This window comes from Lichenihabitans psoromatis, assembly GCF_004323635.1.
Lineage (GTDB): Bacteria > Pseudomonadota > Alphaproteobacteria > Rhizobiales > Beijerinckiaceae > Lichenihabitans > Lichenihabitans psoromatis.
The window spans coordinates 1,652,338-1,710,008 of record NZ_CP036515.1; the positions used below are offsets into that span (position 1 = coordinate 1,652,338).

Annotated in this window: 51 protein-coding genes and 1 pseudogene (2 of these 52 only partly in view); 40 read left to right on the forward strand and 12 right to left on the reverse strand. The window is 62.1% G+C overall.

The window, feature by feature from the left end; genetic code table 11:
* From EY713_RS07670 to EY713_RS07705, 8 genes are all read left to right on the forward strand, one after another.
* Window positions 1–75, forward strand: partial view of a LysR family transcriptional regulator gene (locus EY713_RS07670; RefSeq protein WP_131114275.1) — the 3' portion only. Its footprint begins 867 nt before the window's first position; 75 of the gene's 942 nt are visible here — the last part of the coding sequence; its start codon lies beyond the left edge, outside the window; it ends in the stop codon at window positions 73–75.
* A gap of 226 nt (window positions 76–301) precedes the next feature.
* Complete coding sequence (locus EY713_RS07675) at window positions 302–1,441, forward strand: ABC transporter ATP-binding protein (RefSeq protein WP_245572884.1); 1,140 nt, start codon at window positions 302–304, stop codon at window positions 1,439–1,441.
* 45 nt (window positions 1,442–1,486) lie between these two features.
* On the forward strand, window positions 1,487–2,212 hold the full coding sequence (locus EY713_RS07680; protein ID WP_131113704.1) for an HAD-IA family hydrolase: 726 nt from the start codon (window positions 1,487–1,489) through the stop codon (window positions 2,210–2,212).
* Window positions 2,212–3,507: an NAD(P)/FAD-dependent oxidoreductase gene (locus EY713_RS07685; protein ID WP_131113703.1), complete on the forward strand. Its 1,296-nt coding sequence runs from the start codon at window positions 2,212–2,214 to the stop codon at window positions 3,505–3,507. The genes EY713_RS07680 and EY713_RS07685 overlap by 1 nt, the downstream gene beginning before the upstream one ends.
* 31 nt (window positions 3,508–3,538) lie before the next feature.
* The gene (locus EY713_RS07690; RefSeq protein WP_131113702.1) at window positions 3,539–4,594 is read left to right on the forward strand and encodes an ABC transporter substrate-binding protein; all 1,056 of its coding nucleotides are present in this window, start codon (window positions 3,539–3,541) and stop codon (window positions 4,592–4,594) included.
* 22 nt (window positions 4,595–4,616) lie between these two features.
* A complete protein-coding gene (locus EY713_RS07695) occupies window positions 4,617–5,495 on the forward strand; it encodes an ABC transporter permease (protein WP_131113701.1) in 879 nt (292 codons plus the stop codon).
* A complete protein-coding gene (locus tag EY713_RS07700; protein WP_131113700.1) occupies window positions 5,492–6,286 on the forward strand; it encodes an ABC transporter permease in 795 nt (264 codons plus the stop codon). Before EY713_RS07695 ends, EY713_RS07700 begins: the two co-directional genes overlap by 4 nt.
* 5 nt (window positions 6,287–6,291) lie before the next feature.
* Window positions 6,292–7,986: a GMC family oxidoreductase gene (locus EY713_RS07705; protein WP_245572985.1), complete on the forward strand. Its 1,695-nt coding sequence runs from the start codon at window positions 6,292–6,294 to the stop codon at window positions 7,984–7,986.
* A gap of 9 nt (window positions 7,987–7,995) precedes the next feature.
* On the opposite strand, the gene EY713_RS07710 is transcribed toward EY713_RS07705, so the two are convergent.
* On the reverse strand, window positions 7,996–8,535 hold the full coding sequence (locus tag EY713_RS07710) for a ParB/Srx family N-terminal domain-containing protein (protein WP_131114277.1): 540 nt from the start codon (window positions 8,533–8,535) through the stop codon (window positions 7,996–7,998).
* 917 nt (window positions 8,536–9,452) lie between these two features.
* On the opposite strand from EY713_RS07710, the gene EY713_RS07715 reads away from it, so the two are divergent.
* Entirely contained in the window at window positions 9,453–10,868 is a 1,416-nt protein-coding gene (locus EY713_RS07715) for a mannose-1-phosphate guanylyltransferase/mannose-6-phosphate isomerase (RefSeq protein ID WP_131114278.1), read from the forward strand.
* Between the two features lie 230 nt (window positions 10,869–11,098).
* Window positions 11,099–11,302, forward strand: a complete 204-nt coding sequence (locus EY713_RS07720; RefSeq protein ID WP_245572936.1) for a hypothetical protein — start codon at window positions 11,099–11,101, stop codon at window positions 11,300–11,302.
* A gap of 793 nt (window positions 11,303–12,095) precedes the next feature.
* Here EY713_RS07720 and EY713_RS07725 read toward each other — a convergent pair.
* Window positions 12,096–12,914 (reverse strand): ABC transporter permease, encoded by an 819-nt coding sequence (locus EY713_RS07725; RefSeq protein WP_131114279.1) that lies wholly within the window; start codon window positions 12,912–12,914, stop codon window positions 12,096–12,098.
* A gap of 425 nt (window positions 12,915–13,339) precedes the next feature.
* Here EY713_RS07725 and EY713_RS07730 point away from each other — a divergent pair, with 425 nt between their 5' ends.
* From EY713_RS07730 to EY713_RS07745, 4 genes and pseudogenes are all read left to right on the forward strand, one after another.
* A complete protein-coding gene (locus EY713_RS07730; RefSeq protein ID WP_165491057.1) occupies window positions 13,340–13,906 on the forward strand; it encodes a GGDEF domain-containing protein in 567 nt (188 codons plus the stop codon).
* Window positions 13,907–14,299: 393 nt separating this feature from the next.
* A pseudogene (locus EY713_RS23120) lies at window positions 14,300–14,786 on the forward strand (IS5 family transposase); the annotation flags it as partial.
* Between the two features lie 208 nt (window positions 14,787–14,994).
* The gene (locus EY713_RS07740) at window positions 14,995–15,984 is read left to right on the forward strand and encodes a glycosyltransferase family 2 protein (protein WP_131114281.1); all 990 of its coding nucleotides are present in this window, start codon (window positions 14,995–14,997) and stop codon (window positions 15,982–15,984) included.
* Between the two features lie 81 nt (window positions 15,985–16,065).
* Window positions 16,066–17,367, forward strand: coding sequence for a glycosyltransferase (locus EY713_RS07745; protein ID WP_131114282.1), 1,302 nt, complete (start codon window positions 16,066–16,068; stop codon window positions 17,365–17,367).
* A gap of 461 nt (window positions 17,368–17,828) precedes the next feature.
* Here EY713_RS07745 and EY713_RS07750 read toward each other — a convergent pair whose 3' ends face one another.
* From EY713_RS07750 to EY713_RS07760, 3 genes are all read right to left on the reverse strand, one after another.
* Window positions 17,829–18,938 (reverse strand): hypothetical protein, encoded by a 1,110-nt coding sequence (locus EY713_RS07750; RefSeq protein WP_131114283.1) that lies wholly within the window; start codon window positions 18,936–18,938, stop codon window positions 17,829–17,831.
* Window positions 18,939–19,002: 64 nt separating this feature from the next.
* Window positions 19,003–20,183, reverse strand: a protein-coding gene (locus tag EY713_RS07755) for an IS3 family transposase (RefSeq protein ID WP_131113674.1) whose coding sequence is annotated in 2 segments (ribosomal slippage) — window positions 19,003–19,922 and window positions 19,922–20,183 — 1,182 coding nt in all. Because the reading frame shifts where the segments join, the coding sequence is not laid out codon by codon here.
* A 719-nt stretch (window positions 20,184–20,902) separates the two neighbouring features.
* Complete coding sequence (locus EY713_RS07760) at window positions 20,903–23,110, reverse strand: glycosyltransferase family 4 protein (protein ID WP_131114284.1); 2,208 nt, start codon at window positions 23,108–23,110, stop codon at window positions 20,903–20,905.
* A gap of 345 nt (window positions 23,111–23,455) precedes the next feature.
* Here EY713_RS07760 and EY713_RS07765 point away from each other — a divergent pair, with 345 nt between their 5' ends.
* Together EY713_RS07765 and EY713_RS07770 are read left to right on the forward strand one after the other, a co-directional pair.
* Window positions 23,456–24,658, forward strand: coding sequence for a PBSX family phage terminase large subunit (locus EY713_RS07765; protein ID WP_131114285.1), 1,203 nt, complete (start codon window positions 23,456–23,458; stop codon window positions 24,656–24,658).
* A 71-nt stretch (window positions 24,659–24,729) separates the two neighbouring features.
* Window positions 24,730–26,115, forward strand: coding sequence for a DUF1073 domain-containing protein (locus EY713_RS07770; protein WP_131114286.1), 1,386 nt, complete (start codon window positions 24,730–24,732; stop codon window positions 26,113–26,115).
* A 105-nt stretch (window positions 26,116–26,220) separates the two neighbouring features.
* Here the strand turns inward: EY713_RS07770 and EY713_RS07775 are convergent, their stop codons facing one another.
* The 4 genes from EY713_RS07775 to EY713_RS07790 are packed head-to-tail and all read right to left on the reverse strand — an operon-like array spanning window position 26,221 to window position 29,877.
* Complete coding sequence (locus tag EY713_RS07775) at window positions 26,221–27,144, reverse strand: efflux RND transporter periplasmic adaptor subunit (RefSeq protein WP_131114287.1); 924 nt, start codon at window positions 27,142–27,144, stop codon at window positions 26,221–26,223.
* Window positions 27,144–27,350, reverse strand: coding sequence for a DUF1656 domain-containing protein (locus EY713_RS07780; protein WP_131114288.1), 207 nt, complete (start codon window positions 27,348–27,350; stop codon window positions 27,144–27,146). The genes EY713_RS07775 and EY713_RS07780 overlap by 1 nt, the downstream gene beginning before the upstream one ends.
* Window positions 27,347–29,428, reverse strand: coding sequence for an FUSC family protein (locus tag EY713_RS07785; protein ID WP_131114289.1), 2,082 nt, complete (start codon window positions 29,426–29,428; stop codon window positions 27,347–27,349). Before EY713_RS07785 ends, EY713_RS07780 begins: the two co-directional genes overlap by 4 nt.
* Window positions 29,425–29,877 (reverse strand): MarR family winged helix-turn-helix transcriptional regulator, encoded by a 453-nt coding sequence (locus EY713_RS07790; protein WP_227399448.1) that lies wholly within the window; start codon window positions 29,875–29,877, stop codon window positions 29,425–29,427. Before EY713_RS07790 ends, EY713_RS07785 begins: the two co-directional genes overlap by 4 nt.
* 52 nt (window positions 29,878–29,929) lie before the next feature.
* Here EY713_RS07790 and EY713_RS07795 point away from each other — a divergent pair, with 52 nt between their 5' ends.
* The 24 genes from EY713_RS07795 (at window position 29,930) to EY713_RS07910 (ending at window position 49,594) form a co-directional block, all read left to right on the forward strand.
* Complete coding sequence (locus EY713_RS07795) at window positions 29,930–31,006, forward strand: DUF2213 domain-containing protein (protein WP_131114290.1); 1,077 nt, start codon at window positions 29,930–29,932, stop codon at window positions 31,004–31,006.
* A complete protein-coding gene (locus EY713_RS07800) occupies window positions 31,006–31,461 on the forward strand; it encodes a structural cement protein Gp24 (RefSeq protein WP_131114291.1) in 456 nt (151 codons plus the stop codon). The genes EY713_RS07795 and EY713_RS07800 overlap by 1 nt, the downstream gene beginning before the upstream one ends.
* Window positions 31,462–31,505: 44 nt before the next feature.
* Window positions 31,506–32,453 (forward strand): DUF2184 domain-containing protein, encoded by a 948-nt coding sequence (locus tag EY713_RS07805; RefSeq protein ID WP_131114292.1) that lies wholly within the window; start codon window positions 31,506–31,508, stop codon window positions 32,451–32,453.
* 4 nt (window positions 32,454–32,457) lie between these two features.
* Window positions 32,458–32,739: a hypothetical protein gene (locus EY713_RS07810; protein WP_131114293.1), complete on the forward strand. Its 282-nt coding sequence runs from the start codon at window positions 32,458–32,460 to the stop codon at window positions 32,737–32,739.
* A gap of 21 nt (window positions 32,740–32,760) precedes the next feature.
* Window positions 32,761–33,141 (forward strand): DUF4054 domain-containing protein, encoded by a 381-nt coding sequence (locus tag EY713_RS07815; protein WP_131114294.1) that lies wholly within the window; start codon window positions 32,761–32,763, stop codon window positions 33,139–33,141.
* Window positions 33,142–33,151: 10 nt separating this feature from the next.
* Window positions 33,152–33,502 (forward strand): hypothetical protein, encoded by a 351-nt coding sequence (locus EY713_RS07820; protein WP_131114295.1) that lies wholly within the window; start codon window positions 33,152–33,154, stop codon window positions 33,500–33,502.
* Window positions 33,502–33,867, forward strand: coding sequence for an HK97-gp10 family putative phage morphogenesis protein (locus tag EY713_RS07825; protein WP_131114296.1), 366 nt, complete (start codon window positions 33,502–33,504; stop codon window positions 33,865–33,867). Before EY713_RS07820 ends, EY713_RS07825 begins: the two co-directional genes overlap by 1 nt.
* Complete coding sequence (locus EY713_RS07830; RefSeq protein WP_131114297.1) at window positions 33,864–34,295, forward strand: DUF3168 domain-containing protein; 432 nt, start codon at window positions 33,864–33,866, stop codon at window positions 34,293–34,295. The genes EY713_RS07825 and EY713_RS07830 overlap by 4 nt, the downstream gene beginning before the upstream one ends.
* A gap of 34 nt (window positions 34,296–34,329) precedes the next feature.
* Entirely contained in the window at window positions 34,330–34,752 is a 423-nt protein-coding gene (locus EY713_RS07835) for a phage tail tube protein (protein ID WP_131114298.1), read from the forward strand.
* Window positions 34,749–35,183 (forward strand): hypothetical protein, encoded by a 435-nt coding sequence (locus tag EY713_RS07840; protein WP_131114299.1) that lies wholly within the window; start codon window positions 34,749–34,751, stop codon window positions 35,181–35,183. Before EY713_RS07835 ends, EY713_RS07840 begins: the two co-directional genes overlap by 4 nt.
* Window positions 35,180–35,371, forward strand: coding sequence for a hypothetical protein (locus EY713_RS07845; RefSeq protein WP_131114300.1), 192 nt, complete (start codon window positions 35,180–35,182; stop codon window positions 35,369–35,371). Before EY713_RS07840 ends, EY713_RS07845 begins: the two co-directional genes overlap by 4 nt.
* Window positions 35,364–36,356 (forward strand): hypothetical protein, encoded by a 993-nt coding sequence (locus tag EY713_RS07850; protein ID WP_131114301.1) that lies wholly within the window; start codon window positions 35,364–35,366, stop codon window positions 36,354–36,356. Before EY713_RS07845 ends, EY713_RS07850 begins: the two co-directional genes overlap by 8 nt.
* A complete protein-coding gene (locus tag EY713_RS07855) occupies window positions 36,356–36,988 on the forward strand; it encodes a DUF2460 domain-containing protein (protein ID WP_131119439.1) in 633 nt (210 codons plus the stop codon). The genes EY713_RS07850 and EY713_RS07855 overlap by 1 nt, the downstream gene beginning before the upstream one ends.
* A 1-nt stretch (window position 36,989) precedes the next feature.
* Complete coding sequence (locus tag EY713_RS07860; RefSeq protein ID WP_131114302.1) at window positions 36,990–37,889, forward strand: DUF2163 domain-containing protein; 900 nt, start codon at window positions 36,990–36,992, stop codon at window positions 37,887–37,889.
* Window positions 37,889–38,344: an NlpC/P60 family protein gene (locus EY713_RS07865; protein WP_131114303.1), complete on the forward strand. Its 456-nt coding sequence runs from the start codon at window positions 37,889–37,891 to the stop codon at window positions 38,342–38,344. The genes EY713_RS07860 and EY713_RS07865 overlap by 1 nt, the downstream gene beginning before the upstream one ends.
* Window positions 38,344–42,264: a baseplate multidomain protein megatron gene (locus tag EY713_RS07870; protein ID WP_131114304.1), complete on the forward strand. Its 3,921-nt coding sequence runs from the start codon at window positions 38,344–38,346 to the stop codon at window positions 42,262–42,264. Before EY713_RS07865 ends, EY713_RS07870 begins: the two co-directional genes overlap by 1 nt.
* Window positions 42,261–43,082 (forward strand): DUF2793 domain-containing protein, encoded by an 822-nt coding sequence (locus EY713_RS07875; protein WP_165491059.1) that lies wholly within the window; start codon window positions 42,261–42,263, stop codon window positions 43,080–43,082. The genes EY713_RS07870 and EY713_RS07875 overlap by 4 nt, the downstream gene beginning before the upstream one ends.
* Window positions 43,083–43,142: 60 nt before the next feature.
* The gene (locus EY713_RS07880) at window positions 43,143–43,757 is read left to right on the forward strand and encodes a hypothetical protein (RefSeq protein ID WP_131114306.1); all 615 of its coding nucleotides are present in this window, start codon (window positions 43,143–43,145) and stop codon (window positions 43,755–43,757) included.
* 138 nt (window positions 43,758–43,895) lie between these two features.
* Window positions 43,896–45,545, forward strand: coding sequence for an SGNH/GDSL hydrolase family protein (locus EY713_RS07885; protein WP_131114307.1), 1,650 nt, complete (start codon window positions 43,896–43,898; stop codon window positions 45,543–45,545).
* A gap of 71 nt (window positions 45,546–45,616) precedes the next feature.
* Complete coding sequence (locus EY713_RS07890) at window positions 45,617–46,153, forward strand: lysozyme (protein ID WP_131114308.1); 537 nt, start codon at window positions 45,617–45,619, stop codon at window positions 46,151–46,153.
* Between the two features lie 51 nt (window positions 46,154–46,204).
* Window positions 46,205–46,657 carry a hypothetical protein gene (locus EY713_RS07895; RefSeq protein WP_131114309.1) on the forward strand — a complete coding sequence of 151 codons (453 nt, stop codon included), beginning with the start codon at window positions 46,205–46,207 and terminating at the stop codon, window positions 46,655–46,657.
* Window positions 46,657–47,091, forward strand: coding sequence for a hypothetical protein (locus EY713_RS07900; RefSeq protein WP_131114310.1), 435 nt, complete (start codon window positions 46,657–46,659; stop codon window positions 47,089–47,091). The genes EY713_RS07895 and EY713_RS07900 overlap by 1 nt, the downstream gene beginning before the upstream one ends.
* Window positions 47,092–47,124: 33 nt before the next feature.
* Complete coding sequence (locus EY713_RS07905) at window positions 47,125–47,721, forward strand: hypothetical protein (RefSeq protein WP_131114311.1); 597 nt, start codon at window positions 47,125–47,127, stop codon at window positions 47,719–47,721.
* Between the two features lie 136 nt (window positions 47,722–47,857).
* Window positions 47,858–49,594 carry a glucan ABC transporter ATP-binding protein/ permease gene (locus EY713_RS07910; protein ID WP_131114312.1) on the forward strand — a complete coding sequence of 579 codons (1,737 nt, stop codon included), beginning with the start codon at window positions 47,858–47,860 and terminating at the stop codon, window positions 49,592–49,594.
* Between the two features lie 10 nt (window positions 49,595–49,604).
* Here EY713_RS07910 and EY713_RS07915 read toward each other — a convergent pair whose 3' ends face one another.
* The 3 genes from EY713_RS07915 to EY713_RS07925 all read right to left on the reverse strand — a co-directional run.
* Complete coding sequence (locus tag EY713_RS07915) at window positions 49,605–54,512, reverse strand: AAA domain-containing protein (RefSeq protein ID WP_131114313.1); 4,908 nt, start codon at window positions 54,510–54,512, stop codon at window positions 49,605–49,607.
* Between the two features lie 91 nt (window positions 54,513–54,603).
* On the reverse strand, window positions 54,604–57,081 hold the full coding sequence (hrpB, locus tag EY713_RS07920) for an ATP-dependent helicase HrpB (RefSeq protein ID WP_245572937.1): 2,478 nt from the start codon (window positions 57,079–57,081) through the stop codon (window positions 54,604–54,606).
* A gap of 34 nt (window positions 57,082–57,115) precedes the next feature.
* Window positions 57,116–57,671 carry the 3' portion of a glutathione S-transferase family protein gene (locus tag EY713_RS07925; RefSeq protein ID WP_165491060.1) on the reverse strand. 77 nt of this gene lie beyond the right edge of the window, so the window shows 556 of its 633 coding nt (coding positions 78–633); the start codon falls outside the window, past its right edge — the gene reads right to left on this strand; its stop codon occupies window positions 57,116–57,118.

Genomic DNA, 57,671 nt, shown 5'->3' on the forward strand with positions numbered 1-57,671 from the left:
GCCGAAATGCGCGCGGACCTCGAGGCGATCGAAACCCTGCATCCTGGATGGGGGATTCGGGATGCCAGTTTGTGACCTGACTTCAGGCACGGCTGCACCGCGCTTGGGCAGAAAACATAACGATGAGGCAAGGCTCTTAGATCATTACATTATGTAATGCGCAGCCAGCTTATTTGAGCGTTGCTGCGTGCTGCTTCTGTTGCGAAGCTCTCCTTCGCACCATGGCGTGACAGAGCAGTGAAACGCCGAAGTATCGTTCGATCCGCGACCGGTTTTTAGCGTCGGAGGAGGATGTATAAGCATGAGTTTTGCGGCCGATCCCTCCTTCTCGACGACAATGGGGTCGTCCGAAAATATCGGGGTGTCGATCCGGGCCGCGAGCCTTCGCTATAACGCGTTTATGGCGCTCGACAGCATCGATCTCGACATCGCTCCCGGTGAGTTCATGTCTTTGCTCGGGCCATCGGGCTCCGGCAAGACGTCGTTGCTCAGCCTTTTAGGCGGCTTCGCCCAGCCCTCCGCGGGACGCATTTTTTTCGGCGAAAACGACGTAACGTTCACGCCACCGCACAAACGCGGGATCGGCATCGTGTTCCAGAATTACGCGCTGTTTCCCCATATGACCGTCGGTGAAAACGTCGCCTTTCCGCTTCGGGCACGTCGGGTGCCACGGGCGGATCAGAAAGACGCCGTATCCCGCGCTCTCGCCATGATGGAGCTCGCTGGATACGAAGACCGCAACATAGCGCAACTTTCGGGTGGCCAACGCCAGCGCGTGGCGCTCGCCCGCGCGATCGTGTTTCGGCCGAAGCTGATCTTGATGGACGAGCCCCTTTCGGCACTCGATAAACAGCTGCGGGAAACGATGCAGATCGAACTGCGTCACCTCCATCGCCAGCTCGGCGCGACGATCGTCTACGTGACGCATGATCAACGTGAAGCGCTGACCATGAGCGACCGCATCGCGATCCTCCGGGGCGGCCGTCTCGAACAGGTTGATACGCCCGAGCGGCTCTACGACACACCTGCGAACCGCTTCGTCGCGAGCTTCATCGGAGAGGCGACGCTCGTTCCCGTGACGCGGGCCGGGCACGATGGCGTGAGCCTGGGGCCCACAATCCTGCGGTCCACACGAACGATTCCGGCCACGGGTTCCCTGATGCTTGCGTTGCAGACCGAAAAGCTCGTCGTCGGGGCCCGATCGGCTGATCCGGTGTTGAACCAACTCTCGGGTACCGTCACGGAAACAATTTATCAGGGCGAAAGCCTTCGGGTCTTCGTGCTCCTCGACGGCGGCGTCACCGTCAGTTTTCGCCAGCCAAGTCACCATCTCGGCCGCCTCAACCTTCCGGCGCCCGGCGGACGCATCGATCTCCTGCTCCACCCGAACGATACCGTGATCGTGGCGGCGGAAGACGACCGGCAATTGGCCGGACCATGAATGGCCTTCAATCAGCAACATCGCGCCAATAGGAAAAGACCGTACATGTCGCTTCGGGATTTCAAGCTTCTCACCTTCGATGTCGTCGGAACATTGATCGACTTCGAAAAGGGCGTCCTCGATTATTTTCGGGCCGTCTCCGGTAAGTCGGCCGCTGAGGTCAGCGACGACGCCATATTCGCGTCCTACAAGACGGGGCGGGACCGGAACTACAGCCGCTCAAGCGAGGTCATGCGCCACGTCTATAGCCATGTGGCGGCCGAACTGGGGTTTCCGAACGAGACCCAGCATGCCGAAGGCTTCCAGACCGCGGTGCTGCAATGGCCAGCTTTCGCAGATTCTGCCGACGCGCTGCAACGGCTTCGTCGGCGCTTTCGACTCGTTGCCATGACGAACGCGGATCGCGTGGCCCTGTCTTGCTATGCACAGACCCTGAGTGACCCGTTCGACGACACCGTCTGCTGTGACGACACCGGCGTGGCCAAGCCCGACCCCAGTTTCTTCGCTTTCAACCGTGGGCGCCAATCAGCCTTCGGTTACAAATTCCGCGATATTTTGCATGTGGCGCAGAGTCAGTATCACGACATCGGGATCGCCCGGCAGCTCGGCTACACGGTATGCTGGATCGAGCGTCGTCAGGGCCAGGACGGCTACGGCGGCACGCCGGCCCCTCAAACGTTTACGAAACCCGACTACCATTTCGCGACGCTCGCTCAATTGGCCGACGCCGTCGACGAGGCGTTCGATGGGCCGGCGGTCCGAGCCGCCTGATGCAGATCGCCACGCCGGTCCAATCGCTTTGGTCGACCAGCGCCACGCCGAGGGCGGCTTGCCGCCGTCTTGCGGGCGAGGTGCAGGCCGATGTGGCGATCATCGGCGGTGGATACACGGGACTGTCTGCCGCGCACCATATCGCGGCTGGCGGTCTGCGACCCGTCGTGTTGGAGGCTAATACCCTCGGCTGGGGCGCAAGCGGGCGCAACGGCGGCGTCGTGTCGGCGAAGTTCCGCTTATCCTTTGCCCAGGCGGCGGCCCAGCACGGGATGGACGTGGCGCGGCGGATGTATGCGATCGCCCATGAGTCGGTCGACGTGCTCGAAGCTTTGGTCAGTGACCTCGGTTTGACGGACGCCGGCTATGCGCGCGTCGGGCAGGTCAAAGCCGCCCACAATGCCGTCTCACTCGCGGCGTCGATCGCCGATATGGACTGGATGAGGGCCGAGATGGGGGACAGCTCGGTTTCGGCTCTTTCGCGTGACGAGGTGGCGCGGGAAACCGGGTCTTCGGGCTTTGTCGGCGGGGTGTTGTCACCCCATGCGGGCGCGATCCACCCCCTCAACTATCTCGGTGGTCTCGCGCGGGAAGTGACCGCACAAGGCATCGACGTCTTCGAGGCATCCCCGGCACTACGCCTGCGTCGGGATGGCCAACGGACCGTCGTCGAAACGCCGGACGGTGCCGTCAACGCCCGACATGTGGTGCTTGCGACGAACGCCTATTCGGACCTGACGCCGGCGACCGCCGCCGTGCGGCGAAAGCTCATTCCATTCCGCAGCGCCATGATCGCGACCGCCCCGCTCTCGTTGGCCCAGACGGCCACCGTAATGCCCACCCGTCGCGTCTATGTCGAGACCCGGCGCATGATGCGATGGTTTCGCATGGTGGACGGACGCGTTCTGTTCGGTGGCCGCGGCGCCTTCGGCAAGGCCGACTCGGACACCGCGTTCCTGGCGCTACAACAGGCTATGATCCGGACGTTTCCGACCCTCGCGGCGACAAAGGTCGACTATCGCTGGTCGGGTCTTGTGGGCATGACGCTCGACGCGCTTCCGCATGTCGGCCGGATCGACGACCGAACTCTTTTCGCCGTGGGTTACAACGGCGCAGGCGTCGCGATGTCGACCCTCATGGGCAAATACGTGGCCGCGATGGTTCGGGGTGAGCACCTCGACGTCGCGCTGCTCGACGCCGAGCGCTTCCGAACCGTCCCGTTCTACCCATTCCGAGAAGCCGGCGTGCGCCTCGCCGCCGGCTGGTACCAACTTCTGGATTCCGCCGGCCGATAGGCGGCCGTCGCAATCAACGAGGGAGAGCAGCATGATCCGGTGTTTTGCATCGTCAAACGTTAGACTGTCGGCCTCGCTTCTTGCGCTGCTGGCCACGACAGGGCTCGCGGCCGCGGCCGATCAGGTCGTTTTCGTGTCGCAGGGGGGCGCCTACCAGGAGGCGCAGACCAAGGCGATCCTCGATCCTGCCGCCAAGGCGCTTGGGATCACAGTCAACCAGGACAGCAGCCCGGATGCGTGGCCGGTTATTAAGACACAGGGCGCCACAGGCGCTCCGACGTGGGACGTCGTCGATACGCCGACGGAGGATTGTGTCCGCGGCGGCGATCAGGGGCTGATCGAGAAACTCGATTTTAGTCAGATCCCCAACGCGGCCAATATGCCGGAGGCGTATAAGACGCCCTATTCGGTCGCCTATGAGTTCTATTCCAGCGTTCTCACCTACAACACAAAAAAATTTGGCGGCCACCCGCCCCAAAGCTGGGCCGATTTCTGGAACGTCAAAGCATTCCCCGGGACACGCGCTTTGCGGAACCATCCGCTCGCGACCCTCGAAGCGGCCCTTATGGCCGATGGTGTGGAGCCCTCCAAGCTTTACCCGCTCGACGTCGATCGCGCCTTCAAAAAACTAGAGGAGATCAAGCCAAACATCACGGTCTGGTGGACCTCGGGCGGCCAATCGGCCCAGCTTCTGCACGACGGCGAGGTCGATATGGAAATGGCGTGGAACGGCCGCGTCACGTCCGTGATGAAAGATAATCCTGATATCGGATTCACCTTCAACCAGGGCCTGTTGCAGAATACATCCCTCTGTATCCTGAAAAATGCACCGCATCTGAAGACAGCCGTGCGCTTTCTGAACGAGGCAATCGACCCCAAGCTCCAGGCGCATCTTCCGCTTGCGATCAACTATGGTCCGGGCAATCCCCAAGCCTTCAAGACTGGAATCATCCCTGCGGATCTGGCCAAGACCCTCCCGAGCGCGCCCGAAAACGCAGCCAAACAAGCCTTGATCGCCAGCGCGTGGTGGTCGTCGCCAGCCGGCGACGCCGCGCTCAAGCGTTGGGCGACCTTCGTTCAACAATGATCCGTCGGGACGAGGCCGAGCTATGGCGACCAACGTGACGCAAACCTCCACCTCGTCCCCTCGCGGTCGCGGGCAGGAGCAGATGATGCTGTTCCTGCTGCTCGCGCCAGCTTTGCTCGTCGTCGTCGGACTGCTGCTTGTTCCGCTGCTGTGGCTCGCGTGGCAATCCGTCTGGGATAACGGCTTCACCTTTGAGAATTATCGCCGTCTCTACACGGAGCCGCTTTATGGCCGAAGCTTCCTGCTGACATTCCGGTTGAGCGTCGAGGTCACGGTGACGACTTTGCTGCTCGGCTATCCTGTCGCTTACGCCGCCACAGTCTTGCCCCGATGGCTCAGCCTTGGGGTGCTGGCGCTTGTGGTCGTGCCCTTCTGGACCAGCGTGCTCGTGCGCTCCTACGGCTGGTTGGTGCTGCTGCAGCGCACCGGCGTCGTGAACAAGCTTCTCATGGGAATGGGCCTCATCGATACACCCTTGAGTCTGGCCAATAACGAAATCGGCGTTCTCATCGGCATGATCCACATCCTGCTCCCCTTCATGGTGCTGCCGCTCTATGCCGCCATGCAGAAGATCCCACGCGATCTGCTTCTCGCCGGTGCGAGCCTTGGAGGACGGCCCGCGACCGTCTTCGCTCGCGTGTTCCTCCCGTTGTCCATGCCGGGGGTGGCGGCCGGAACAGTCCTGGTCTTCGTGCTTTGCCTCGGCTTTTACATCACCCCGGAATTGCTTGGAGGAGGCCGCACGCTCATGGTCTCCATGTTGATCAGCCGCAATATCGAACTTTACAACCAGTGGGGTGCCGCCAGCGCCATCAGCGTCGTCCTGCTCGTCGCGGTCATGCTGATCCTGGCGGTCGGCCGATTGGCCGTGCCGCTCAAAAGCGTCGCCGGTGCGAAATGACGCGCCTCAACCCGTTTCATCTTCTCCTCGGGGCAGCGGTTCTCCTGATCCTGTTATTCCTGATTTTGCCGCTGCTCGTGATCGTCCCGATGTCGTTTTCGAGTACCCGCTTCCTGACCTTTCCGCCCCCAAGCCTGTCGTTGCGCTGGTACGAGAGCTATCTCGAGTCGGCCGCGTGGATGCAGTCCACAAAGGTCAGCCTTACGGTCGCGGTCTCATCGGCGCTCTGCGCGACCGTGCTCGGAACCGCCGCTGCCTATGCGTTGAGCCATATGACCGGCCGCCTCGGGCGAATGGCGGAAGCTCTCCTGCTCCTGCCACTCGTGACACCGATCGTCATCGTCGCCGTGGGCGTGTTCTTCGTCTATGCCCGGCTCGGGCTACTGGCCACGTGGCTCGGGCTGGTGCTAGCCAACATCATGCTCGGTATCCCGTTTGTCCTCACCGCGGTTTCGGCGGGCTTCCGGCAATTCGACCACGCTCAAGAGATGGTTGCCCGCAGCCTCGGGATGAACCGCTTGCGCGCCTTCTTTATCGTTACACTTCCGCAAATCCGGCCAAGCGTCGTCACCGGCGCACTCTTCGCCTTCATCTCGGCTCTGGATGAGACGGTCGTGGCTCTCTTCGTGTCCGGAGGATCGAACCAACCTCTCACGAAGCGGATGTTTACAGCTCTCCGAGACGAGATCGATCCGACCATCGCGTCCATCTCGTCCTTGCTGACAGTGGCCTCCATGATGTTGTTGCTCACTGTTTGGCTCAGTGCACGAAAGGCCGGAGGGAAGCCTTGACCCACGTGCTCATTCTGGGCGGCGGGTCGGCCGGCTGCGTTTTGGCGGCCCGCCTCACGGAAGACCCGCGGTTCCGCGTCACGCTGGTCGAAGCGGGGCGAGACATCTCTCTCGAGACCATGCCGGCCGACATCCGTAGTCGATATGCCGGCCGTGCCTATCTCGACACCCGCAACATCTGGAACAGCCTGCAGGCCTTTATGGGATCGCCGCGTAGCAACAGCGTTGCGAGAGCGACCCGCCGATATGAGCAGGCCCGAATTCTCGGCGGGGGTTCGGCCATCAATGCGCTGCTGGCCAACCGCGGCTCTCCAAATGACTATGACGAATGGGAGCGGCTCGGCGCCTTGGGCTGGAATTGGGAGGCCTGCCTCCCTTATTTCCGCAAGCTCGAGCGGGATTGTGATTTCATCGGCCCTCTGCACGGGCTGGAAGGACCGCTTCCGGTCCGTCGAATCACCCCGGACCGGATGTCTCCCTTCGTGGCGGCCGTCGCCGATGCACTCGCCCAGCGCGGTTTTCCTACACGGCCGGATCAGAATGGCGAGTGGAAGGACGGTGTCTATGCCGCAGCGCTTGTTGCGAGCGAAGCGGGGGAACGAGTTCCGACGTCCGTCGGCTACCTCACCGACGCCGTGCGCCGACGCCCCAATCTCTGCATTTTGACCGACAGGATCGCGGAGCGCATTCTCTTCGAAGGAACCCGAGCCACGGGCGCATTGCTGGCCCCGATGATCGGCGGCCCTGCCGAACATATGGCCGCCGACGTGGTGGTTGTTTCGTCAGGAGCAATCCACACGCCGGCCCTGCTGATGCGGTCTGGCGTAGGACCCGCCGCAAACCTTGCGGCACTCGGGATTCCGGTCGTGGCCGACCGTCCGGGTGTCGGGCAAAATCTGATGGAGCATCCCTCGATCGCGGTGTCGGCGTTTCTGCAGCCGGCCGCCCGTTTCCGCGATCCTGCCGAGCATCACGAGCAGGCGATCGTCCGCTTTTCCTCAGATCTTGAGGGCACGCCGAACGGAGATATGCATGGTGCGATCCTCTCGCGCTCGGGCTGGCACAGCATTGGCCGGCGACTTGGCACGGTCTTCTTCTGGGTCAACAAGTCGTTTTCGAAGGGCTTCGTTCAGCTTGCCTCGTCCGATCCGCGAGCCGAGCCGCATGTCGATTTCCGCATGCTGTCCGATTGGCGCGATATGGAGCGGCTCAAGTTGGCGCTTCGATTCGGAGCCGAAACGTTGATGCGGCCCGAGATGCGCGGGCTCTGCGACTCCGTTTTTCCGACGAGCTATTCACCCCGTGTCGCAAGGATCGCGGTGCCGGGCCGCAGCCGCGCAATCCAACGTGGCCTGTTCTCGGGCCTCCTCGATCTGAGTGCCGGCTTTCGCCCGGCTCTCGTCCGCGCATTCATCACGCAAGGCGCAACAATCGAGGCCTTGTTGAATGAGGATGCCGTTCTGACCGACTTCGTGAGCCGCAATGTCGGGGGCACCTGGCATCCGACCTGCACCTGCCGAATGGGCGCAGAGGACGATCCCTTGGCGGTCACGGACAGCGCGGCCCGGGTCTTTGGGACTGAGAACCTCCGTGTTTGCGATGCATCGCTCATGCCGTCTATTCCCTGCGCGAACACAAACGTGCCGACCATCATGATGGCTGAACGCATTGCCGACATGATGAGACGTGATCCGGGTTGATGCTCGTGATCATGCAATCGACGTCAGGATGACGTCCGGTTCGGCCGCATCGTCGCCCAGCTTATCGATCTCGGGCGCGGCAAAGCCCGTAATGCTGAAATCGAAGCTGAGATCGAGGGTGAGGTCGATGGAGAGTAGGTCCTTAAACTCGAGGTCCAGCAGCTTCTTGTCTACGCCAGCCAAAGTCGCGATCTGATTATCGAGGATGCGGAGCGCACTCTTCTGAGCTGCATCTAGATGATCCAGACGGACCACCGGGAGCTCCTTGAAGCCAAGGAGCTTGGCTGCAGCAAGACGACCGTGACCCACGATAAGTAGGCCCAGCTTGTCGATCACCAGTGGGCTGACGCAACCAAAGGTCTTGAGCGACTCCTCGATCTGCTTTTTGGAATGGGTGCGGGGATTACGACTGTAGGGGTTGATGGAAGCAATCGGCACATATCCGATGGCGAGCTGAAGTTTGGCAAAGAGGCCGAGAGGCATTGCCGCGGGTTGCTGTCCCAAATTTTGACCGAGCGGGAGCAGTCCCGCCAAAGATGGTTGGTGCATCAGAATTCTCCGAACGAAGGTGCTGCTGCTGCAGCGTTATGTTTGCCGGCTAACTCTTACCGGCGACTACAAGACACTCACCACGACTCGCTCCTGCGCGATACGATGTCAGGTGATACCTAGTCCGTTCTATAATTTTCAATATAAATCTCTATAAACTCTCAATAAGAGTTGTCTCTGACCGTCTGACAAAGAGAGTGTATTACCCTGATGATGACAAAGGAACAGTAATTCTCTGCAGTGAAGCGGCATTGATTGGGCGAACGCTCCTCATCTACGATCGAGAAGGTCGAAAAGACGTTTATCGCCTCAATGTTTTTCCCTGCAGATTTCCCTCAGAGCAGGGAATCTTGGTGCAGAGAACCGTTAAAGTCCTTCCCGGCCCATTACGCACTCTCGTCGAACTGGCGATTTCCGTTTTTTGGCGGGAGACTGCTGCGATTTCAGGACCTTGGCCGAAATAGCGTCATTTCGGCACTCTCTCTGGGGCCCAAATACCGGCCACTAGGAGGCCTGCTTTTAGGGCATTTCTCTGGGTCGCGTATTGGGTTTCCGAGCCGCACGCTGGTCCTCGTGTGGAGACCGGTTTGCGCCGTTGCGGAGACCAGTGTTCGTGTCTGGTTCTCAGCAGTCCAGATTTGTCGGTTACTTGCCCGAACAGGAGTGGACTTCTGCTCGGATTGCAGCGGAACTGGTGGTGCCAAACCGCTGATCGAAGCGGCGGGTTCCTGCCCCGCTGACCCTGGTTCGCGCGCTGCCGTCGCCGCGGAGATGTCAATTGCCAAGGAAGATCTCGACGCCTCTGAGTTGATAAACTCGGCGAAGAGATCGCCTCTGGGTGACTGAAGCCCTCGACTTGACTGCGGCTGTCCGGGTTTCTATTGCAGTGCAAACTTGGACTGGTCGGAGGAGACCCAATGCCGCGAATCCTTCCTGTCATCATGTGCGGCGGTTCAGGAACCCGGGTCTGGCCCGAGTCGCGCGAGACGATGCCGAAGCAGTTCATTCCGCTGGTCGGAAACCGATCGACCTTCCAGACGGCGCTCGACATGCTGCGTGACCGCTCCCTGTTCGAGCCTGCTATGGTCATCACGAATCTTGACTACCGGTTCTACGTCGCTGAACAGATTGCCGACAGCGGCGTCGACGCTGAGATCGTCTTGGAGCCGGTGGGACGCGACTCGGCGCCAGCAATCGCGATCGCTGCTGAAATCGCCGCAAATCGCGACCCCAGCACCATCCTGGCAATTTTTGCTGCCGACCACGTCATCGAGAACCGGACCGAATTCGTCAAGCTTTGCCGGGAGGCTGCCGAGGCTGCTGAAGCCGGATGCATCGTCACCTTCGGCATCAAGCCGACACATCCAGCGACCGGCTTTGGCTACATACGGCCAGGCGCGCCTGTCGTTCTTGGCTCGCCTGTGCACCATGTCGACGCTTTCGTAGAGAAGCCTGATGCTTCGACAGCAATTGGCTATGTGTCGGAGGGCTATTTGTGGAATTCGGGGAATTTCGTGTTTCGAGCCGATGTGATGCTCGAGGAACTCTCACGCTTTGAAGCTGAACTGGCTGAGGCGGCTCGAATTGCCGTGCAGAGCGGTGTTCACGACCTCGGCATGTTCAAGCTGAATGAACCGGCCTTCTCGCGGGCCACTAAAATTTCTATCGACTATGCCATAATGGAGCGTACCACGCGTGGGGCCGTTATTGCGGCCGATATGGGTTGGTCTGATATCGGCAACTGGCATGCCGTCTGGGAGTTGTCAGACCGAGACCCCCTCGGCAATTCGGTACGTGGTTCTGGGGTCATTATGGATTCCAACAACGTTCATATCCGATCGGAAGACGTCTTGACTGCCGTGGTTGGTGTCGACGACGTCATCGTGGTGACGACGCACGACGCGGTGCTGGTGCTTAACAGCGCTCATGCCGGACGCGTAAAAGATTTGGTCGAGCAGCTGAAAGTATTGAAGCGGCCGGAGGCGGCGGAGCATCGGCGTTCCTATCGACCCTGGGGCTATTATCAGAGCATCGACCGAGGGTTGCGCTATCAGGTCAAGCGCATCGTCGTGAAGCCCGGCGCTCGACTGTCCCTCCAGAAGCACCATCATCGGGCCGAGCATTGGGTTGTTGTAAAAGGGACTGCCGAGGTCACCCTGAATGAGGCGATCAAGCTCGTTCATGAAAATGAGTCGATTTATTTGCCGATCGGAAGCATCCATCGGCTTGCCAATCCTGGTAAGATCAACCTTGAGCTGATCGAGGTGCAAACCGGCAGCTACCTTGGCGAGGATGACATCATTCGCATCGAGGATGTCTACAATCGTGTTTAGCGTGATCTCAAACGTGAAGATCGGGACTTCAACTGTTCCTCGGACCAGCGTAGCGCACCACCGTTTCTAGTCATTCATTTTCGGGGCGACGTTTGCATTACCTAAGCAAACTGTCGGTCGTAGTGGCCTATTATCGTTATAACGCACCTGCAACCTGTTACGTCGAGGGTCTAATTCGCAGGTCCAGTTGAAGTTTGGAACAAGCGGGCTGCGGGGCTTGGTCACCGATCTTGTGGGATGGCCAAGCTATACACATTCGCTCGACGGGCGCCCAAGCCTTATCCGCCCCCATTCTCATCGGACGGGATCTGCGCGCGAGCAGTCCAGAAATCGCTGCAGCCGTCGCCTCTGCCGCTCATGCGCTTGGCATCCGTGCACTCGATTGCGGTGCACCCCCGACGCCTGCCTTGCCCCTTGCGGCGAAGCAACGGTAAGCGTCAGCCATCATGGTGCCGGGAGACGTATCTCCGAGGATCGTACGGTCTGAAATTCTACACGCGATACGGCGAAAAATTACGAAGCCGACAAGGCTTCGATCCTTGCAGCGCTTCCGGCAGCGAAAACGCATTCTTGGAGCCTATCGGGCGAGAGGTCCCGGTCGACATGTTGGACGGCGTGCGAAGACAGCTGAACAGTGGTTCAACGTTGCACTTTCCCGTTTCGCGCAACGCCCCGGAACTTCGTTGTTATGCTGGAGCCAAAAGCACAGCAGAGGCAGACAAACTGGTTGCTTGGGGGCTTGACGCAGTCGAACAGCGTGTATGACGATCAAGTTGTCAGTTTTAAACAAAAGCTTGGCTCTCAACTACCGTCGCTGACCTGCTCCTTAGAAACCACGCTATTTGTAAGTTGGCTCGTCGATGGAGACGAGTGATGCGGCGAGGCCGACTCGCCGAAGATCAGGTCATAGGCGTTCTGTGCGAGCACGAGGCTGACTGATCATAGAAGCATGGCGCGGAGCGGCCGCAACACTGTGCGTCCACACAGCAGCCTTGGCGGGCTGGCGCCCGTCGACTTTACAAACCGCCCGGGCCAAGGGCTTATGGAGACCGAAGCTGAGTTATCGGCGGTCTGAAAGCGGGGAGAAGGTCACATCCGCATCTTCGGTAGATCACCGCTCGCTCCGTTCCGCTTTAATTCTACGGCGAGTCGATGCTGAGGCGAGTTTCTGGACCGGTAGCGGCATATTTGATAGCGCCACGACGTGTGAAGCTTCGGCTGTCGAATTCAGCCGAAGTGGATCTTGTCGCGTGCCTTGTCGACCATCGGAAGAGCCCAGGCGAGCATCGCGATCGACCAAAGGACGGGATACCAAGGGGTATAATGTGTCTCCACGATCGGCCCGAAGAGGCCGCCCCGGACCATCTCATAACAATGTACAGTAGGGACGTACCATGACAGTTCCTGTGCATAATCCGGCAGCCAATTGACCATGTAGAAGAAGCCGCAGATCGGCAGGAAAAGATATTGGAACGGCTGGATAAAGCGTTCCGCCGCCTCATAGAACTCGGTCAGCACGCCGAACACCATCATCAGGCTGAACGCCAGCAGTGCCATCAAAAGCCAGCCGGATGCCATCAATCCGAGGTCATAGATTGGCCCTACAAGACCCAATGTGTAAAGTGACCAATAGACTACCGTGAACGCAATGGTACAGCCACCGAGCTCAAGCATGAAAAGCGCAAAAGCGCAATCAAGCAGCGTGATGTCCCGGTGGTAAAGCATCGGGCCGTTGCGTCGCAGGAGGAACGTTCCAGCTGACGAGAGATGCCGCCAAAGCGTCAGAGGAAGGTAGCCGGTTATAAGCAGCGAGATCAGCGGAACGCCGTTCTCTTCGCTATCGGAGATCAAAGAGCGAACGACGAGCACGCCACAGCATAGAATCATGGGCTCAAGCACGAGCCAGAGGAAGCCGATGTTGCTCCGTCCGTATTTGGTCATGAGCTGGCGGATCATCAGCGCCACCAGTACGCGTCGCTGAACAGCTACACCGCGCTTGAAGTTAGCCCACGTATGAGCCGGCTCGGTGATGTCTTGCGTGGACATTGTATGAATCCCTTGGCCGCACTGCAGGCCAATGACCCGCCCAAGATACTTTCATCGCGCAGATTGGCATTAATGGCCATAGGGAACGAACGTGGGCTGCCCATAACCGAAGCTTCGACGACTGACGAGGTGGATCAATGGATGACCAAGCCGACGCCGGGCGCTTTGAAACTGCAGCGCCTCTGACATAACGGCTCGCTTTGGGTCGTGGCACGCGGCGCGAAGCAGGACTAAATGTTATCTTTTTATCGTCTGTCGGGTTGATCGATCTGGTATTCGACGATGTTGAAGAAGCTTGCTTTGTCCCGTCCCGTCATCAGGCTGACAAATGAGCTTGAGCGTTTCGCCTATGTGATGCGCACTACCGTGCTTTGTGTGATTGCAGCCCTTGCGTTAGACGTTTTGAACCAGCTTGTTTTCCGATCGTGAATCGTCACAATTATCTTCGTGTCTTCATCGCTCTTCTGGTTTCGCGTACAAACGATAAGGCACAGCTTGCCCCGTATCGCGCCAGCACGATTGATCCACTAACGGGCCTGCTAAACCGAGGAACACTGCTGAACCACCTTGATTATAGCTTCACGACGATGGCCTTTATCATCGTCGATGTCAATCGCTTCAAGCACGTCAACGATACTTACGGCAATTGGGTTGGAGATCAGGTTCTCCGTGCGACCGCGAGCGTGATGGCACAATGCCTTGGTAGTTTTGGGCGCGTCGGGCGGCTGGGTGGGGAAGAGTTTGCTCTGCTCGCGTCCAACGAGCATCGAACGACGCTCGTCCGAGAACTTGACTCTTTCCGACAGAGAGTGGCCGGGACGCCAATCCTGACAAACGCAGGTCAAGTGTCGATCACGATATCGGCCGGCCTCGCAAAACAGCACGGCGATCAGACATTTGAGCAGCTCTTTTCCCGTGCCGACCGTGCCCTTCACACGGCGAAGAAGTCGGGCCGGGATAGGATCGTTGTGGCGGAGGGTCTCGACATCTAGCTGGAAGATGAACAAGCCATCGGCGACGACAAATCAGCTGTGAGACAGTACCCCGCTTAATCTGGCAGACCTGCCTGTGGCTCACCCTTATTACGTGCATGACGCTGATTAATAAAGCGCCACCCGAACCTCGGGTTCAAAGCCTAAGCGCAAGCTCGATCCAGCGGCAGCTTAAGCGTGTGTTATAAGCGAGCCGCTGTGGTGGTTTCGCAGAGCAAGTGCTTCGCGGAAGCGGTCGCTCGATCGCGGGCACCGAGTTTACCTTGATATCGCTCGCGGCAGGAATACGGCGGTATGAAGGGCAAACAGATGAAGCTCCTGAAAGAGCTCGAGGCCGAGAACGGCCGATTGCGCCGAGCTGTGTCGGCCCGTCCACAACGGTCTGCGACCACTTCAGGCGCGGCGACCCGATCGACGGCGGTCGACTCCGCATATGTCAAGGTCCAGCGCTCTGCGTTCGGGGAAAGGGGGGCGAAGGCGCAGCCATCGGGCCCTCGCGCGGCGGCCAGACGACGAAAGTCCATGCCCCCACCAATGTCGTCGGGCGCCCCTTCAAGCTGATGCTGACACCGGGCAATGTGTCGGACGTGACCATCGCCCCGAACTCCTCGCCGGCGTGCAAGAAGCCCGCTACGTCCTCGCCGACAAGGGCTATGACGCCGATGCGTCGGACCTTGCGTCGGGCGGGAGCCGTCTTGGTGATCCCGGGCTGTGTCACTCGCAAGAAGAAGATCTCGCTCGATAAAAGCGCTACCAAGACCGGCATCGGATCGAGAACGCCTCCTGCCGGCTCAAAGACTTCCGGCGCATCGCCACCCGTTACGACACGCTCGCAGCCAACTCTATGTCCGCTGTCGCCCTTGCGGCCACACGGGCTTTCTCTGATCGAATCTCGATCCTGAGGGGCATCGCTGATGCTCACCGCAGCGCGCTCCTGACGGAGCGGAGACATCCGGAAATCCGCAGCAAAATCAGTCATATTTACGATCAATATAACGTTGTTTGGCAACATCTGAATGCGTTCGCGTTTGCAAAGACGCTTGGCGCCGTGGTACTGACCGAACGTATCAATCGGGAAACAATTCGGCATGCAGCATGATAATGCAATCGGCCTGTCAAGCCTCGACGTAAGTGGGTATGACCAGCTTAATGACGGTCTAGCAAAAACTGTTTTTGTTATCCCGTCGGTCAACGGAGCGCGCCTACTTGAAAGAATGTTGCCGACCCTAAAGATACCGTCGCATATCATCTACGTCCTCGATCAGGGGAGTGATGACGCGACAGAGGCGGTATGTAATAAGTACGACGTAAATCTTGTTCAGTTGTCAAGTCGCAGGACATATACGGAGTGTTGTAATATAGCGCTCGATATTGCGATAAAGCAAGATGCTGAATATTTTTTCGTATCAAATAACGATATTACGTTCATAACCGACGTTGCTCGAGAGTTACTGTTCGAAATATCGCTAGATCCAGCGCTTGGTATTTTATCATGCTCTCAAATAATAACTGATGAGCAGAGGAGTAATCCAATCTTAAGCAGCCGCGTTTTTTGGAACTTGGAAAAGGTCGGATTTGATCATCAGACGAGTATTCTAGAGAGCGATTACTATAGGCTCGAATCGGATTTTTGTGAGCTAACGTTTGCCGTCATGCGGACCTCCGCAGTTTCGAAAGTTGGCGGATTTGACGACAAGTTCGGTTTTTACCACGAGGACGCAGATCTTGGCTTCAGATTGCGTGAAGCCGGCTATACGACCGCCTATCTCCCGCAGTCTCAAATAGAACATTTTGCCGGCTCTACATTCAGGCAAGGTCTGGATCAAGCCAGGCTGAAATATATCGCTAATAGCAAGCGCGTGTTTGAACAAAAACATCTCGGAGCTGGCATCAACTATCCAGAGCTACATTCCGACATCCCCTCTTCTTGGACGATTATAAATAAGAACCTGTTCGGCAGTTTGCGGTCATTAGGCCTAATAGATCAGAGCCGCCCTGCATTGACGTTTTCGCACCCAGGGGAACGCCCATTCGAATATTTGTATTCGGTCTGGGAGACAAGTATTCTTCCAAAGTAATGGCTTGATTATAAAGATAGTTACAAAAGCGTCTTCTTACCCTCGAAGTGGAATCTTGAAGCCTTTCAAAGGTCTGGTTTTGTGGACTGCCACTATGTTCCATTAGGGGTAGAGACAGACATCTTTCACCCGTGGGGCGAAAGCAACGAGAGGTCGCAAGAGCCCACATTCTTGTGGTTCTCGCGCAATCAGCATCGAAAGGGCTACGATGTTCTTAGGAGCGTCTGGAGTAAGTTCAGACTTAAGATGCCCAAGGCAAAGCTGATTGTAATGGGTCATGGCATACTTACGAACTCCGATATACCTACGGCGAAGATGCGTAGATGGCGCGAGTATCTCATCTACGAGGATGTTAGTTTGGGCGTGACGTTTAAAGAAATTATTGTCCCGCTATCTGACAGGGATGTAGCAAAAATTTATAGAAGTGTAGATTGTGTTCTTGTTACCTCAAGAAGCGAGGGCTTTGGTTTCAATGTCGTAGAAGCTATGGCTTGTGGCGTGATGGTTGTCTTCCCAGAATACGGCGGCACCGGAGACATGGTATTTCCAGGCGCGCTCACATATGGCGGTGCCGAGGTTAAAGCTGATTATTCGGACAAAGGTTTTTATGACGTCGGCAACTGGTGGGAGCCCAATGAGAATGAGATCTTGACGGCGATGCACAAGGTGCTGACTCTGACGGCTGTCGAAAGACGTGAATTGCTGAGAAAGCAGCTCAATTTGGTTAGGACGTCGTTTAGTTGGCGGAATACCGGCTTTTCTGTTCGTAAGGCGCTCCTAACTCACCAAACTAAACGGTCGAAGGATTACTTCGCAGGAAGTGACGTTCTAGAAAATATAAATGCGGAGTGGCTTGTCGGCACAATGGAGTCTGGATCTAGCCAGCTTCTACCTTTGTCGACAGTCATTTCGTCTGGAGTAGAGAGACTATTTGCAGATTTCGATAGAGCTACCTACGAGGAGTTTAATGACGATATCAAGGGGAAAGGTGTTGATCCGCTATGGCATTTTATAATGTACGGATGGAGTGAAAACCGTTTCATCGCTCAGGGTGTTTTGGTCAGGGATTATCTGTCTAACAACAATGGCGCTCAGTCCCTGATTATACATTACCATCAGATTGGTATGACGTTTGCCAGCAGCGATCTAAATAGAAGCATGCTAGAATGGACCGGAGGTATTTTCAAGAAGTCCGTTACCGAAAACCGTGTATCTGATAGGATGCTTCTCACAGGCCTTTACAAGATGGTGTTGCGTCGTGACCCAGACGCTCAAGGATTGCAGGAACATCTTGCTGCGCTATTTGACAAGCGGGTTTCGAGGGCTGAGATGGTTGACAACTTTCTGAATTCTGAAGAGTCGCATAAGGTAAATCGGATCTAATCGCGATAGTGTCGTGTAGTTTGTCTTAAGGTTCCGGGCAGCGTATACCCCAATCCACGCTGCCCCTCGAGGCGGTTTTGACATTAGCTTCATCGATGAGAAATCGAACCGTTTCGTCTAGACATAGAAATTTGCGTTTGTTGAAATGCTGCGTGAATACCTGCAATATTGAGCATAGTGATTAAACATAATATCGAATATAGTTATTAAATATAATCAAAAAATACTGAGATTGTCTCCGGGGTGATGTGGCGGCATCTTCTGGCCGATAGCTTGGTCCGCGGTCGAGCAATCCTTCTCTAATCTGAAGCGCTGCCCCTGAGGGTGGCATTATGATCCCTGACCTCTGGAATGCTATCTCGCAGTTCAAACCCTGCGAGTGCGCCAACTCCTTCGAAGGCGCTGGTACCGGCCGATTCAAGGCGAGACATCGCTGAATGAACCGGGCAGGCACCATTCGGCTAGTGGATCGTCTTCACGTCGTTCGGCTCGGTCCCGGACCACGTGACCACCATGCACTCATTGGCGCTGAGCGGGACTGTGAGGGGGGCGGCGGCACTGGTCACCATTCCAAATGCCGGACCTGATCCGGCACCGCCGCTCGCCGCGTTCGTCAGAGTGACAGCCGCGTTGAAAGAGGCGGATTGCTTGATAGAATGCGTTTCGTCACGATGGCTCGTGGCACAAATTGCGGCCGGCGAGGCACCCACGGCTGTGCTCGATATGCTCTGCCCAGCGTTCATGTTGTGGTGAAAGACGCTATGCGTACCGGAGCCTGGCGACGACCCGCTGTCGGCTAACGCGGCGACGGTGTTCCCAAACAAATTGTTATCGTGAATGTCGAGGTAGTCCGACGTTCCGCCCTGCGTGCGAATGCCGATCTGATTGGTCTTAACGCTTGGCGGAAAGGCGAAAGGGCCGAACGCGCCGCTATTGTTGTTGGAAATATTCCAATGACTGCAGCCTGGTGCCAAATCGATCCCAGCGTTCCAGCCGGCAATCGATGCTCCGGAAATGGTAACGTCTATTGCGCTCGGTGCCGCGCACTGCACTCCTGATCCGGTCTGTCCGGTAACCGACAAAAGCGAGCCGCCCATATACTTCACACCAACAATCGATCCCGCGATGTTCGTGGGGAGTTGGGCTGGCACCGTTCTGCTGTCGTCCAAGATGAGACCGCTTGTATTCGTCGGCCCGATGTTCGTGACCCACATGTCGGTCAGGTGGAAGTCAAAGATATAACCTCCGCCGATAGGTTGCAGCACGATGTTGTTCGCTCGAGCAGCGTCGCAGTAGTTGTTTGCGCCGAACTTTACTGCCTGGACGCTCTGACCTGTAGCGGGGGACGCGATGATGCATGACATCATGCCTGTGACGTCGACGCCATTAACCGTCGCGGCCCCCTCGTTCTGAAGTCGGATACCAAAGCTGGGATAGTGAGCGCCGCCGCCGTCCGAATTGATACTTTTGATGACGACGTTATCGATTCGGTTATCTGGCCCGAAGCCAGCGTTATTGACATCAATGCCACCACTACCGGGGTGTAGCGCGCCGTCTGCCATGTAGCGCATGACTCCGTCTTGGACGGAGTTGTAGCCACCTGATCGGCCCCCATCGGGTGGTCCGGGTTGATTGTTAGTTCATGGTCGGCCTGGGCGCCACCCTGAGCATGGCCGGCGGAGATGGTCGGGGTTTCGCAGCCGGCCATGCGGCGAAGGCGGGCACGAAGACCTCCGGCGCCGGGGGCTTGTAGCCGATTGATCCGTGCGGGCGCACAGTATTGTAATGCCTTCTCCAGCTTTCGATGATGACCTGAGCTTCCTTGAGCGAGTAGAAGATCTCTCCGTCGAGCAGCTCGTCTCGGAAGCGAGCGTTGAACGACTCGACGTAGCCGTTCTCCCACGGGCTGCCTGGGGCAATATAGGCGGTCTTTGCTCCAACCGCCGTGATCCAGTCTTGCACAGCCTGGGCGATGAACTCGGGGCCGTTGTCCGAACGGATGTGACCAGGCACGCCGCGCAGGATGAACAGGTCGGACAGAACGTCAATGACGTCGGTCGAGTTGAGCTTGCGCGCGACCCGGATGGCCAGGCACTCCCGGGTGAACTCGTCGACGACATTGAGGGTCCTGAACTTGCGGCCGTCATGCGTGCGATCCTCGACAAAGTCGTACGACCAGACGTGATCGCGGTGCTCGGGCCGGAGGCGAATGCAGGAGCCGTCGTTGAGCCAGAGACGTCCCTTCTTCGGCTGCTTGGCCGGCACCTTCAGCCCTTCGCATCGCCAGATGCGCTCGACCCGCTTGTCGTTTACCAGCCACCCGGCATCGCGCAGCAACGCCGCGATCTTGCGATAGCCGTAGCGGCCGTACTGCCGCGCCAGCTCGATGATGTCGCCCGTCAACGCCTCTTCGTCGTCAAAGCCCCGCGGCGCCTTGCGCTGCGTCGAGCGGTGCTGACCGAGCGCCGCACAGACGCGGCGCTCGGAGACAGGCAAATGCTGTCGCACATGCTCGATGCAGACGCGCCGGCGCGCGGGGCTCAGAAGTTTCCCGAGGCCGCCTCCTTCAGAATCAGCTTGTCGAGCGTGAGGTCGGCGATCGCCTTGCGAAGCCGCATGTTCTCCGTCTCCAGCTCCTTCAGGCGCTTGACCTGGTCAAGCTTCAAGCCGCCGAACTCCTTCCGCCACCGGTAGTAGGTGACCTCGGTCACCCCGATCGAGCGAACCGAGTCCGCAACGGTCTTCCCCTGTGAGACCAACACGTCGACCTGACGCAGCTTGCTCACGATCTCTTCAGGCTTCGGTCGTCTTCCCATCGATCCATCCTCCAGGCTCGAAAGCCATACATCGGGATGGACCACTTCAAGGGGGGACGATCACCCGCGCGGCTGTGAAGTTGGTGAGGAATCATGGGCGAGGGTGCCATATTCAGTTTATGCGGAATGCCTGCTCCATGCCCTGGTGCAATCGGCACACATCCAGGACCACGACGGCCGTTTTTTTGCGATTGTCACCGTGTTTCGCCGGTATCCGTTTTTGCTAAAACTCTATGCCGATGGCGATTCTCAAAGCCCCGTCGTTTAAAATCGCTCCGCACCCGGTTTCTCTTCCGATTGATGTGGAAATTGTCAAGCGGTCCGACGCCGCTAAGGGCCTCACAGGCACACCAAAGAGTAGGCTCGTCGAACAGCGCACTCTCCCTTCACTCCATCGATGCCGCCGCCTCGCCAAACACTGGGAGTGCTCAGTCGAAAGGTCCTTGCGTTCCTCCTGCCACCGATCCGCTTCATGATCCAAAAGCTATGCGAGAAAAGACATTATCCCTGCGGACTCTCCAGAATCGCGATAGACGGACCGGGTCAAACAGACGTTTATGCGGACACTCATCATCCGGTGCATTCACGAGCTTTATCGCGACACCGTCGAGCCCGTTCTCCAACGCGCCAAGCTTATCCGGCTATCGAGACAACCGCGAGCTTACGTCGCCCTCTAGCCGGTTCCGGTCGAGCTTACCACACTCGGTGTGGCCCTGCACTTAGGTTTTTGTCAAAGAGGGAGATGCACTGACCGCGTGAAAAGAGAATGGCGCCTCGTCGAGGAAGGAAGCGAGCATACTATGTCTCGTGGAACCCGACCCTGCTTCGCAGTATGTTAGCGATCGTATCCCAATGTAAAACTCACGCCCATCGTCGTCGATGTGCGGAGTTGGGTTGATAACACTGATCCGTACAGACGCTTGGCCTACTTCGTTAACGGGCACGTTGACGGTTGCGACGAGCGGCACACCAGCACGATCCATATAGATCGCAGCTGATTGCTTGAGCGTGAAATCGTCGACTTCAAGTGGCGAAATGGCAAAGCGGCCTCTCCTGTTCCATGACGGGATGACGAGCTCCACTGCGACGGTGACAACGGAACCAGGCTCAAAAGTTGTCGGAATTTCAATCACGCCTGACGTGCCACGCATCCAAACTTGGTGTCGCTCCTGTTCGTAGAAATCAGCGTGCAGGAGAAATCGGATAGGGTATTGAAGCAGGTTACCAAGATCTGTGATCAAGAAGTCAGGCTTGAGCAAGCTATAGTTTCTGCCGGGTAGAACCTGAAATGGCTTGCGGCTGGCGGATGGCGTCGAATGGGCCAGTTTTATCAATTGAACGAATCTGTCCCCCACTTCGGCCCAGGTCCGCGGTTTAAAAAATTCAGCGATCGCTCGCTCGCGGGCCTTGCGATAAGACGGCACTGTTACCATCCTTTCGACGACGGCAATACCGTCGCGTATGTTCAACGGATCAACATAATCTACGAGGTCGCCACCAACTTCCGGGATTGAACAGTTGTTCGACGCGACACATGGCTTACCGAACACGAGGCTTTCGCCGACAGGCAACCCCCAGCCCTCTACCAGACTCGTAAAAACGGTAAAGTCGGCATTGCGATATAGGTGCGCCAAATCTCCGTCACCTACGTCATGCATGAAGTGGACGCGTCCGTCGAGATTGTGAGTGCCATCTAGGAAACTACGAAGTCCTTCGATTCGCCAGCCCTCTCTCCCGAGAAAGATGAGGTCAGGCATATTAATATTGCGCCGTATTAGTTCCTGCCAAACATTAAGAATATATAGATGGTTCTTTCGTCCCTCAATTGTTGAGACGTAAAGTACATAATGTCTATCTTGGATTTTTGCTGTCAACGTTCGCAAAAAAAAGTCGCTTGCTTTCTGGCTAGCATCCGGAATCGTCAAGAAATGAGCAAGAGGAATGCTAGTTATCGGAATGGGACGTAAATGATAAGTTTCTATAAATTCGGCAAGAACTCGAGCGACATAGTCAGATATCGTCGCAAAAAAGTCAACGAACTGAATCATTGCAGTAAATGATCTAGCAAACATCTCAACGAGAGAAGGGGCGCAAAATTCGGGGTGAGATATTGGAATCAGGTCGTAGATATAAACCCCAATCTTTACACCGGACATATTTAAAGCGCCAAACGTATTGGCCGCTTGTTCTATAATCCAGAAAGCACCGGGAATAAAGACAATGTCATCTCGTTTGAAACGTGCGCGACGACTATGCTCCTTCGTGTTTTTAAGGAGGTGATCTAAGTTCGTGCGTTTCAATTCATTTCCTGATGCGACGTATTGGACTAAGTCTTTTACACTTGCGGTCGACATCTCCCAGAAAGTGACAGAAGCATGCGAGTGATCGTCGGACGTCACTAAATACTGGAATTCGTCCTCATTATTCAACAACAGGTTAGATATAATGCCTACCTGAGTGCGCTGGATCCCTGACAAAGTAACATGTGCTGTCAAAAACTTAAATAGGTCGTCGAGGAGCAGAAAGGTGGTCACGGCGCGATCTGGCTCGGGCAGCGGTGATGCCTTAGCTCCGAGAGAAAGTGCGTAGTCGTAACCCTCGCGCCCTCCGCTCAGCTCGTGGTTTCGTTCAAACGCGGTCATTGCATCGAAATCTTGACCATCGCGCAGCAACGCATGTGCAAGGTGAAGCCACACCTCTGCATCGTCCGGTAGCAAATCAACAGCTCGCCGATATGCAATTGCCGCCTGGGCGTAATGACCTTGTTCTTTGACGGTATGCCCTAACTGAACCCAGATCGCTGCATCTTGTGGTTTAAGGTCCAGATGTTGCCTGTAGCTCCTTTCGGCCGCGTACCAATCTCGTCGATCGCGTGCGGCGTCTCCAGCGCTTCGATGAGCCGTGTTTGCCCGCAATCCTTTGAACATACCGAACCCTGCTATCGATTGAAAAACTCCTGTAGCCTTCGCGCTGCGTCCTTGTCACGTTGATTTTAGCGAAGCCGTGCGAACCAATTGCTCAGGTTGATGGGCTTGATCGTCACGTTCGACGCTTCGACAGCCAGAACTATGTGACGTGCGCTGACCATACTTGTCTGTCGAGGAGCCGCTTGGATATGAAATATTCCGGACCAATTCATGAAGCGATAAGTCGCTGCGTTATAAGCCGGTTTGGATCGCGCTGAGTTGGTCGACGGCGGACTTCCTTAAAAAGCGGGTTCTACTGACGCCTTTCGCGTCGCGAGCCCCACGAATCGGATCGTCCGATCATGATTGTGCCTGATCCTCGACGCTGCGGCTGGCTATCAGGCTCGCGCGGATGGCAACGAAACCGTTGGTATCGATTGTTCGGGACGCGTGTCAGGGGATATCGCAAAGTCAAACCAGCATCTCGCCGCCCTGGTGTTGCTCTCGGCTCAGAAACCTCTCCGCATTCTCGCTGCGCGCGAGACCCAACAATCGATCCGGGAATCGTCCAAGCGCTTGCTCGACGACCGCATTCAGGCCTTGGGGCTGACGACCCGCTTCACCTCGACCGAAACGGAGATCAAAGCGTCCAACGGCTCACGGTTTCTCTTCGCGGGCCTCGGCCACAACCCTGATCAGATCAAATCCATGGAAGGTATCGACATTGCCTGGATCGAGGAGGCCGACACTATTTCGCAGCGCTCGCTCGACATCCTGGTGCCGACGATCCGCAAACCCAACTCGGAATTATGGTTCTCCTGGAACCCCCGGCACGCGAGCGACCCGGTCGATCATCTGTTTCGCAGCAGCCCAGCCCGGGACGACGCGCTCGTGCGGCCCGTCTCATTTGCCGACAACCCCTGGTTCCCCGAGGTGCTCGAGGTCGAGCGGCGATGGGACCAGAAACGCGATCCCGACACATACAGGCATATCTGGGAGGGGGCGTACCGACGCCATTCGGAAGCCCGCGTGTTCAGCAATTGGCGGATCGACCGGCTGGAGATGCCGGCCGGCGCGCGGCCCTATTTCGGGGCCGATTGGGGGTTTTCCAACGACCCGACCGTTTTGGTGCGCGCCACGCTTCTGGAGCGATTGCTCTATATCGATCGCGAAGCCTACCGGATCGGCTGCCCGATCGACGAGACCGCAGCGCTGTTCGCCACCATTGAGGGCGCGGCCGGCCCAGAGCCCTGGCCCATCACGGCGGACAGTTCCCGGCCAGAGATGATCGCGCATCTGCGGGCCAAGGGCTTTCGCATCAAACCCGCCCGCAAGGGTAAGGGCTCGGTGGAGGAGGGGGTCGCGTTTCTGCGCTCGCTCGACATCGTCGTGCATCCGGATTGTCGGCACACGATCGATGAACTGACCCTCTATTCCTACGCGGTCGACCGACACACCGGGGAGATCCTGCCGGCGCTCGCAGACCGGCAGAACCACATCATCGACGCCCTGCGCTATGCGCTCGAAGGCGTTCGTCGCGCCGATTATCAGCTCCTCAAGCTGCTCTGAGAGGCTGCAGCCGGTCACCCGAGGGCAGCCGACGGCGTCCCGACCCTCCTCTGTCCAGCAACGGAACCCGCATGGCCCGGAAAACCAACACACGCCGCCTTGCCGCGACCGACAGTCTGTCGAATTTCGCCGCCTCGCTGAACGGCGGCAAGGACAAGGCCGCCCAAGACAGCTTCTTCGTGGCCGACATCGCCCGCGACCAGATCGAAGCGATGTATCGCGGCGATTGGTTGGCCCGCAAGATCGTCGACATCGTGCCCTACGACAGCGTTCGCGAATGGCGCGAATGGGCCGGCGATCGCGCCGCCATCGCGGCCATCGAGCGGACCGAGCGGCGGCTGAACCTGCGGCGCGCGATCCAGCGCGCCATGATCCTCGGCCGGCTCTATGGCGGCGGCGCGCTGATCATCGGCACCGGCGAGGATGATCCGGCCGCACTGACGACACCACTCTATCCGGAGGCGATCGGGCCGGGGGATCTACGCTTCGTTCATGTGGTGAGCCGCTGGCAACTCGGCGTCGCGGAGATCAACCAGGACCCGCTCGACCCGTTCTATGGCGAGCCTGAGAGCTACATGCTGACGGCGCCGGAGCGTGGCGCGTTGAACCTGCATCCCTCCCGCGTAATCCGATTTTTAGGCAATCCGCTGCCCGATCCGCTGACGTATGGGACGCAGCTATGGTCCGATAGTGTGTTGCAGACGCTCTACGACGCGGTGCATGCCGTGGCCGTGACGACGACGGGTGCCACGAGCCTCGTGCATGAGGCGAAGGTCGACATCGTGACGGTGCCGAACCTGTCGGAGCATCTCAGCAACGCGGCGACGACGGCGCAATTGTCGGCCCGCTTTTCCTATGCGGCGACGATGAAGTCGATCAACAACCTGTTGCTGCTGGGCGATGGGGAGACTTGGGCGCGGCAGACGATCGATTTCGGCGGCCTGCCCGAGATGGTGCGGACGTTTCTGCAGATCGCGGCGGGAGCCGCCGATATTCCGGTGACGCGGCTTTTGGGTCAGTCGCCAGCTGGGCTGTCGGCGACGGGCGACAGCGACACGCGCAATTACTACGACATGATCTCGGCCCGGCAGGAACTCGATCTGCGGCCGCAATTGGAGCGGTTGGATGCCGTGCTGCTCCGCTCGGCCGGGGTGGACCCGGAGGCGCTGACTTTCGAGTTCCGGCCGCTGTGGCAGCTCGATGCCTCCGCCAAGGCGGCGGTGGCACTGAGCAAGGCGCAGACCACGGCGGTCTATGCCGGGCTGAGACTGTGGCCCGCCGCAACCACGGCCGCGCTGGTGCGCTCGCAGTTGCTGGAGGATGGACCCTATCCGGATGCGGATGCGATCTTCGCGGCGAACAGCGCGACGCCGCCGGCAGAAGGGCTGGCGGCAGAAGGGCTGTCGGAGGTTGTGGATGTGGACGCTGGCGAGCCGCGCGATCTGGATGAGACGTGAGCGGGAGGCGGTGGCGCTATCGAGGCCCGAACGACCCGGCTAGCCGAAAGCGGCTGGATGCGGTGTCGCTCTGCCTGTGTCGCCGGCAACTTGTGGTCGCGGTCGTCACTCCGCCCGGCCGGTCAGAAAGCTCGGTAGCCAAGCCAGCTCTGGCTGGGGCTGGCCGGGGTTGACCACCACGGTCGCGGTGCGGCCAGCCAGCAGCTGCACGTCGGGGGGCACATCGTCAAGCTTGACCCGAACCGGAACCCGCTGCGCTAGGCGCACCCAGGTAAAACTCGGGTTGACGTTGGCCAGCAGATTGGAGCCGGAACTGCGCTCGCGGTCCTCGATGCCCCCGGCAATACTTTCGACATGCCCTGTCAGGCGCGTCGCTTCTCCAAGGATCCGCACCGACACCGGGTCGCCAACGCGGATCATCGGCAGCTTGGTTTCCTCGAAATAGCCTTCGACATGCAGCGTATCCTTGTCGACCAGTGCCATCACGCCCTTGCCGGCCGAAACATATTCTCCGGGTTGCAGGTCCATATTGGTGATGGTGCCGGGCACTGAAGCTTTGACGTCGGAACGATCGAGGTTGAGCTTGGCAATATTTCGATCTGCGATCGCCTGTTGGTAAGAGGCGACAGCTTGTTGTTGGGTCGCGGAGGATTGTTCGAGCTTTTCGCGCGACACGACGTTGTCGCTCAATTGCTTGTAGCGCCCGAGATCGGCCGTCGCGATATCCAGCGCGGCCTTACGGCCCGCCACCACCGCGTCGGCTTGGTCGAGCGCCAGAGAGAAACGCTGCCGATCGATGCGGAAGAGGATGTCGCCCTTCTGAACGGCTTGATTATCCTTGACCAGCACATCCGTCACGAGGCCCGACACATCCGGTGCGATCGCCACGATGTCGGCCCGCACGCGCCCATCGCGGGTCCATGGCGCATCCATGTAGTAGACCCACAAATGCCAGCCGACGACGACGGCCGCGACGACCGCCACCATGGTGACGAGAAAGCGCCCGAGAACGGAAACGAAGGCGGACATCAGGCGACCCTCTGCGCGGCGGCCACGATGCCGCCGAGGATGAGAACCAGCAACGCGGTATCGAACAAAGCGCGGTGCCAGACAAGACGATAGAAGCCGATGGCCGAAAGCAGCCAGCGGAGCGGGAGGCTGACGAGAAACGCCAGGACGATCCAGACCAGAAGGTCGGGCAGGAAGACGCCGTAGAGATCGATCTCGTGGATCATGCCGCAAGACGCTCCGAAGCAGGGTCGTCGGGCAGCAAGGCCCGATAGGGTGGAGCATCGGGGAACAGGCCTCGCCTGACCCCTACTGCGCCGAGCAGCGCGTCGCGACGACCAGGGCCGTCATCGACGCTCATGAGGATCGTCAAGACATGATCCACACAGGCCAAAAGCGTCGGGGCAGGCGGCTTGCGCCGACCCTCATAGTGATGAGCCAGACCATCGAGCAGCCTGTCGATTGCTAAAATAGCCTCCTGCGGCAGGCCGTGCCGCGCCCGACGGAGATCGATCACGTTGAGACCGATGCGGACGCCGCCCAACAGATCGATGGTTTTAAGGGTTGTGTCCGGTTCCAGCGACGCCAGTTTGGGCGAGATCAGCCCGATGCGGTCGAGCATCAACGCGATGAAGCGGTTGCGGTCGTGACGGCCGCGGTGTCGCGCCGCGCGGACGATGGTCCGGCGGGCCGAGGCAATCAATCGCCAGATCGCCCATTCGGCCCCGACGGACCGCATCAACCGCATGACGATGGCGCCGATATACATGCCGATCAACAACGCAAGGTTTGGATTGACGTAAGCGGCGAAATCGGACGACCCGAGATTGCTCTGAAGGGCCAGAACCGCCGCTCCATTGGCCGCGAGCGCGAGGCCGATGCCCATGGTGGCCGGTCGCGCGATCAAGGCTCCGATGACGAGGAACGTCGGGGCCAGCACCAGAACCAACATTTCGAAGTCATGTACGGTTGGCAGGATCGCGAATTGATAAACCGCCATGATCAGCACCGCGACGCCGCTCCAATTGGCAAATTGCAGGATCGCGGGCACGGGATCGTCACGCGAGGCGAAGAAGCAACAGGCGACGGCGGCCAGCATCGGGGCGGCCGACCCGTCAGGCCAGCCGGTTCCGATCCACAGAGCCGAACAGAGGATGATGGCTACCATCACGGCAAGACACGACAGCAGCGCCATCGCATGATCGCGGTGCTGGACCGCGACCGTCGTGGTGCCCGGATCGAAGGCCAGCGGGCCCGGAAGGCTCGCTTGTCCGGAGCGAATGGCTCGCCGCAGCATCCGCGTGTCGCTGGCGATATCGACGAACTCGCGCAGGCGGATCAGCAGGCTTTCGCCCAAAATGTCAGACCAGTCGGCGCTTTTCGTCAGACGCGGGCTCGCTGCGGCGATCATGCGTCGAAGCCGATCGGCCTCTTCCATTTCACGCGCTGCATCGGTCTTGTCGGGCGAGAGGTCGCCGGGCTGAATCCAGCCCATTACCGCGTCGATCAGCGGAACGAACTGAGGCGGTGTCCCGCCATCGAGAGCACGGAGCGCGGACATGCGATCGCCGATCGACGAGAGAACCGGCAGCACCATCAGCATCCGAAGTCGGAGCGCGCGCATATGGCCCCGGAGATCGCTGAGGCGTGAGATATCGTAAGCCAGATGGGTCGACAGCATGTCGATTTCGGCGGCATCGCCGGCCAATCGGATCAATTCACCTCGCGTCCGCTCCCCCGCATCCGGCCCGCTCAGAATATCGCGCGTCAGCCGGGCCGCATGACCGAGCCAAATATTGGCACGTCCGGCAACGACTTCACCGACCGACATCGGCCAGAATAGCCCTGCGACCACGCTGGCGCAGACGATACCGACGGTGATCTCCTCGACGCGGGCAACGGCCGTGTCGAAGATCGTGGCTGGATCGAGAACGGTCGGAAATCCGATCAGCGCCGCCGTATAGCCCGCCAACATGAACACATAGGAGCGCGGCGACCGATCGAGCAACGATGCGTAAAGGCAGACCGCAACCCACAGCGCCAAGACAAACACGAGCAGCTCGGGCGCATTGACGAGGTTGGGCACGACCGCGACGGCTGCGGCCGCTCCGATCATGGTGCCGACCACCCGATAAGCCGCCTTGGAACGCGTCGAACCCGACAAGGGCTGCGAGCAGATATAGACGGTCGCCATCGCCCAGTAGGGACGCGGTAACGACATGGCGACCGCAAGATAGATGGCCGCCATGGCGGCCACGAAGGTCTTGATCGAGTAGAGCCATTCGCGGCCTGTCGGGAGCATCATGGCGTCGACGTCATCTGCGACGCCCGCTCGAGCGCCGCGAAGACACGAAGACTAGCGGCGATATCCTCGGGGCTGACCTCGGCGAAAATGCGGGCCCGTGTGGCGTTCAACCGCTCTTCGAGCTTGGCCGTCAGCGTGATGCCACGGTCCGTCAGATGCAATGTCTTGGCACGCTTATCGGTGCTGTCTTCCTGGCGTCTGACCAGATCGGCAGCGCAGAGCTGGTCGAGCAGGCGGACGAGCGATGGCCCCTCGATGCCGATGTGCTCCGCCAAGGCGGCCTGCCGCATGCCGTCGCCAAGGCGGCTGATGAAGAGCAACGGATAAGCCGTCGCTTCCGAGAGATCGAATTCGTTCGAGGTCGCGTCGGCAAGCTGCCGCCACGTTCGGGACGACCGAAGAAGGCCCAGGCAATAGCGCTGCAACAGCGATGTGGTGGTGCGGGGCACGGTTCGATCTCAAGACATCGGATGCTTGCCTAAATAGTAGGAGCCTATCGAAATGGCAACATCCATTTTGGCTGCCCGATCCCCGACAGGAGAGATGATGTTGATTCGCGATACAGCGGCCGCAACCTCGAGCGAGGTGACGCCGGAAGGATTCCTTCGGGTTCGAGCACGCATCGGACGAGCCGGCATCCAGGATTACCGCGCCGCCGAAATCGGCTCGCCCGACGGCTTCGAGCCCGGCGATCTCGTGCGTGTGTATCGATCGCCCGAGGAGGTCTTTCATCCCGACAGCCTGCGCAGCTTCGCCGGCAAACCGATCACCGATGACCACCCGCCCGCGATGGTGGATGCCGCGAACTGGAAACGCTACGCCATCGGCCACGCCGGACACGAGGTGACCCAGGATGGCGAGCATCTGGCGGCCGACCTGCTGATCGCCGATGCGGCTGGCGCAAAGCGCGCTCAGGCCGGCGCCGAACTCTCGACCGGGTATTTTGCCGACGTCATCTTCGGTCAAGGCGTGACGCCCGAGGGCGAGCCCTACGATGCCGTCCAGCGCAACATTCGAGGCAACCACATCGCCCTCGTCAAGGCCGGGCGCTGCGGCGAGACCTGCAGGGTCGGCGATACCGCCATCGCCGATTGTCGCTGCGGCGGCGTCGATACCGACTCCAGCATGGTGGATGAACTTCACCGCCGTCTCGCCGATCGAGACGCCTTGCAAAGCGAGGCGCTGGCGGCCGCCGACGATCGTCTCGCGGCAGCGCGCGCCCAGATCCTCGACGACGCGGCGATCGACGCTCTCGTGGCCGAACGCACGACCGTGATCGACGTCGCCAAACGGGTGCTCGGGACTTCCCTTGCAACCACCGGGATCAGCGTTGCGGATCTTCGCCGACAGGTCGTGGCGCGGGTGCTCGGTCCCGAGCGGGTGCGCGATCGGGCCGACCCCTACGTGGTCGCCGCCTTCGAGACGCTTGTGGCCGCACGAACGATGTCCAACCCGCTCGCGGCGCATCTCGCCAGCGGGATCAGGGACGCGGCCCAGACGCGCGAGACCGCTCTCGCGGCCCGCAACCGATACCTCAGCAGCGCCTGGAAGGGCGACGTCAATCAAGGAGATTTGTGATGCCGGCAGTCCAGACCGCTTATCCCAACGCGCAGGCGCCCGCCTATCTCGGCATGGTGGCCAATGGCGAGTGGGTCACCAATGTGATCTCCCGTATCGTCGATCCGGCGAGCGCGACGCCCATCAACTTCGGTGACGTCGTCCTGCAAGGCGCCTCCGAACAACTCGTCGTCTCGGCCAACGGCGCGACCGGCGCCTTTCGGGGGCTTGCCTTGCGTAACCCGACGCTGCCGCCCGGCAACAGCGACCAGTATCTCGCGACCAATTCCATCGCGGTTCTGACCAAGGGTGTCATCTGGGTCAATGCGGCCGTCGCCGTCACCCCGGGCCAGCCGGCCTTCGTCACCGCGGCAGGTCTGCTGACCAATGTCTCGACCAGCAACACGGCTCTCGTCGGCGCCCTCTGGGACAGCGGAACCACGGGGAGCGGATTGGCGAAGCTTCGCCTGACCTGAGCCGACCTTTCGTCCCGATTTTCACACCCTTCAGGAGATCAACAATGCTACGCGCAAGCGCAGTCTTCGACGCTCAGGCGGCTCTCGGCTTTCTCGTCTCGCAAGTCACCTCGATCGAGCAGAACGTCTATGCGATCCGATATGGCGACATCCAATATCCGAACCTCGTTCCGGTCGATACCTCGGCCTATCCCTGGGCCCGGACCGTCACCTATTTCACATCCGATCACGCCGGACAGGCCGATTGGATGGACGGCAACGCCAGCGACATGCCTTTCGCCGACGTCGCCCGCACCAAATTCGAGACAACCGTGGAATCGGCCAAGATCGGCTATCGCTTCTCGCTCGAAGAGGTCAACGAGGCGATGCTCATTCCGGGCATGACCTTGTCGGCCGACAAGGCCGCCGCGGCCCGGCGAGCCGGCGAGGAACTGGTCGAGCGGGTCGTCATTTCGGGGGACAGCCGCAAGGGATTTTTGGGCCTCGTCAACCAGACATCGGTGCCGCAGGTCGCGGTCGCCAACGGCGCGGGTGGCTCGTCGCTCTGGACCAACAAGCAGCCGATCGAGATTCTGGCCGATATCAACAATGCCCTCGTCGGAGCCTGGTCGACGAGCGCCCAGGTCGAATTGCACGACACCGTGCTGCTGCCGGTCGCCCATTATGGGCTGATCGCCTCGACGCCCCGGTCGGCGACGTCGGATGCGACCATCATCACCTATCTCCAGGCCAACAATATCTACACCTCGACCACCGGCCGGCCCCTCACGATCCGCACCTTGCGACAGCTGGCGGGGGCGGGTGCCGGCGGAAGCAATCGCATGATCACGTATCGGCGCGACCCGCAGGTGCTGAAATTCCACATGCCGATGCCCCATCAGTTCTTCCCGCCGCAGCAACGCATGCTCGAATTCATCGTCCCGGGCATGATGCGGCTCGGCGGCCTCGATGTGCGCCTGCCGAAGGGCGTCTCCTACAACGATGGGATCTAGCCGCATGCTGGCCTCCGTCACCAACAAGGCCAAAAGCCTGCGTGGCTTCCACACGCTCGATCGCGGATCTGTACCGATCGAGCCGGGCGCCCATGCTCTGCTCGATCTTGCCGATCATCCGCTGCACCGGGCGTGGGCGGACGCGGGCGAGATCTCGATCATGCCGCTGTCCGACAAGGACGCGAAAGCCGTTCGGAAAAAACTCGATGCCGACGCCGACGCGCTGGACCGGTCCAGGGTTGTGGCTCTCTCAGCGCTGCCGGGTGCCTTTGCGGCCGGATCATAAACCCTGAACCAAAGGCTCACCATGTCGCTCACTCCTCCTATGGCCGCCGATCTGGTGAGCCGCTTTCCCGCCTTTGCGACCGTCCCGACCGTCACGCTCACGGCGCGCTTGGCCGAGGCATCGACACGCGTTGATCAGACGTGGACCAGCGGCGAGGACGGGCTCGCAATTCTGCTCTATGCGGCACATCTGCTGACGCTCGACGGATTTGGAGGCGGCGCCGAAGCGTCTCTCGCGGCTGCGGGCGCTCTCGGTTTCACGAGCTTCCGATCCGGGCAGTTCAGCCTTGAGCGCCGCGGATCCGAGCGGACGACGCAAGTCTCCGACCTGTCGGAGACCATCTACGGACGCCGGTTTCTGGCGCTGCTCCGTGTCAATCAACCCGCCGTTCTGGTGCCTTGAGAGGAGCCACATGACTCTGCTGACCGGCGGCCTCGCGGCCGTCTTCGGTGCCGCGTTCGGCGCGATCTTTGCCGATGGCGTGCTCCATCAATCGACCGAAACCGCGACCGGTACGGGGGGCTTTACGGTCTCCTGGTCCGATAGCCCGATCAAACTCTGTCTCGATGCCGTCGATCAGGTGACGCGTGGGGCTGCCGGCTTGCCGTCCAAGGTCGTCAAGCTCACGGTGTTGCAGGCAAGCGCCCCAGGCGGGATTGGCCTCGACGATCAGATCAGTCTCGCGGGGCTCACTTACCGTGTGGTCAATGTGGACACGGACCCGGCCGCCGTCGGCTTCGTGCTGCTTGCGGTGCCGATCTGATGAGTTGGGAGATCGAATTGCTGAAACGCCGCCTTGCGGCGGCTCAGCAGCGTGCACGGACGAACGTTTCGGCCGCACTCGAGACCGTCGCACAGGACATGATTGACCTCGCTCGCCAGTCGCTGTCTGGAACCACCTCGCCGAGCGACGCGGGAGTCTCCGAGACGCTGGGCTGGCGCTCCGATCCAGCCGATCCATCGGTCGTGGTCACGGCGACGAGCCCCGCAGCCGTGTTCCTGGAATACGGAACGATGCAGCGCGCCGCCAAGCCGTTCTTTCGGCCTGCCGCCGAGGCCGCGTCCGAGGCGGCTCAACAGCCACTCGCCGCCGCATTCGCCCGTTCGGTCTCTGGAGAGGGCTCATGATCGCAAGCGACCGACAGCAAGCAACGGTCGACGCCATCCTGCAGGCTCTGACGGGTGATCAAGCTCTCGCGGCCCTCGTCGGCCAGCGGATCTTTGACGCGCCGCCCGGCCGCGCCGTGACGCCAGAGATCACGATCAAGCTGGTGACCGCCATGGACCAGTCCAGCGCCGACACGGATGCTCAGCGCTTGGTCTTCGATCTCGACATTTGGGATCGCTATGCGCTCGGCACCGACCTATCCCGACCCCGGATCATCATGGGGCATATCCGCCGCATTCTGCACCTTCGCGCGCTGACGCTCGTCGGCGCCAACCTCGTCGTCCTGCGCTGCATCAACGCGCAAGGACCGTTCCGCGACCCAGACAATGTTGCGCTGCACGGCATCGTGACGGTCTCGGCCTTGGCCGGCCACGAAACCTCGTCCTGACGGTCACCACTTCTTCTCCAAAAGGAACGCCATCATGTCCGCTTCACCCGGCAAAAGCCTCCTGCTGCGCGTCAATACCGCCGGCTCCACCTTCGTGACCGCAGGCGGTCTGCGGACCAAGCAAATCAAGCGATCGGTCGGCAAAGTCGATGTCACGAACGCCGACTCGGCGGGTCGCTGGCAGGAACTGCTGCCCGGCGCGGCCGTGCAATCTTTGGCTTTTTCGGCCAGCGACTTCGTGTGGCTGAACGATGCGGCCTATCAGGCCTTCCGGACCGCCTTCGACAGCGGCGTGATGCTGGTCTGCCAGATCGTCTATCCAGGGGCTGGCTATTACCAGGGCAATTTCGTCATCACGCAGCTCGACGAACAAGCGCCCTTCGACAAGGAAATCACATCCTCCCTGACGATCGAAAGCTCGCAAACTCCCGTATGGTCGGCCGGAGCACCAGCATGATCCGGGCCGCCTCCTCCTCCCGTCCCGATCGCCGGGGCCTGATCAACCCACTCAGCGGCGAGTTCCAGACGTCGATCGACGGCACTATGTGTCGCTTCGACACGCGGCTCGCAACCATCGCGGCGATCGAAACCGCATGCGGCGACCGCGCCATCGTCGAGGTGCTGAACGGGGTCATTCTCGGGCGCCGTGCCAAGGATCAGATCGCCGTCATCGCGGCCGCGCTCGCAGCCGTCGAGCCGGGCCGTGACGACGCAGAGGAGCGTGCCGCACGTGCCACGGTGAATGAAGCGGAGGCGTTCGTCCTGGCGCTGGTTTTCGCGCTCGGCTTTTCGATCGCGTCGTCGCAAGCGGAGGCGCGTGCGGATGGCCGCCCTTTGGACGGGCCGAGCGCTGGCGCCAATGGCGAGAGTTCGCGCTCGGCTGCTTGAAGTGGCGTGAGGCGGACTTCTGGGCCTGTTCCTGGATCGGTTTCACCGACGCCTGGAACGGGCATCACCGCTTCGTTCTCGGGCTCGATCCGGACCAGCAGCCGGTCGGCGCCACCGAAGCGAGGCGCCTCGAGCAGCGCCTGAGACAATGGCAGCAGACCGGCATCTGGGAGGACCACCATGTCTGAGACCGCAGGCGAACTCACGTTCAAATTCGGCGCCGACTTCTCTGGCTTCTCGCGGGCGACCGACAGCGCGGGGCATCAACTCGACGTTTTGGCGAAAGCGACAGGCCGTCTTCAGAGTGCTGCGGCCTCGCCGCTTCGACAGGCGATGCCCCTCGGCCTGATGCCCACTCTGGCGACGGGAGCTCGAGCGATAGCGCCTTCTGCCACCGACAGCGACGACACGGCGAGCGACAAAGAGCTTAGCCGTCTTGCGGACCAGCTTGCGCTGCTCAAGACGACGGGCGCAGCGCATGACGCGATAGCGCTCAAAATGAAAACCGAAGTCGAGCAAGCCAAGCTTGGGGCAGACGCGACCGGGGGACAAAAGCAAGCCGTGGCGGCTCTCGTCGGCCAGATCGATGCGGCCAAGACGGCGCAAAGCTCTCTCAAGCGCGAGCAATCCGCCACGAACGAGGCCTGGAGTTATGGGGCCGATCAAGCCGAGCGCGCGATCGAAGGTGTGCTGCTTTATGGCGGACGATTGCAGGATGTCGGGCGATCACTGCTCACGAGCGTCTCGCGCCAGGGGCTTCAGGGCGCTTTGACGGGGTCGGGCTCGCTCGCGGGTTTGTTCGGTACCGTGGGGACGGGTGGACAGACTGGCGGCCTCTTCGGTGCGATCCAGTCATTGTTCGGAAGCGGCGTCGGCAACGCAAGCGGTTCGGGTCTGTCTGGATTCTCCGGTCTCTACGCGAACGGCGGCAGCATCGGCGCGGGCCAATGGGGAATCGCTGGAGAGAAGGGCGCCGAGGTCGTGGCCGGCCCCGCCACCATCGTGCCTTGGACCAAAATCCCGACCGCCCGGACCGCAAACGGTCCGGCGGCGTCGCATCAAACCATCAACTTCAATGTCTCGACCCCCGACGCGCCGTCCTTCGCGCGATCGGAAACCCAGATGGCATCGTTGCTGTCCCGCGCGGTCGGTCGTGGTCAACGGAACGCATGATGACGAGCTTCAACGAACGTCTATTTCCGACCGATGTCGCGCTCGGAGCCAAGGGTGGTCCCGAGCGACGGACCGATGTGGTCACGCTGCGCTCGGGCGGCGAGCAACGCAACGCGATCTGGGCGGAGTCAAAGCGCAAATATCAAGCGGGCTATGGGGTCAAATCCTTCGCTCAATTGGAAGCCGTCCTGGCCTTTTTCGAAGCGCAGCGCGGTCGCCTCTATGGTTTTCGCTGGCGGGACCGGTTCGACTTTCGATCTTGCGCGTCGCCGGCACTGCCGATGCCAACCGATCAGCCGGTCGGGATCGGCGATGGAGCCACCGCCGTGTGGCAATTGACAAAGACCTATGGGGCTGGAGCCACCCCTTACGTTCGTCAAATCCGAAAGCCGGTCGCCGGGTCTGTTGCGGTTGCGGTCGATGGACTTGCGGTTTCGGCAGTCTCCGTTGACGCCACAACCGGTCTCTTGACGTTCATGCCCGTATCCGTCCCGAAAAGCGGCGCCCTCATCACGGCGGGCTTCAGCTTTGATGTGCCGGTGCGTTTCGACACCGATTATCTCGAGGTCGACCTCTCGCATTTCGAGGCGGGTCAGATGCCCAACATCCCCATCGTCGAGATTAGGGTCTAGCATGAAGATTGTTCCTCCGGCGCTGGCGGCCCATCTTGCCACCGGCGCGACGCCGCTCGCCTATTGCTGGCGGCTGACGCGGCGCGATGGCGTGGTGCTGGGCTTTACCGAGCATGATCGCGACCTCGTCTATGCGGGCACGACCTTCTCGGCCGCGTCCGGCTTCACGGCCTCGCAGATCCAGCAATCGCTCGACCTGTCGATCGACAATCTCAACGCGGCGGGTGCGCTATCCTCGGCCGACCTGACCGAGACCGACATTCTGGCCGGGCGCTACGACGACGCCGATGTCGAACTGTTCTGGGTCAATTGGGCCGACCCGAGCCAGGGCCTGACGATCGCGGTCGGCAACCTCGGCGAGGTAACGCGCGCCGGCATCGCCTTTTCGGCCGAGTTCCGCTCCATCGCCAACCGGCTGAACCAGAAGATCGGCACCACCTGCGAACGGTTCTGCTCGGCGCGCCTCGGCGATACCCGTTGCGGCATCGATCTTGGTGCGAGCGCCTTTCACGGCACCGCGACGGCCGCGACGGCGGGGCAGATCACCGAAGTGACCGTCATTGGGCTCGCAGCCTTCGCGACCGACTGGTTCACGTTCGGCACGCTGTCGTTCACGACCGGCGCCAACACAGGCCTGCTGCTCGACGTGAAGGCGCATCTGCGCACCTCCGGCATCGACATCCTGCAGCTGTGGACGCCGACGCCCTTCGCGGTCGCGATCGGCGATATCGCGACCGTCACGGCCGGGTGCCGCAAGACGCTGTCGGTCTGCCGAACCAAATTCGGCAACATCACCAACTTCCGGGGCTATCCCTATATTCCGGGCTCGGATGTCATCACCCGCTACGCCGTCCAGGGCGCGCTCAACGCGTCCGGCGGCTCACTCTTCGCAGGCTCGTGATGCTGACCCGATCCGACATCGTCGCGGCGGCGCGTCGCTACATAGGCACGCCCTATCATCATCAAGGCGCGCTCGCCGGGGCAGGGTGCGATTGCCTCGGCCTCGTGCGCGGCATCTGGCGCGACCTCTATGGCGCGGAGCCGGAGCAGCCGCCGGTCTATACGCCCGATTGGGGCGAGGTCGGCGGCGATGAGCATATCCTGGCGGCGGCGGGGCGGCACATGCTGGCCCGGCCGGTGAGCGAGGCCGAGCCCGGCGACGTGCTGGTGTTCCGGCTGCGGCGCGGCGCCATCGCCAAACATATCGCGGTTCTCTCGGCCGCCTCGCAACCCGACGGCAGCGGCGGCCGCATCATCCACGCGCAATCGAACGATCAGGTCCGCGAGGTGGTGCTGACGCCGTGGTGGCGCCGCCATGCCGTCGCGGCCTTTATGTTCCCCGGAGCACAAGCCTGATGGCGACCCTGGTTCTTCGCGCCGCCGGCGCCGCTGTCGGCACCGCCCTCGGTGGCCCGGTCGGCGGCCTCATCGGTGGGGCGCTCGGCGCCGTGAGCGGCGCGGTGGTCGATTCGCTGCTCATCAACGCCCTGACGCCGCGCCGCTCCAACCCGCAACTCTCCTCGCTCGCGGTCACCAATTCGGCCGAGAACACCACGCTGCATAAGCTGTGGGGCCGCATGCGCCTCGGTGGCAATGTCATCTGGTGCACGCAATTCAGCGTCGGCTACAGCCATGTCGCGGCCGCGTCCGGCAAGGGCAGCCTGCTCACCCCCAAGACCAAGGTGACGCATAACAGCCTGTCGTTCGCGGTGGCGTTTTGCGAGGGCGGCGACAATGTCTCGCTCGGCCGGGTCTGGGCCGACGGCAACCTGCTCGACATGAGCAGATATCCGCACCGCTTCTATAACGGCTCCGAGAGCCAGGAACCCGACAGCCTGATCGAGAGCGTCGAGGGCGCCGGCCGCGTGCCGGCCTATCGCGGCACCTGCTATCTCGTCTTCGACACGATGGTGCTCGACGACTTCGGCAACCGCATGCCGCAGATCACGGCCGAGATCATCCGGCGCCCCGACGTGATCGACGGCGACGACGTGGTCAGCCAGTTGAAAGCCGTATGCCTGCTGCCGGGCGCCGGCGAATTCGTGCTCGGCACGCTCGAGTATCAATCCTCCGACGGCTTCGGCACTTGGTATCCCGAGAACCAGCATCAGAAGACCGGCCTGCCGGATTTCTACGGCTCGATGGACGAGCTCGCGGCCGCGCTGCCGGGCCGCCAGGCCATCAGCCTCGTCGTGTCGTGGTTTGGCACGGATTTGCGCGCCGGCACCTGCCAGATCGTGCCGAAAGTCGAGACGCGGCAGAAGACCGTCAAGCCGGCCGATTGGACCGTCGCGACCTATACCCGCGCAACCGCGCCGCTGGTCAGCCAGATCGACACCGCGGCCTTCGACCCGAACGGCACCGGGCTCGGCACCTCGCCGGCCTTTGGCGGCACGCCATCCGACGACACCGTCACGCAAGCCATCCGCTACATGAACCAGGAGGGCATCCGCGTGATGTTCTACCCGTTCATCATGCTGGACGTGCCGCCCGGCAACGGCCTGCCCGATCCGCATGGCGGGGCCGAGCAGGCGGCCTTTCCCTGGCGCGGCCGCATCACGTGCTTTCCCGGGCCGGGGCAGGCGGGCTCGGCCGACAAGACCAGCGCGGCCGCGACGCAAGTCGCCGCCTTCTTCGCGCAATACACGCCGATGGTGCTGCATTACGCCAGCCTCACGGTGGCGGCCGGCGGGGTCGACGCCTTCGTGATCGGCTCCGAACTCGTCGGCTTGACGCAGGTGCGGGCCTGGGACGGCAGCTATCCGGCCGTGGCGGCTTTGAAAGCGCTCGCAGGTCAGGTCAAGGCGATCGTCGGCGCAGCCTGCCGGGTCGGCTATGCGGCGGATTGGTCGGAATATCACTCCCACCGCCCGGCCGATGGCTCGGGCGATGTGATCTTCAACATGGACCCGCTGTGGTCCGATCCCGCCATCGACTTCATCGGCATCGACAATTACCTGCCGATCAGCGATTGGCGCGACGGATCGGCGAACCTCGACGCTTCGACCAATGGCGGGCTCGATGGCGGCCCGACCACGATCTACGACAAGGCCTATCTCGGCCGCAACGTCGAGGGCGGCGAGGATTACGATTGGTATTATGCCAGCCCGGCCGACCGGGTGGCGCAGCGCCGCTCGCCGATCACCGATGGCGCTTATGGCGAACCGTGGGTGTTCCGGCAGAAGGATATCCGCGCCTGGTGGTCGATCGCCCATCACGACCGTCCGGGCGGTGTGCGGGCCGCCGCGAGCACGGCCTGTGCGCCGCAGGGCAAGCCGATCTGGTTCACCGAATTCGGCTGCCCGGCGATCGACAAAGGCAGCAACCAGCCGAATGTCTTCTACGATCCCAAATCGTCGGAGAGCGACCTGCCGTATTTTTCGCTCGGCTCGAAGGATGATGCGATCCAGCGCGCCTATCTCGAGGTGACGCTGAGCTACTGGCGCGATCATGCGCCGATCTCGATCCTATATGGCCGGCCCATGGTCGAGGCCGCCAATATGTTCGCCTGGGCCTGGGACGCGCGGCCCTATCCGGACTTTCCGGGCCTCACCGGCGTCTGGCACGACACGCCGAATTACGAACTCGGCCATTGGCTGACCGGGCGGCTCGAAGCCGTGCCGCTCAAATGGATCATCGCCGAACTCTGCGCCGCCGTCGGCGTCACCGCCTTCGACCTCAGCGCCTCGACCCTGGTGCCGGGCTATGCGACCGACGCGCTGGCGAGCCCGCGCGACATTCTCGCCGGGCTGATGGACGCCTTCCAGTTCGATGCCTGCGAGAGCGGCGGGGTGGTGCAGTTCTTCGCGCGCGGCAACGTGCAGCCGGTGGCGCTGACCGAGGCCGATCTCGTGGTCGATGGTGACACCGACCCCGGTTATCATCTGGTGCGGACGCCCGAGACCGATCTGCCCGGCGCGGTGCGGATCAGCTTCGTCGACCCGTTCCGCAATTATGCCACCGGCGCGGTCGAGGCGCGCAAGCCGAATGGCACCAGCCAGACTGTCGCGACGGTCTCGACCGCGGCAGCACTCGACCAGACCTATGCGGCCGAGGTCGCCATGACGATCCTGCAGCAGACCTGGTCGGCGCGCGAAACCGCCTCGATCAAGCTGCCGCCGAGCGCCGTGGCGATCGACCCCGGTGACGCCGTGACGCTGACGATCGACGGCGTGACGCTGCCGTTCCGGGTCAAGCAGGTCGAGACCTCGACCTATCGCAGCGTGGAATTGATCGGCTTCGACCCCTCCTTGCTGAAGGTGGCGCTGTCGCCAGACTATGCGCTCGGCGGCGCGACGCCGGGCGCCTTCGGGCCGCCGATCGTCGAGATCATGGACCTGCCGCTGGTGACCGGGCAGGAGGATCAGCCCTGGGCGCCGCGCATCGCCGCTTTCGCCTCGCCCTGGAGCGGGACGGATATCTACCGGCAGAACGGGGCCGGGGGGTTCGACATCGTCACCACGGTCGACACGCCGTCGGTCATGGGCGTGCTGACCGGGCCGCTTTATGCCGGACCGGTCGACCGCTGGGATCGCGGCAACACGCTATCGGTGCGGTTCTTCTCGGCGGCCGGCCTGCTGTCCTTGACCGACACGCAGGTGCTGGCCGGGGGCGGCGCGCTGGCGGTCAAGAATGATGCGACCGGACAATGGGAGGTGGTGCAATATGCGGTCGCCACGCTCACCGGGGTCAACAGCTACAACCTGACCCGGCTGCTGCGCGGCCAACTCGGCACCGAGGCCGCGATGGCGGCGGTGGGCGATCCTCCGATCCCGGCCGGGGCACGGGTCGTGGTGCTGGATCAGAACAGGTTCGAAGTGCTGACCACCAGCCTCGACAATCGCGCCATGGCGCAGACCTTACGCTACGGCCCGAGCAGCGGCACCGTCGCCGACACCACCTTCACGACCATCACGGTGCAGCCGCAGGGGATCGGGCTGCGACCCTGGTCGGTCAGCCAGATCGCGGCCGTGCGGCAGCCGTCCGGCGACGTCGTCGTGACCTGGGTCCGGCGCACCCGCTTCGGCGGCGATAGCTGGGACCCCGACGTGGTGCCGCTGAACGAGGACAGCGAGAGCTACGATCTCGCGATCCTCGCAACCGACGGCAGCGTCATCCGCAGCGTCACGACGCTCGGCGCGCCGACCTGGACCTATGCGGCCGCCGACCAGGTGGCCGACCTTGGCGCGGCGCCGCCCGCCCTCACGATCTGCATCGCCCAACGCAGCGCCCTCTTCGGGCCGGGCCAAACCGCAACCCGACGGGTGACCTTGTGAGCCAGACCCCCAACCTGCATCTGCCGTTTCTCGACGCCAACCAGAACCAGAAGACCGTGACGCATAATGCCGCCCTGAGCATTCTTGATGCTTTGGTCCAATGCGCGATCCGCAGCGCCACCTTCACGGCCCCGCCCGCCGCGCCCGGCGATGGGCAATGCTGGATCGTCGCCAGCGGCGGCACCGGCCTGTGGGCCGGCCACGACCTCAATGTTGCGGCCTGGCAGGACGGCGCCTGGGCCTTCTACCCGCCCGGCCCCGGCACCCTGGCCTATAATGTGGCGACGTCGGTGCCGCTGATCTGGACCGGGGCCGCCTGGGTGCCGCTCGGCAGCGCGCTCGGGCCGCTGCAACTCGCCTCCCTCGGCATCGGCACCGCGCCCGATGCCGGCAACCCGCTGTCGGCGACGCTGAACAACATCCTGCTGAACGCGCTCGGCACCGGATCGAGCGGCAGCGGCGATCTCCGCGTCAAGCTCAACAAGCAGGCGGCCGGCAACACCGCCTCCTTCCTGTTCCAGGACGGTTTCTCGGGCCGGGCCGAGATCGGCCTGACTGGCGACGACGACTTCCACTTCAAGGTCTCGGCCGACGGCTCGACCTTCCGCGACGGGCTCAAGATCACGGCCGCGACCGGCGCCCTGACGCCGATCGCCTATGCGGTCGCGGCGCTGCCGGCCGGCACCCTCGGTGCCATGATCTTCGTCACCAACGCCCGCAAGATCGGCGAGGCGGCCGGCGCCGGCACCGGCACCATGGCGGTCTTCTCGGGCGGAGCATGGCGCCGCCTGTCCGACGACAGCGCCGTCGCGGCCTGATCCGGCGGCACACCACATCCGCCGAGGCTTCCGTCCCGATCCACCATTTTGAGGTTCTTCATGCGATTGTCTCTTTGCCGCGTCAGCCTCGTGCTGACCCTTGTGGCTGCATGGTCGAGTGTCCCCGCCTATGCCGATTCAATGCCGTTCCAACTCACACCGACATGGCAGAAGATCGCCACGGCGGGCCAGACGGTCGATGTGCAGAACACCAGCGGAGTGGCGGTTCTCGTCTCGACCTCGAGTGGGAGCGCGGTGCCGGCTCTGGCCGTCGGGCAAGTCCTCCTGGCCAATCAGCATCGGCTTTATGTCCTCGCGGCCGATCTCTACGCGCTAAGCTCCGCCGCGACGGGCGGGACCATCATCGTGACGCCCGGCTTGGCGAGCGCGGGCGGCACCGTCGCTCAGGGCGCGGCCGGAGGAACGGCTTGGCCGACCGCCGATTCACAAAACGCCGCCTTCTCCGATTTTACCGCTTTGACGATTGGCGGCCCGGCCGTTGCGGTCGGTCGCTCCGTCGAGGTTATTGCCACGGTGGCCGGGAACGTCACGTTTTCGTTTCTCAACGGCAAGACCAAGATGGTGCCGGTTGCGATCGGCTACCAAGCGTTCGCCTACGCGGTCACGGGTGTCGCGGCCTCGACCGCTACCGCCACGATCAACAATCTCTATTGAGCACCGCAGACCAGCGGCCACGCCGCCTTCCATTCTCTCTCATCATCGCTGGAGCATTTCATGTGGCGTCCTCTTCGCTTGACGACGCGACTGCTCGCGTCTGTGTCCCGACGGCTCCCGCGCACGATTCTCAAGCCAGTGCGAACCAGGCCCGTCGAGCGAGGACGGCTCGCGCTGGTCGGCCTCGGCACGGCGGCGCTCGCGATCGGGTATCGGCAGGGCGCATCGGCCGTTCCAAGCAGCCAAACACTGGCGGCCCCGCGTCCCTATTCGGACGGGCCATGGGCACGCGACCTGGTCACCCTGAAGGGTGATGGCAGTGACGAAAGTGTGGCCATCAAGGCCGCGCATGATGCCGCCTTCGCGCTTGGAGCCCGAACCTTGCACTTCGGGCCAGGCACCTACAACGCACCAAGCGCAGCTAATCTCGGCAATATCATTTTCATTGGGGAAGGGACGCTGACAGGCGCCTACCGCAAGCAGATCATCCCGGCCGGCGCGCCGAATCCGCCAACCTTTGAGCGCGGCATCCGCCCGGCCTCGCATTTGCCGACATTCATCGCAGCCGCGAACCCCGTGGTCCTGATCCTCGGCGACAGCATCACGACGCCGTCCGATCAGATCGACGCATCGAGCTACATCTCGCGCCGGATCCTCGCCAAGCTGAAACGCGAGTATCCGAATAAGACGATCACCTTCCTCGAGCGCGGCATTCCGACCACGGGATGGTCACACCTCGCATCGGCGTCGTCGATCGCAACACTCGGCCTTTCGCCCGCCCAGACCGTCAACTTTTGCCCCTGGATGACCGACAGCTCGAAGACGTGGATGAGCTACGTCCAGGCGGCGGCGCCGGATCTGATCATCTTCCACTTCGGGGCCAATACCGGCACGCCGAGCGCGGAGGTCGTGGCGATGGTTGCGGCCATGACCCAGATCGAAGCCTTCGCCAAAGTGCCGGATCGCATCCTCATCACGCCGATGGTGCCGACCCTGCAGAACGCCACCTACAATCCGGCTGCCCAACAGGAGGCGCGCGATCAGCAGGCCGCCATCCAGCGCGGCTACGCATTGCGCCGGAACTTCGGCCTGATCGACAACAACCGCCATTTCAACATGGCGCGCGATGGCCGGGACATCCTGGCGCAAAACTTTAAGCAGGTGGCGACCAACTTCGCGGCCAACACGTCCTGGACCTACACGGCCTGGTCGCACGATTATTACCTGCGGTTCCAGCTATCGGCGGCGCAGCTCGGCTATCTCACGGCGACGCCGATCTCGCTCATCCTCGGCATCGGTTCGTGGGCCGACAACAACATCGAGGTCTCGCGCACGGCGGGCGGCAATTTCGCGGTGCTGGTGCGGACCACCGCTTCGACGATCGCGGTGCCGATGTTCGATACCGGCATCCCGATCCCGGCCTCGGTCACCGGCTATTTCGAACTCTCAATCAAGGGCACCTTCGTGACGCTGGCCTATAGCGCGACAACGGTCAGCCAGGGCAATTTCCAGACGATCCTCTATCAGGGTCATGTCGAGCGGTTCGGCGGCGTCTTTGCGCCTCGCGTGGCTTACTCGAACTCGATCACCACCTCGATTTTCGTCAACTCGCTGGCGCTGTCCGAGTGGCCGCTGGTCATGCCGACCCTCACGGATGCCGAGATGTATGGCATCGGGGCCGGCTCCTACGGCTCGACCTATGGCGGTAACCTGATCAACCACCCGTCCTCGATCGGGTGCGAGCGCATCTACGGTCCGATGCTGGCCCGTGAGTCTTTCGCGACCTGATCGTCGCCTCACGACCGAAACGAACCGCAGCCGCCCTCGAGGCGGCTTTTTGCTGCCCGAAAGGATCTCCTATGACGCTGAGCACAAGCGCGGCCGGCCGCGCGACATTGATGGCGCGGGAAGGATGCCGGCTCACGGCGTATCGCGACAGCGTCGGTGTCCTCACGATTGGGGTTGGGCACACGGGCCGCGCCACGCTGCCCCGCGTCACCGCTGGCATGATGATCTCGCAAACCGAGGCGGAGACGATTTTCGCCTCCGATCTTGCTCCATTCGAGGCGGCCGTCAAAAAAGCGATCACGCGGGCCGCGACGCAGAACCAGTTCGACGCGATGGTGAGCCTCGCGTTCAACATCGGCTCGGCTGGCTTTCGTGGATCGAGCGTCGTGCGCCGGTTCAATGCCGGCGACCTCGGCGCGGCCGCCGATGCCTTTCTGCTCTGGAACAAGGCGGGCGGACGAGTGGTTGCGGGCCTCGCCAAGCGACGGGCGGCCGAGCGCGCGCAGTTCCTGATAGGCGATCCGATCCAATATGACGCGGCGTGCCCTCCCGCGTCGCTGCTCAAGCGGCTCTGGCTGGTGTTCCTGACGCTTCGCAAGACGCGGTGACCATCATCTGCATAGCGCTCCCCGCGCGCTTTCATTCCGAAAGGCTGATCAATGTTGTTCCTTCTCGATCTCGTGTTTCCGTTCGCGCTTCTGACCGCTTGGGCCATCGCCTGGTTCGCGGTCATCCACCCGTGGTTGCTCGCCTATCGTTGGACGGCCGGACTAACGGCCGAGATCGATGCTCGCGAATATTCAGCTTTGACGTGGATCCTGCTCCGCCTCAAGGGCTTGCGAACGGCTCTCATGTTGTTCGTGGCATCCTTAATCGGCGGCTTCTGGGACCTAATCCAAACCGTCCTCGGCGTCGATCCGAGCGCGCTTTCGCCGTTTCAGGACACGCTGCTGTGGAAAGCCGTGCTGCAGGACGACATCGCGATCAAAGCCGCGGGTCTGGCCGCCTTTGCGTCCGCGCTTCTGGTTCTGCATGGGAAACTGAAGGACGTCAGGACGGTTCCGCGCAACGATCCCGCCCCATCCGGCGCGATCTCTACCGAGGCGCGGTAATGCTGGCGTCCCTTCTGAGTTGGATTTCCGGCGGGCTTTTGACGTCGGTTCTTCAACCGGTCTTCGCGTGGCTCGGCAAGAGGCAGGACGTGACACTCGAGGGATTCAAGGCCGCTGCCGGCGAGGATGCGACGGCCTACACCGCATGGCTCGATTTTGAGAAGACGGTCTATACGGCAAGGCTCGCTGCCGCGTCATGGTGGGGACCGAAGCTCCTCTGCATGTTGGTTGGCGTCCCAGCCTGCCTGCATGTCGGGATGATCTTCCTCGATAGCACCTTCACGTTCGGCATGGGCCATTATGGCTCGCTGGGCATAGCCAAGCTGCCGCCGGATTATTTCGATTGCGAAAAGATCGTGGTCGATTTCGTCTTTGGCGTCTCGATCGTTGGACCGATGGCGTCCAGCGTATCCTCTTGGCTGCATCGAGCTTGACCTTCAGTCCGCGTGTCTCGGAGACCATTAATCATGACCGACAGCCTGAAGCAGCCCCATAGCGCCGAGGGCCAGATCACCGAGTTGCGGACCCGTGTGCTTGGCGTCGAGAACGGGATGCTGCGTATCGAGAGCATGGTGGCCGGCCTCGGTGCCAAATTCGACGCCAAATCGCAGACCCCATGGGCCGTCATCTGGAGCGCGGCGGGGGTCGTCTTCGCCATGCTGCTCGGCGTCGGGTCACTCGCCTATGCGCCGATCTCGAAGGATCAGGAGCGCGTGTCGTCTCACCTCGAGCGGTTGGCCGAAACGGCCGTCACTGACCGTGATCTCGACAAGCGGCTGGATATCTCCGGCGCGCGGCGGGACGATTGGCAGCGGGGCGCCGAGAAAGCCGTCGAGGCAAATCGCCAGCACATCGACAAATTGGAGAATGAGGTCGTGCCACGAGGCGAGCACGAAGAGCATTGGCGCGCCGTGGACCGGCAGTTCGCCGACGTTCAAAGACAGGTCGACGAACAAAAGAAGTTTCAGTCGGATCTCTACTCCGCTCGCGACATCATTCGGGATCTCAACGAACGAACCAAGACCCTAGAATTGCAAGCGCTTCGGACTGCCCCGACCCACTGAGGTCTTGGCAGCCATGGGCAAGCCCGGCCTGCCCAGTGAGGCCGGGCTCTTTCCCGTTTTTGCGTTTTCGGCTGGAAGCGGGCAATCAACGACCGGCGCGTCAAAGCAGCCGAGGCCTATGTCTTCCCGAAGATCGATGTCATCCATCCTGCTCTATCTGCGCGCACTGGCGGTGCTGCGCGGGGATGCGCCGATCGCGATCGTGCTGGTCATCGCCAACATCGCGCTCGCGGGCGCACAATTCGCCGAACCTGTTCTGTTCGGGCGCATCATCGACCGGCTGACGCGGCCGGATGCTCAACATCGCCCGGCAACCTGGGCCGACGTGACACCGCTCGGGCTCGCTTGGGCCGGCTTCGGCCTCTTCGTCATCGCTTGTTCGGTCGTGGTCGCGCTGCATGCCGATCGCTTGTCGCACCGCAACCGTCTTGGCGTGATGGCGCGTTTCTTCGACCATGTTCTGCATCTGCCACTGAGTTTTCATTCCGCAGTTCATTCGGGACGCTTGCTGAAGGTCATGCTGGAAGGGGCCAACGGCATGGCGGGGCTGTGGCTGTCGTTCTTCCGCGACCATTGTGCGGCTCTCGTTGCGCTGGTGGTGTTGATGCCGCTGTCGCTCGTGATCAATTGGCGATTAGGAAGCCTTCTTATTGGACTCGTGGCGGTGTTCGGCGTCCTGACCGCGCTGGTCCTTCGACGAACCGAGGGCCTGCAGGGCCGTGTGGAGCGATATCAAACCGACTTCGCCGAACGCGCCGCCGACGCTCTCGGCAATATCCCGGTCATCCAGAGCTTTGCCCGGATCGAATCCGAAACGTCGGCGATGCGGGCCCTCATCGATCGGTTGCTCCAGGCGCAGATGCCTGTTTTGTCCTGGTGGGCGTTTGCGGCGGTCGCGACGCGTGCCTCGGCGACGCTGACGATCCTGTCGATCTTCGCGCTTGGATTATCGCTGCATTTCTCTGGGCTCGCGACTGTCGGCGAGATCGTCGCCTTCATGAGCTTCGCCACCATGATGATCGCCCGGCTCGATCAGGTGGTGGCCTTCTTCAACGCACTCCTGATGCAGACACCGAAATTGCGCGACTTCTTCGGCGTGCTCGATACCGAGCCGGTCGTGACGGACCGACTTGGCGCACGCGACCCTGGCCGGCTCGCGGGCGAGGTCGTTTTCGACCATGTCGGGTTTACCTATGACGGCAAGCGCGACGCCGTCGCGGATCTATCCTTCACGGTGGCGCGGGGTGAAACCATTGCGCTCGTCGGGGCGACGGGATCGGGCAAATCCACCACGCTTGGATTACTCCATCGCGTTTTCGATCCAGGGGCCGGGCGGATCACGATCGATGGCATCGATCTTCGCGACATGACGCTCGCGGGTCTGCGCCGCAACATCGGCGTGGTGTTTCAAGAGCCGATGTTGTTTGCTCGCTCGATCGACGAGAATATTCGGATCGGCAAACCGGACGCGACGGTTGCAGAGGTCGAGATGGCTCTCGACAAGGCGCAGGCGGCGGATTTCGTCAGCCATCAGCCCGGTGGGCTTCAAACGATCATCGGCGAACGCGGTCGATCACTTTCGGGCGGCGAGCGCCAACGACTGTCGATCGCGCGGGCGTTGGTCAAAGATCCGCCGATCCTGATCTTCGACGAGGCGACGAGCGCGCTCGATCCTGCGACGGAACGGAAGGTCCAAATCGCGCTCCAGGCCGCCACGGCCGAACGCACCACCTTCATCATCGCGCATCGCTTGGCCACAATCCGCAACGCCGATCGCATTCTCATGTTCGAGGCGGGGCGGATCGTCGAAACCGGCCGCTATGAGGATCTCGTGGCACGCGGGGGCGCCTTCGCCAAGCTTGCGGCAGCCTGACGATACACAGTCACTCGGCGGCGCCGATGTGCGATGCCGCTTCGATTCGCTCCACCATCGCCTTGCGGATCGCGCCATCAAGCATGAGTTCGATTTCGTCGTCCTCCTCGCGCCCGGCCAAGGTGCGGCCGAGCGGCGAGTCGATGAAGATCAATCCCCGTCCGACGTCCTCCGGCCCGTCTGTCAGCAACAAAGAGCGCGGTTTCTTGTCATCGGCGAAGGTGAGCACGATACGGTCGTTCAGCCCTGCGGTGCGCTGCAACGCACTGTTTGTCAGCACGTCGTTTTCGGGTTGAGCAAGCGGTAATTCGGCCTGAACGGAAGGATCTGCGGCCGTGGCGGGGACGGTCGCGATGCGCCGTTCCACGAAGGCGGTTTGGAAAGCACGCTCCTGCCCAACGGGCCTCGGTTCGATGCCATAGCGCGCCAGGGCAGCCGTGAGATCTGCCAGCGTGCCGTCTGGATCGGCATAGAAGCTCGAGGCGAAGCAACGCCAGAAACGCCAGCCCACCCGCTCTAAAATACGCTGCCGGCGCATATCCTCGCGCCAGCGCTCGGGTCCGTGAAAGCTGTCGCCGTCGCATTCCACGGCGAGCCGCCGGCCACCCTCGCCCTCGACCACCATATCGATCCGGAACCCCAGCGCACCGACCTGCGGCTCCACATGATAACCGAGGCCCAACAGGCGGCTCATGACATCGCGCTCGAATCCCGACTCGCATCGGTCGAGCGGGTCGCCGATGTGCCGAGCCGCGCCGAGTGGCATCGGGTCATCGAAATGCGCCAGGAGCCGTGCTTTCAGGTCAGCCGGATTGAGATCCGCCCGTTCGACCGAGTGCACCAGCACGACCCTGTCCCGCGCGCGCGACATCGCGACGTTGAACCGCTGCTCGTAGCGGCGCATCGTGAGTGCCGTGCGATGGGTCCGGTCCGCCACCATCGACAGAAACATGATGTCGCGTTCGTTGCCCTGGAACGTGGCGCTGTCGCCGCAGAGGATCGCGTGCCGCTGCATCAACTCGGCTCCGAGGCGATCCGACAACAGGCTCCTGACGAGATCGGCCTGATCGCCGCCGATCAGCGAGATCATACCGATCGTTCGTCGCTCCATGCCCTTGGTTGCGGTTAAGGCGACGATCTCGTCGACGATCACGTCGGCTTCCGCGCGATTGATCTTCCGGGATTTCTCGCGCGTGCCATGCGGGACATAAATTGCGATCAGCGGCGGATCGAGCCGCTCGGTCGCGGCGGGTATCCGCAGCGGCAGCAGCGTTTCGGGATAGAACTGCATCGAGAAGCGGATGATCGGCTCGACGCAGCGGAAATGTTCCTTCAGCATCAATCGCTCGTTCGGAAACACCGCCTGCATCAGCGTGTAGAGGCTTTCGCCAGGCTCCAGCAGGCTCTGGAACGGCAAGCCGCGCAGATAGCGTTGGCGCAATTGGTCGATTCGCCCCTGCGAGACGAATGGCGCCATTGGGCTCACCTGTCGGTCGTCGCCGACCACGAGGATCTTCTTGCCCCGTAGAATAGCCGGCAGCTCGGTCACGTCCGACTGCGAGGCTTCGTCGAGGATCACGAGATCGAAGGCCGCAAGATCGGATGGAATCTGCTCGGCGACCCGCCAGGTCGGCATGATCCAGCACGGAACGGCATTGTAGCAACGCCGCATGGCGTCCTGTGCGGCCCGACGCTGCCGCCCGGCGCCCTTACCGGTGCCTTTCCCGAGCCGCCCGAGCGCGCGAACGAATTCCACGAGAGCGGATTTCACCGAAGGCGAGAGCCGCCGCTCCAGCGTGTAGAAGGTGCGCTCGCGGACGAGCTCCACGAACAAGCGGGCGCAATTGCGTTCATGTTCGGCGCGCTGGTTGGCGAGCGACATGAGCTGAGCGCGCGCATCGATCCGCGCCAGATGAGCGTCGGCGGCCGCAAAGTCCCACGTCTCGCGCCATGCCATGGAGATCAGCGGGTCCGCGTCCGCTCGAGCGGGTTCGTCGCGAAGACGGGCTGCCCATAATGGCGCACCAGCCTCCATGATACCGGTCGTCACGCGGTTGATGGTGACGAAATCGCTGGCTCGTTCGTGGAGATGGGTCAGGCGCGCCAGAAGCGACCTCCAGGCCGGCCCGATCCGGGTGGCATCGACCGACTCGCGGCCGAGCACATCGGCGAAGAAGCGCCTTGCCATGACGGTGGTTCGCTCCTCGCCCTCGTCGAAGAGCGCCGCGATGCGGACAGTGGTCGATCGTATCGTTTCGAGGCGGACGGCCTCGATGGCTTGGCGAAGCTGGGCCGCAAGCGCTCGCGCCTGCGCCGGGTCGGCCGCGATCGCGTCGAAGGCGGGAGCTGTCGACGGCAGGCCAGGCAGGTCACGGAAGGCATCGCGGGCCTGCCTCAGGTGTTGCATCGCTCGTGCTGCAGTCGGCAGTGTCGCGCCGTCGCTGGGTCCGGCGCCGACGTCGGCCGCAAAGGCGCGCCATCGCGCGTCGAGGTCGCGTGCGTGCAGCGCAAGCTCGATCCTCGCCTCCACAAGTCGCCACCCTGCTTCGTCGTCCTCCTTGATGGGCGATCCCCGCAGCCGGATTGAGGCGATGAGCGCCTTGGCTTGCGCCTTTCCGATCGAGAACATCGACCACAGACGATCACCGCGGACCACACGGGCGATCGCGGCGCGTGCCTCTGCATCGTCGAGAAGCCCGGGCGGCAGGTCGACCGCGTGGGTTGCAATTCTGGCTCGCGCCGCATCGCAATCGAGCCAGTCGGCGCAGAGTTTCGCGAAGAGGTCGAACCACGGGCCGGACGCACCGACCCCGCGTCCGAGCAGAAAAGGATGCAGCCAATGATCGAGCGGCAGCGCCTCGCGCGAGCGCGCCAAGCCGTCGAGGGCGTCCGCGAGATGTTCGGCCGAGGCGATGTCGCTCATCCCGAGCCGCATCCCGCGCGCCGGTCCTTGCGCGGCTGTCTCGGCAAGTTCGCCGCCGCGCAGCAGCATGGCGTGCCAGCCCGCCACCTCGTCGGCGTTCGGGAGGTCGGCGGGCGAGGGTAGCACGGCGCTGCGGTGGTCGATCAGGTCCGCGACCCGCCGCCGCGCGCCTGAGAGGTCGCGAAGGTCTGCATCCTGGAGGACCGTTTCGCTCGCATAGGCGATCGGCCGATCCATGAACCAGGCGTATGCCTCGCGCTCACTCGCGATCCTCCGCGCCAGATCGGCTGGCGTTTCCTGCCGAGGGCCGATCCGCAACGCCTGTACCGAGGCGATCCGATCGAGGTCGACATCGATTGCGGCGATTCGCTGGCGGAGCTTGACGATTTCGCTTTCGGCCATGGCGATGGCGCGGCGGCGCACATCCGGTCGACTTTCCTCGACGATCGATTGGATTTCGCGGATCGCGCCTTCGACCTGTTGCAGCCCTTGGCGTTCGTTCGCCAGAATGGCGATCGCGAGGGGTCGCACCTTATCGGGCAATTGATCGCGGAGGACCGAGAGCGCCGCTTCTCCGCGTGACACGACCAGAACGCGCTGACCGGTCGCCATGGCGTGGCAGATCAGATTGGCGATCGTATGCGTCTTGCCCGTGCCGGGCGGTCCTTGCACCACGAGCCCGTCGGAGGCCGCGAGGCGGCGAACGATCTCGATCTGGTCGTCGTTGAACGGCTTCGGAAAAAAAACTTCCGTGGCGATGCCGACCGGCTCGTCGGCGGTTTCGGGCAGCGGGCTGTCGCCCAAGATTCCGCTCAGCGGCGCCCAGTCGTCGCTTGTCGTAGCGGATGGCTCGGTGACGATCCGGGTCGACACGCCCTCGATTGACTGCTCAGGATCGCGCGCCACGACGCGGAGGCGGTCGATATCGGCCAAAACCACATGGTTGGTGCGAGGCCGCGCGAACAGCACCCAGCCGGCCTCGATCGTCGGGGCTTGACCCGCCGGACCGATGGCTTGATCCTCGTCGGCCAGATAGACGCCGTCGGCATGGAGGCGAGCCGCCGCCGCGATCAGCAAGGGCTCGAAAGTCTCCCGCCGGAACGGCGACATCCCTTCGTCGGCCGCGACGCGCGCGATCTCGCGGCGGACCACTTCGTCGAGTTGGGCAAGGTTCGGGCAGCCGAGATCCTCATAGGGCTTGAGATCGACCGTAGCGTCGCCCGTGGTCGGCCGAACGCGTAGCAAGCCGCTCGCCGCATCGTCGAGCTCGAGATCGACCCGCCGCTCGATGAAAGGGCGCTCGACGCGGCGACCGGCATGATGCCAGTGAACGGTGCCAATCCCCCACACGATTTCGATCGCAGCCTCGCTGCCGCTCACCTCCATCTGCTGCAGGAGTTTATAAAGCCGCTCATAGAGCACGATTGTTCGGCGCCGCGGCTTTTCGGCTTCCGACCACGACGTCCAGACGGTCGCGATCCATCGCTCGATCTCGGCTTCAGTAGCTTGCAGATCGTCGAGCTTCAGAACGAACAAATAGCTCGGCTCGGGCTGATGTCCGTCGTCTTCTTGCGGCTTGGGGTCGGCCGGAAGAAAGGCGTCGGCGCAAGCGCCAGCCGCGACGCGAGCGAGTCGCCCGGCGTTGTCAACCGGAATACGCCGCTCGCGAACGACGAGGGGCGGCTTGTTCGGATCGTTCGAGACGATGATCCAACCCGAGAGATGGACTGGCGGCAGAGGGGGCTCAAGCCGCTGCAAGCGCTCGATTGCGAGCCAGATCGGCCCGTCGTCGTCGTGGCCGTCGTGGCGAACGCTGGGGAGCGCGCGCGTATCGGCCGAGCGGAAGCTGACCGGCTTGCCATCCGCGAGCTTGTATTCGCCGATGTCGAACGCCACCCGTTCATCGAGACGGACAACCTGCTCGACGTAATCCAGCAGGGCGACGAGCTTATCGCGTGTGCTCTTCACGGCATGGGGCGGCGTTGATTCCAGCATCGGCGCCGAAACAAGCGCGGAAACGCCCGCGACGCAAGCGAATGCGGTCGCGTCACGTTCTCATCCCGTGCCTTGAGCTTCGGCTTTCTGGTCAGCCGCGCGGCTTGACGCGTGTCGTCGGCGGCGCATGGGCCGGATCGTCCGGCCAGGGATGGCGGGGATAGCGACCTTTCATCTCGGCTTTGACCGCCGCCCACGAGCCGCGCCAGAAGCCCGGCAGATCCCTGGTGATCTGAATGGGCCGATGCGCCGGCGAGAGCAGGTGCAGCGTCAGTGGCATGCGGCCTCGCGCCAAAGCCGGATGCTCGGTCAGACCGAAGAGCTCCTGCACGCGGATCGCCAGGGCGGGGCCGCCTTCGGCATCGTAGTCGACCGCGACGCACGAGCCGGTCGGCGCCTCGAAATGCGTCGGCGCGTCGTGGTCCAGCCGTTGCTGTAGCAAATAAGGAAGAAGAGCCTGAAGCGCATGGCCGAGATCACTCGCCGTGACGGCCGCGAGGCTCGACTTGCCCAGGATGAAGGGGGCCAGCCACGTTGCCGCCGTTTCGGCCAGTGCCGCGTCCGACAGGTCGGGCCAGACGTCAGGATCCGGGTCGGCGCGGCGCAGAAACATGACACGGTCACGCCACTGCGTCAGTGACTTGGTCCAGGGTAGACGCGCGATGCCGAGTGTCGCGATCCCGATCGCCAGCGCTTCGGCCGACATGCTATCGGCGTCGACCGGCAGCGTGCGATCGGACAGCAGCAGTCCCTTGAACCGCGTGACGGCGCGCCGCGCCAGGGCTGCGCGAGCCGGATCGAAGCTGAGTTCGTCCCGCTTTTCCAGCGCATCCCCTGCCAGCGTCTCGATCTCCTCTAGTGTGAGGGGAGCCGCCAGCAGAATACGCGCGCCACCCGCGCGGCCCGCGAGTTCGCCCACCGCGAGCCAGGGCTCTCGCGCTAACCGGTCATGCGCGTCCAGCGCCGCCGCGCGCCCGTTCGCCATTAGGAACTCGCCGTCTCGACCGCGCGCCTTGGCGATCCGATCCGGGAAGGCCAGCGCCAGCACCATGCCGGGACTCGGCGGCTCGCCAGGGGAGCGCGGCAGCGCCGCCGCCTTCAGGGCGGCATCGGCCTGTTGTCTGAACGATCGCGAGAGCCCGCGCGCCGCTTCTGCCCGTGCCGAACGATCGCGGCGCCATCCATCCAGCCTGTCGGACACATCGGTGCCGCCGCCGCCGAGGGCATGTTCGACCAGGAGGGTTGCGACCTCGGCCCCGAGTGCGGCCGCGCCGCGCCGCGCCGCCTCGACGACCATCCGTGCGATCCGCGGCGGGGCCGCGAGTGCCGCCATGCCGCGTCCCCACGGCGTGATCCCGCCCTCCGGATCGATGGCGTCGAGCGCCCGCAGGAGTGTCCGAGCCTCGCGCAAGGCGGGGGCGGGCGGTGGGTCGAGCCATGCCAGTGCGAGCGGATCGCGGGCGCCCCATAAGGCGAGGTCGAGCAGCAACCCCGACAGATCGGCATTGCGGATCTCAGGCGTCGCAAAAGCCGTCAGCGCGCCAGTCGCGGCTTCTTCCCATAATCGATAGCAAACACCAGGCTCGGTGCGGCCGGCGCGACCGCGCCGCTGGTCCGCCCCCGCTCGCGACACCCGAATCGTCTCGAGCCGCGTCATGCCGAGATCGGGCTCGAAGCGCGGAGCCCGTGCCATGCCGCTATCGACCACGACCCGCACGCCCTCAATGGTCAGCGACGTCTCGGCGATCGAGGTCGCCAGCACGATTTTTCGGACCCCCGGCTTTGATGGTGCGATAGCGCGATCCTGGGCGGCGCGGTCCATCGTGCCGAAGAGGGGGGCGATGACGATCGAGCGATCGCGCAGGCGCTCGTCGAGCCGTTCGGCTACGCGGAGGATTTCGCCTTGGCCGGGTAGAAACGCCAGCACCGAGCCGGTCTCATCCCCGATGGCGCGGAGGATCGCCTTGGTAACGGCATCGTCGAGCCGCTCGGTTGGATCGCGTCCGAGGTAGGTCGTCGTGATCGGGAAAGCACGGCCCTGACTTTCGATGATCGGGGCATCACCGAGCAGGCTGGCGACACGGGCGCCGTCGAGCGTTGCCGACATGACAAGAATGCGCAGATCCTCGCGCAGACCCGCCTGTGCGTCGAGCGCTAGGGCCAGCCCGAGATCAGCATCCAGCGAGCGCTCGTGGTATTCGTCGAAAATAACGGCTGCGACGCCATCGAGGCCGGGGTCGTCGAGGATCATGCGGGTGAAGACGCCCTCGGTCACGACCTCAATCCGGGTACGAGCCGAAACCCGCGTGTCGAACCGCGCGCGCAAGCCGATCGTCTCGCCGACCCGCTCGCCGAGCGATTGGGCCATCCGCTCGGCCGCCGCCCGAGCGGCGAGGCGGCGCGGCTCCAGCAAAATCAGTTTTGCTGTGCTGGCCCAAGCGTCGTCCATCAACGCCAATGGAACGCGCGTTGTTTTGCCGGCCCCGGGTGGCGCGACCAGCACCGCCGCCGTGCCGGATGAGAGCGCCGCACGAAGCTCGGCTAAAACGGCCTCGATCGGAAGGGGCACGTTCACGCGTCCAGACCCGCCGTCGCGCGGCGCGTCAGCGGGCCGGCTGTTCGGGTTCAGCGGCCGCCATCGCGGTGCGATAGGCCGGCCGGTTGCTGATGCGGTTCACGTAGGCGCGAATGTTGGGGCGATCCGACAGGTCGAGCTGCTTGAAGCGCTGCATCGTCGTGAACGGGAACGCCATCATGATGTCGGCGGCGGTAAAATCGAAGCCCGCAAAATACGGCACCACGCCGAGACGGGCCTCGACGAAATCGAGCTGCGCCTGACTATCGGCATGAACGCGCGACACGATGGGGTTATTGTCGGCATCCGGCATGAGCAGATCGAGATACCACTCGCGCAACAATTGCGAGGCGAAGCTGCCTTCGGCGAAATGCAGCCAGAAGAGATAGTCGGCAAAGTTCGGCGCCTCCGGACCAACCGCCATGCGGCCGCCGCTGCGTCGCGTGATATAATCCACGATGGCCCCGGACTCGGCGAGCGTCACGTCGCCATCCCGGATGATCGGCGCTCGCCCCAGCGGATGCACGCTCTTCAAATGGTCGGGGGCTTGCAGGTTCGGTTGCCGGTCGAGGCGCTCGACGCGA

Bases quoted from the DNA above. Each gene is read 5' to 3' on its own strand.
- EY713_RS07675 (WP_245572884.1), top strand. From the start codon at position 302: ATGAGTTTTGCGGCCGATCCCTCCTTCTCGACGACAATGGGGTCGTCC.
- EY713_RS07680 (WP_131113704.1), top strand. From the start codon at position 1,487: ATGTCGCTTCGGGATTTCAAGCTTCTCACCTTCGATGTCGTCGGAACA.
- EY713_RS07685 (WP_131113703.1), top strand. From the start codon at position 2,212: ATGCAGATCGCCACGCCGGTCCAATCGCTTTGGTCGACCAGCGCCACG.
- EY713_RS07690 (WP_131113702.1), top strand. From the start codon at position 3,539: ATGATCCGGTGTTTTGCATCGTCAAACGTTAGACTGTCGGCCTCGCTT.
- EY713_RS07695 (WP_131113701.1), top strand. From the start codon at position 4,617: ATGGCGACCAACGTGACGCAAACCTCCACCTCGTCCCCTCGCGGTCGC.
- EY713_RS07700 (WP_131113700.1), top strand. From the start codon at position 5,492: ATGACGCGCCTCAACCCGTTTCATCTTCTCCTCGGGGCAGCGGTTCTC.
- EY713_RS07710 (WP_131114277.1), bottom strand. From the start codon at position 8,535: ATGCACCAACCATCTTTGGCGGGACTGCTCCCGCTCGGTCAAAATTTG.
- EY713_RS07715 (WP_131114278.1), top strand. From the start codon at position 9,453: ATGCCGCGAATCCTTCCTGTCATCATGTGCGGCGGTTCAGGAACCCGG.
- EY713_RS07725 (WP_131114279.1), bottom strand. From the start codon at position 12,914: ATGTCCACGCAAGACATCACCGAGCCGGCTCATACGTGGGCTAACTTC.
- EY713_RS07740 (WP_131114281.1), top strand. From the start codon at position 14,995: ATGCAGCATGATAATGCAATCGGCCTGTCAAGCCTCGACGTAAGTGGG.
- EY713_RS07750 (WP_131114283.1), bottom strand. From the start codon at position 18,938: ATGCGCTACATGGCAGACGGCGCGCTACACCCCGGTAGTGGTGGCATT.
- EY713_RS07760 (WP_131114284.1), bottom strand. From the start codon at position 23,110: ATGTTCAAAGGATTGCGGGCAAACACGGCTCATCGAAGCGCTGGAGAC.
- EY713_RS07770 (WP_131114286.1), top strand. From the start codon at position 24,730: ATGGCCCGGAAAACCAACACACGCCGCCTTGCCGCGACCGACAGTCTG.
- EY713_RS07775 (WP_131114287.1), bottom strand. From the start codon at position 27,144: ATGTCCGCCTTCGTTTCCGTTCTCGGGCGCTTTCTCGTCACCATGGTG.
- EY713_RS07780 (WP_131114288.1), bottom strand. From the start codon at position 27,350: ATGATCCACGAGATCGATCTCTACGGCGTCTTCCTGCCCGACCTTCTG.
- EY713_RS07785 (WP_131114289.1), bottom strand. From the start codon at position 29,428: ATGATGCTCCCGACAGGCCGCGAATGGCTCTACTCGATCAAGACCTTC.
- EY713_RS07795 (WP_131114290.1), top strand. From the start codon at position 29,930: ATGGCAACATCCATTTTGGCTGCCCGATCCCCGACAGGAGAGATGATG.
- EY713_RS07800 (WP_131114291.1), top strand. From the start codon at position 31,006: ATGCCGGCAGTCCAGACCGCTTATCCCAACGCGCAGGCGCCCGCCTAT.
- EY713_RS07805 (WP_131114292.1), top strand. From the start codon at position 31,506: ATGCTACGCGCAAGCGCAGTCTTCGACGCTCAGGCGGCTCTCGGCTTT.
- EY713_RS07810 (WP_131114293.1), top strand. From the start codon at position 32,458: ATGCTGGCCTCCGTCACCAACAAGGCCAAAAGCCTGCGTGGCTTCCAC.
- EY713_RS07815 (WP_131114294.1), top strand. From the start codon at position 32,761: ATGTCGCTCACTCCTCCTATGGCCGCCGATCTGGTGAGCCGCTTTCCC.
- EY713_RS07820 (WP_131114295.1), top strand. From the start codon at position 33,152: ATGACTCTGCTGACCGGCGGCCTCGCGGCCGTCTTCGGTGCCGCGTTC.
- EY713_RS07825 (WP_131114296.1), top strand. From the start codon at position 33,502: ATGAGTTGGGAGATCGAATTGCTGAAACGCCGCCTTGCGGCGGCTCAG.
- EY713_RS07830 (WP_131114297.1), top strand. From the start codon at position 33,864: ATGATCGCAAGCGACCGACAGCAAGCAACGGTCGACGCCATCCTGCAG.
- EY713_RS07835 (WP_131114298.1), top strand. From the start codon at position 34,330: ATGTCCGCTTCACCCGGCAAAAGCCTCCTGCTGCGCGTCAATACCGCC.
- EY713_RS07840 (WP_131114299.1), top strand. From the start codon at position 34,749: ATGATCCGGGCCGCCTCCTCCTCCCGTCCCGATCGCCGGGGCCTGATC.
- EY713_RS07850 (WP_131114301.1), top strand. From the start codon at position 35,364: ATGTCTGAGACCGCAGGCGAACTCACGTTCAAATTCGGCGCCGACTTC.
- EY713_RS07855 (WP_131119439.1), top strand. From the start codon at position 36,356: ATGACGAGCTTCAACGAACGTCTATTTCCGACCGATGTCGCGCTCGGA.
- EY713_RS07860 (WP_131114302.1), top strand. From the start codon at position 36,990: ATGAAGATTGTTCCTCCGGCGCTGGCGGCCCATCTTGCCACCGGCGCG.
- EY713_RS07865 (WP_131114303.1), top strand. From the start codon at position 37,889: ATGCTGACCCGATCCGACATCGTCGCGGCGGCGCGTCGCTACATAGGC.
- EY713_RS07870 (WP_131114304.1), top strand. From the start codon at position 38,344: ATGGCGACCCTGGTTCTTCGCGCCGCCGGCGCCGCTGTCGGCACCGCC.
- EY713_RS07880 (WP_131114306.1), top strand. From the start codon at position 43,143: ATGCGATTGTCTCTTTGCCGCGTCAGCCTCGTGCTGACCCTTGTGGCT.
- EY713_RS07890 (WP_131114308.1), top strand. From the start codon at position 45,617: ATGACGCTGAGCACAAGCGCGGCCGGCCGCGCGACATTGATGGCGCGG.
- EY713_RS07895 (WP_131114309.1), top strand. From the start codon at position 46,205: ATGTTGTTCCTTCTCGATCTCGTGTTTCCGTTCGCGCTTCTGACCGCT.
- EY713_RS07900 (WP_131114310.1), top strand. From the start codon at position 46,657: ATGCTGGCGTCCCTTCTGAGTTGGATTTCCGGCGGGCTTTTGACGTCG.
- EY713_RS07905 (WP_131114311.1), top strand. From the start codon at position 47,125: ATGACCGACAGCCTGAAGCAGCCCCATAGCGCCGAGGGCCAGATCACC.
- EY713_RS07910 (WP_131114312.1), top strand. From the start codon at position 47,858: ATGTCATCCATCCTGCTCTATCTGCGCGCACTGGCGGTGCTGCGCGGG.
- EY713_RS07915 (WP_131114313.1), bottom strand. From the start codon at position 54,512: ATGCTGGAATCAACGCCGCCCCATGCCGTGAAGAGCACACGCGATAAG.